The 56,133-nt window shown below is 59.3% G+C and carries 53 protein-coding genes, 4 tRNA genes and 1 pseudogene (2 of these 58 only partly in view); 20 read left to right on the forward strand and 38 right to left on the reverse strand.

Going from position 1 to position 56,133, the window contains the following annotated elements; all coding sequences use genetic code 11:
- Positions 1-526: the 3' end of a TDT family transporter gene (locus KGA83_RS08585; RefSeq protein WP_223529459.1), read on the forward strand. Its footprint begins 626 nt before the window's first position; only the last 526 of its 1,152 coding nucleotides appear in the window; its start codon lies beyond the left edge, outside the window; its stop codon occupies positions 524-526.
- 98 nt (positions 527-624) lie between these two features.
- The gene (locus KGA83_RS08590) at positions 625-2,499 is read left to right on the forward strand and encodes an MFS transporter (protein ID WP_108219012.1); all 1,875 of its coding nucleotides are present in this window, start codon (positions 625-627) and stop codon (positions 2,497-2,499) included.
- Between the two features lie 125 nt (positions 2,500-2,624).
- Here KGA83_RS08590 and sugE read toward each other — a convergent pair whose 3' ends face one another.
- The 3 genes from sugE to rdgC form a co-directional block, all read right to left on the reverse strand.
- Positions 2,625-2,939, reverse strand: a complete 315-nt coding sequence (gene sugE, locus KGA83_RS08595; protein WP_007977599.1) for a quaternary ammonium compound efflux SMR transporter SugE — start codon at positions 2,937-2,939, stop codon at positions 2,625-2,627.
- Positions 2,940-3,057: 118 nt separating this feature from the next.
- Positions 3,058-4,023, reverse strand: coding sequence for a bile acid:sodium symporter family protein (locus KGA83_RS08600; RefSeq protein ID WP_108219011.1), 966 nt, complete (start codon positions 4,021-4,023; stop codon positions 3,058-3,060).
- A 147-nt stretch (positions 4,024-4,170) separates the two neighbouring features.
- On the reverse strand, positions 4,171-5,091 hold the full coding sequence (gene rdgC, locus KGA83_RS08605) for a recombination-associated protein RdgC (RefSeq protein ID WP_007969735.1): 921 nt from the start codon (positions 5,089-5,091) through the stop codon (positions 4,171-4,173).
- Between the two features lie 159 nt (positions 5,092-5,250).
- On the opposite strand from rdgC, the gene KGA83_RS08610 reads away from it, so the two are divergent.
- The 4 genes from KGA83_RS08610 to KGA83_RS08625 all read left to right on the forward strand — a co-directional run bounded on the left by KGA83_RS08610 (position 5,251) and on the right by KGA83_RS08625 (position 5,792).
- A tRNA-Val gene (locus KGA83_RS08610) sits at positions 5,251-5,326 on the forward strand.
- Between the two features lie 19 nt (positions 5,327-5,345).
- Positions 5,346-5,422: transfer RNA gene (locus tag KGA83_RS08615), tRNA-Asp, on the forward strand.
- A gap of 198 nt (positions 5,423-5,620) precedes the next feature.
- Positions 5,621-5,696, forward strand: a tRNA-Val gene (locus tag KGA83_RS08620).
- 19 nt (positions 5,697-5,715) lie between these two features.
- A tRNA-Asp gene (locus KGA83_RS08625) sits at positions 5,716-5,792 on the forward strand.
- A gap of 196 nt (positions 5,793-5,988) precedes the next feature.
- On the opposite strand, the gene KGA83_RS08630 is transcribed toward KGA83_RS08625, so the two are convergent.
- Together KGA83_RS08630 and KGA83_RS08635 are read right to left on the reverse strand one after the other, a co-directional pair.
- The gene (locus KGA83_RS08630; protein ID WP_223529460.1) at positions 5,989-7,125 is read right to left on the reverse strand and encodes a catalase family protein; all 1,137 of its coding nucleotides are present in this window, start codon (positions 7,123-7,125) and stop codon (positions 5,989-5,991) included.
- A gap of 28 nt (positions 7,126-7,153) precedes the next feature.
- On the reverse strand, positions 7,154-8,956 hold the full coding sequence (locus KGA83_RS08635) for a di-heme-cytochrome C peroxidase (protein WP_223529461.1): 1,803 nt from the start codon (positions 8,954-8,956) through the stop codon (positions 7,154-7,156).
- Between the two features lie 269 nt (positions 8,957-9,225).
- On the opposite strand from KGA83_RS08635, the gene KGA83_RS08640 reads away from it, so the two are divergent.
- The 5 genes from KGA83_RS08640 (at position 9,226) to KGA83_RS08660 (ending at position 11,923) form a co-directional block, all read left to right on the forward strand.
- On the forward strand, positions 9,226-9,942 hold the full coding sequence (locus KGA83_RS08640) for an FKBP-type peptidyl-prolyl cis-trans isomerase (RefSeq protein ID WP_108219008.1): 717 nt from the start codon (positions 9,226-9,228) through the stop codon (positions 9,940-9,942).
- A gap of 293 nt (positions 9,943-10,235) precedes the next feature.
- Complete coding sequence (locus KGA83_RS08645; RefSeq protein WP_108219007.1) at positions 10,236-10,691, forward strand: YkvA family protein; 456 nt, start codon at positions 10,236-10,238, stop codon at positions 10,689-10,691.
- Positions 10,692-10,805: 114 nt separating this feature from the next.
- Positions 10,806-11,147: a helix-turn-helix transcriptional regulator gene (locus tag KGA83_RS08650; RefSeq protein ID WP_108219059.1), complete on the forward strand. Its 342-nt coding sequence runs from the start codon at positions 10,806-10,808 to the stop codon at positions 11,145-11,147.
- Positions 11,144-11,515 carry a hypothetical protein gene (locus KGA83_RS08655; protein ID WP_007898892.1) on the forward strand — a complete coding sequence of 124 codons (372 nt, stop codon included), beginning with the start codon at positions 11,144-11,146 and terminating at the stop codon, positions 11,513-11,515. The genes KGA83_RS08650 and KGA83_RS08655 overlap by 4 nt, the downstream gene beginning before the upstream one ends.
- Complete coding sequence (locus KGA83_RS08660; protein WP_223529462.1) at positions 11,516-11,923, forward strand: sel1 repeat family protein; 408 nt, start codon at positions 11,516-11,518, stop codon at positions 11,921-11,923.
- 167 nt (positions 11,924-12,090) lie between these two features.
- Here KGA83_RS08660 and KGA83_RS08665 read toward each other — a convergent pair.
- Positions 12,091-13,882: pseudogene (locus KGA83_RS08665) on the reverse strand (bifunctional diguanylate cyclase/phosphodiesterase).
- 143 nt (positions 13,883-14,025) lie between these two features.
- Entirely contained in the window at positions 14,026-16,107 is a 2,082-nt protein-coding gene (locus tag KGA83_RS08670) for a carboxy terminal-processing peptidase (RefSeq protein ID WP_177413296.1), read from the reverse strand.
- Positions 16,108-16,245: 138 nt separating this feature from the next.
- On the opposite strand from KGA83_RS08670, the gene KGA83_RS08675 reads away from it, so the two are divergent.
- Positions 16,246-17,208 carry a zinc-binding dehydrogenase gene (locus KGA83_RS08675; protein ID WP_108219003.1) on the forward strand — a complete coding sequence of 321 codons (963 nt, stop codon included), beginning with the start codon at positions 16,246-16,248 and terminating at the stop codon, positions 17,206-17,208.
- 95 nt (positions 17,209-17,303) lie between these two features.
- Here KGA83_RS08675 and KGA83_RS08680 read toward each other — a convergent pair whose 3' ends face one another.
- The 6 genes from KGA83_RS08680 to KGA83_RS08705 form a co-directional block, all read right to left on the reverse strand.
- Positions 17,304-17,957: an HAD family hydrolase gene (locus KGA83_RS08680; protein WP_223529464.1), complete on the reverse strand. Its 654-nt coding sequence runs from the start codon at positions 17,955-17,957 to the stop codon at positions 17,304-17,306.
- 34 nt (positions 17,958-17,991) lie between these two features.
- Complete coding sequence (locus tag KGA83_RS08685; RefSeq protein WP_223529466.1) at positions 17,992-18,981, reverse strand: ABC transporter ATP-binding protein; 990 nt, start codon at positions 18,979-18,981, stop codon at positions 17,992-17,994.
- Positions 18,978-19,778, reverse strand: coding sequence for an ABC transporter permease (locus KGA83_RS08690; RefSeq protein ID WP_108219000.1), 801 nt, complete (start codon positions 19,776-19,778; stop codon positions 18,978-18,980). Before KGA83_RS08690 ends, KGA83_RS08685 begins: the two co-directional genes overlap by 4 nt.
- Positions 19,765-20,601, reverse strand: a complete 837-nt coding sequence (locus KGA83_RS08695) for an ABC transporter permease (RefSeq protein WP_223529468.1) — start codon at positions 20,599-20,601, stop codon at positions 19,765-19,767. Before KGA83_RS08695 ends, KGA83_RS08690 begins: the two co-directional genes overlap by 14 nt.
- A 5-nt stretch (positions 20,602-20,606) precedes the next feature.
- The gene (locus KGA83_RS08700; protein ID WP_223529469.1) at positions 20,607-21,413 is read right to left on the reverse strand and encodes an alkaline phosphatase family protein; all 807 of its coding nucleotides are present in this window, start codon (positions 21,411-21,413) and stop codon (positions 20,607-20,609) included.
- A gap of 121 nt (positions 21,414-21,534) precedes the next feature.
- On the reverse strand, positions 21,535-22,602 hold the full coding sequence (locus KGA83_RS08705; protein WP_223529470.1) for an ABC transporter substrate-binding protein: 1,068 nt from the start codon (positions 22,600-22,602) through the stop codon (positions 21,535-21,537).
- A gap of 362 nt (positions 22,603-22,964) precedes the next feature.
- On the opposite strand from KGA83_RS08705, the gene KGA83_RS08710 reads away from it, so the two are divergent.
- Positions 22,965-23,678 carry a UTRA domain-containing protein gene (locus KGA83_RS08710; RefSeq protein WP_108218996.1) on the forward strand — a complete coding sequence of 238 codons (714 nt, stop codon included), beginning with the start codon at positions 22,965-22,967 and terminating at the stop codon, positions 23,676-23,678.
- A gap of 78 nt (positions 23,679-23,756) precedes the next feature.
- Here the strand turns inward: KGA83_RS08710 and KGA83_RS08715 are convergent, their stop codons facing one another.
- The 7 genes from KGA83_RS08715 to minC form a co-directional block, all read right to left on the reverse strand.
- Positions 23,757-25,862, reverse strand: a complete 2,106-nt coding sequence (locus tag KGA83_RS08715) for a mechanosensitive ion channel family protein (protein ID WP_223529471.1) — start codon at positions 25,860-25,862, stop codon at positions 23,757-23,759.
- Between the two features lie 126 nt (positions 25,863-25,988).
- The gene (locus tag KGA83_RS08720) at positions 25,989-26,165 is read right to left on the reverse strand and encodes a hypothetical protein (RefSeq protein WP_177413295.1); all 177 of its coding nucleotides are present in this window, start codon (positions 26,163-26,165) and stop codon (positions 25,989-25,991) included.
- Positions 26,166-26,343: 178 nt separating this feature from the next.
- A complete protein-coding gene (locus KGA83_RS08725; RefSeq protein ID WP_108218994.1) occupies positions 26,344-27,633 on the reverse strand; it encodes a M18 family aminopeptidase in 1,290 nt (429 codons plus the stop codon).
- Between the two features lie 214 nt (positions 27,634-27,847).
- Positions 27,848-28,483 (reverse strand): RluA family pseudouridine synthase, encoded by a 636-nt coding sequence (locus KGA83_RS08730; protein WP_090324073.1) that lies wholly within the window; start codon positions 28,481-28,483, stop codon positions 27,848-27,850.
- A 180-nt stretch (positions 28,484-28,663) separates the two neighbouring features.
- Positions 28,664-28,918 carry a cell division topological specificity factor MinE gene (minE, locus tag KGA83_RS08735; protein ID WP_108218992.1) on the reverse strand — a complete coding sequence of 85 codons (255 nt, stop codon included), beginning with the start codon at positions 28,916-28,918 and terminating at the stop codon, positions 28,664-28,666.
- Positions 28,919-28,921: 3 nt separating this feature from the next.
- A complete protein-coding gene (gene minD / locus KGA83_RS08740; RefSeq protein WP_060541535.1) occupies positions 28,922-29,734 on the reverse strand; it encodes a septum site-determining protein MinD in 813 nt (270 codons plus the stop codon).
- Positions 29,735-29,936: 202 nt separating this feature from the next.
- On the reverse strand, positions 29,937-30,674 hold the full coding sequence (gene minC / locus KGA83_RS08745; RefSeq protein WP_108219058.1) for a septum site-determining protein MinC: 738 nt from the start codon (positions 30,672-30,674) through the stop codon (positions 29,937-29,939).
- Positions 30,675-30,792: 118 nt separating this feature from the next.
- Between minC and KGA83_RS08750 the strand changes: the two genes are divergently transcribed.
- The 3 genes from KGA83_RS08750 (at position 30,793) to KGA83_RS08760 (ending at position 35,890) form a co-directional block, all read left to right on the forward strand.
- Positions 30,793-31,725 (forward strand): lipid A biosynthesis lauroyl acyltransferase, encoded by a 933-nt coding sequence (locus tag KGA83_RS08750; protein WP_108218991.1) that lies wholly within the window; start codon positions 30,793-30,795, stop codon positions 31,723-31,725.
- Positions 31,726-31,888: 163 nt separating this feature from the next.
- Positions 31,889-33,058, forward strand: coding sequence for a patatin-like phospholipase family protein (locus KGA83_RS08755; protein WP_108218990.1), 1,170 nt, complete (start codon positions 31,889-31,891; stop codon positions 33,056-33,058).
- 72 nt (positions 33,059-33,130) lie between these two features.
- The gene (locus KGA83_RS08760; RefSeq protein WP_108218989.1) at positions 33,131-35,890 is read left to right on the forward strand and encodes an RHS repeat-associated core domain-containing protein; all 2,760 of its coding nucleotides are present in this window, start codon (positions 33,131-33,133) and stop codon (positions 35,888-35,890) included.
- Between the two features lie 87 nt (positions 35,891-35,977).
- Here the strand turns inward: KGA83_RS08760 and KGA83_RS08765 are convergent, their stop codons facing one another.
- The 8 genes from KGA83_RS08765 to puuE form a co-directional block, all read right to left on the reverse strand.
- Positions 35,978-36,763: an outer membrane protein OmpK gene (locus tag KGA83_RS08765; RefSeq protein WP_108218988.1), complete on the reverse strand. Its 786-nt coding sequence runs from the start codon at positions 36,761-36,763 to the stop codon at positions 35,978-35,980.
- A gap of 374 nt (positions 36,764-37,137) precedes the next feature.
- Positions 37,138-37,923 (reverse strand): outer membrane protein OmpK, encoded by a 786-nt coding sequence (locus KGA83_RS08770; protein ID WP_223529472.1) that lies wholly within the window; start codon positions 37,921-37,923, stop codon positions 37,138-37,140.
- Positions 37,924-38,094: 171 nt separating this feature from the next.
- Entirely contained in the window at positions 38,095-39,453 is a 1,359-nt protein-coding gene (locus KGA83_RS08775; protein ID WP_108218987.1) for a nucleobase:cation symporter-2 family protein, read from the reverse strand.
- 160 nt (positions 39,454-39,613) lie between these two features.
- Positions 39,614-40,915 carry a urate hydroxylase PuuD gene (locus KGA83_RS08780; RefSeq protein WP_108218986.1) on the reverse strand — a complete coding sequence of 434 codons (1,302 nt, stop codon included), beginning with the start codon at positions 40,913-40,915 and terminating at the stop codon, positions 39,614-39,616.
- A gap of 50 nt (positions 40,916-40,965) precedes the next feature.
- Positions 40,966-41,469, reverse strand: a complete 504-nt coding sequence (locus KGA83_RS08785) for an ureidoglycolate lyase (protein ID WP_108218985.1) — start codon at positions 41,467-41,469, stop codon at positions 40,966-40,968.
- Positions 41,470-41,616: 147 nt separating this feature from the next.
- Positions 41,617-42,612: an allantoicase gene (gene alc / locus KGA83_RS08790; RefSeq protein WP_223529474.1), complete on the reverse strand. Its 996-nt coding sequence runs from the start codon at positions 42,610-42,612 to the stop codon at positions 41,617-41,619.
- A gap of 90 nt (positions 42,613-42,702) precedes the next feature.
- Positions 42,703-43,218, reverse strand: a complete 516-nt coding sequence (gene uraD / locus KGA83_RS08795; RefSeq protein ID WP_223529476.1) for a 2-oxo-4-hydroxy-4-carboxy-5-ureidoimidazoline decarboxylase — start codon at positions 43,216-43,218, stop codon at positions 42,703-42,705.
- Positions 43,215-44,141 (reverse strand): allantoinase PuuE, encoded by a 927-nt coding sequence (puuE, locus tag KGA83_RS08800; RefSeq protein WP_108218982.1) that lies wholly within the window; start codon positions 44,139-44,141, stop codon positions 43,215-43,217. The genes uraD and puuE overlap by 4 nt, the downstream gene beginning before the upstream one ends.
- A 434-nt stretch (positions 44,142-44,575) precedes the next feature.
- On the opposite strand from puuE, the gene uraH reads away from it, so the two are divergent.
- A complete protein-coding gene (uraH, locus tag KGA83_RS08805) occupies positions 44,576-44,929 on the forward strand; it encodes a hydroxyisourate hydrolase (protein ID WP_223529478.1) in 354 nt (117 codons plus the stop codon).
- A gap of 214 nt (positions 44,930-45,143) precedes the next feature.
- Here uraH and KGA83_RS08810 read toward each other — a convergent pair whose 3' ends face one another.
- The 3 genes from KGA83_RS08810 to KGA83_RS08820 all read right to left on the reverse strand — a co-directional run bounded on the left by KGA83_RS08810 (position 45,144) and on the right by KGA83_RS08820 (position 47,893).
- On the reverse strand, positions 45,144-45,770 hold the full coding sequence (locus KGA83_RS08810; RefSeq protein ID WP_108218980.1) for a LysE family translocator: 627 nt from the start codon (positions 45,768-45,770) through the stop codon (positions 45,144-45,146).
- 72 nt (positions 45,771-45,842) lie between these two features.
- The gene (locus tag KGA83_RS08815) at positions 45,843-47,192 is read right to left on the reverse strand and encodes an NCS2 family permease (protein WP_223529479.1); all 1,350 of its coding nucleotides are present in this window, start codon (positions 47,190-47,192) and stop codon (positions 45,843-45,845) included.
- A 257-nt stretch (positions 47,193-47,449) separates the two neighbouring features.
- Positions 47,450-47,893 carry a MarR family winged helix-turn-helix transcriptional regulator gene (locus KGA83_RS08820; RefSeq protein ID WP_108218978.1) on the reverse strand — a complete coding sequence of 148 codons (444 nt, stop codon included), beginning with the start codon at positions 47,891-47,893 and terminating at the stop codon, positions 47,450-47,452.
- An 82-nt stretch (positions 47,894-47,975) separates the two neighbouring features.
- Between KGA83_RS08820 and KGA83_RS08825 the strand changes: the two genes are divergently transcribed.
- Entirely contained in the window at positions 47,976-49,142 is a 1,167-nt protein-coding gene (locus KGA83_RS08825; protein ID WP_108218977.1) for a PLP-dependent aminotransferase family protein, read from the forward strand.
- A gap of 159 nt (positions 49,143-49,301) precedes the next feature.
- On the opposite strand, the gene KGA83_RS08830 is transcribed toward KGA83_RS08825, so the two are convergent.
- From KGA83_RS08830 to KGA83_RS08850, 5 genes are all read right to left on the reverse strand, one after another.
- On the reverse strand, positions 49,302-49,673 hold the full coding sequence (locus KGA83_RS08830) for a glutathione S-transferase N-terminal domain-containing protein (RefSeq protein WP_108219056.1): 372 nt from the start codon (positions 49,671-49,673) through the stop codon (positions 49,302-49,304).
- A gap of 104 nt (positions 49,674-49,777) precedes the next feature.
- A complete protein-coding gene (gene folE / locus KGA83_RS08835) occupies positions 49,778-50,323 on the reverse strand; it encodes a GTP cyclohydrolase I FolE (protein ID WP_003204506.1) in 546 nt (181 codons plus the stop codon).
- A gap of 77 nt (positions 50,324-50,400) precedes the next feature.
- Entirely contained in the window at positions 50,401-50,958 is a 558-nt protein-coding gene (locus tag KGA83_RS08840; protein WP_108218976.1) for a Smr/MutS family protein, read from the reverse strand.
- 79 nt (positions 50,959-51,037) lie between these two features.
- On the reverse strand, positions 51,038-51,358 hold the full coding sequence (locus KGA83_RS08845) for a hypothetical protein (RefSeq protein ID WP_223529480.1): 321 nt from the start codon (positions 51,356-51,358) through the stop codon (positions 51,038-51,040).
- Between the two features lie 131 nt (positions 51,359-51,489).
- On the reverse strand, positions 51,490-52,080 hold the full coding sequence (locus tag KGA83_RS08850; RefSeq protein ID WP_108218974.1) for a cysteine hydrolase family protein: 591 nt from the start codon (positions 52,078-52,080) through the stop codon (positions 51,490-51,492).
- Positions 52,081-52,318: 238 nt separating this feature from the next.
- On the opposite strand from KGA83_RS08850, the gene prmB reads away from it, so the two are divergent.
- The gene (gene prmB, locus KGA83_RS08855) at positions 52,319-53,227 is read left to right on the forward strand and encodes a 50S ribosomal protein L3 N(5)-glutamine methyltransferase (protein WP_008048406.1); all 909 of its coding nucleotides are present in this window, start codon (positions 52,319-52,321) and stop codon (positions 53,225-53,227) included.
- 124 nt (positions 53,228-53,351) lie between these two features.
- On the opposite strand, the gene KGA83_RS08860 is transcribed toward prmB, so the two are convergent.
- The gene (locus tag KGA83_RS08860) at positions 53,352-54,143 is read right to left on the reverse strand and encodes a hypothetical protein (protein WP_223529481.1); all 792 of its coding nucleotides are present in this window, start codon (positions 54,141-54,143) and stop codon (positions 53,352-53,354) included.
- 99 nt (positions 54,144-54,242) lie between these two features.
- Entirely contained in the window at positions 54,243-55,241 is a 999-nt protein-coding gene (locus KGA83_RS08865) for an alpha/beta hydrolase (RefSeq protein WP_223529482.1), read from the reverse strand.
- 83 nt (positions 55,242-55,324) lie between these two features.
- On the opposite strand from KGA83_RS08865, the gene aroC reads away from it, so the two are divergent.
- Positions 55,325-56,133 carry the 5' portion of a chorismate synthase gene (gene aroC / locus KGA83_RS08870; protein ID WP_085716874.1) on the forward strand. Its footprint extends 283 nt past the window's final position, so the window shows 809 of its 1,092 coding nt (coding positions 1-809); its start codon is at positions 55,325-55,327; the stop codon falls past the right edge of the window.

A 56,133-nucleotide genomic window follows, 5' to 3' on the forward strand; every position in this document is an offset into this window, starting at 1 on the left:
CCTGCCGGTGGCCTTCAGCATCCTGACCATTCTGTTGCTGCGCATGGCCCTGCACAAACTGCCCCACGAAAACATGGCCGCCTCGAGCTGGCTGGCCCTTGGCCCGATCGGCACCGGTGCGCTGGGCATGCTGGTACTGGGCGGTGATGCACCGCTGATTTTCGCGGCCAACGGTATGCCGGGAGTCGGTGAGATTGCTGCGGGACTGGGTCTGGTGGCCGGCATCACCCTGTGGGGCTTCGGCCTGTGGTGGATGCTGATGGCGCTACTGATCACTGTGCGCTACCTGCGTGCCGGCATTCCGTTCAATCTTGGCTGGTGGGGCTTCACCTTCCCGTTGGGCGTCTATTCTCTGGCGACGTTGAAACTGGCCAGTACCTTGAACCTGATGTTCTTCAGTGTGTTTGGCTGCGTGTTGGTGGCGTTGCTGGCGGTGATGTGGCTGATCGTCGGCAAGCGCACGGTGCTGGGCGCCTGGCGCGGGGAGCTGTTTGTCTCGCCGTGCATTGCCGGATTGAAGAAATAACCGGCAAAGATTAGGTAATGTGTGGCCTGGATCGACGTTCGATACTCCAATTACAGTATCCAGGCCACTCGCTACCTAACATCAGGGACACATGGAAGATGAGTCACCCCTCACAGTTCACCTTGCTGCGCACCCGGCGCTTCCTGCCGTTCTTCATCACCCAGTCCCTCGGGGCGTTCAACGACAACGTGTTCAAGCAGTCGCTGATCCTGGCCATTTTGTACAAGCTGGCCATCGAAGGTGACCGCTCGATCTGGGTCAATCTGTGTGCGCTGCTGTTTATCCTGCCGTTTTTCCTGTTCTCGGCCCTGGCCGGGCAATTCGGGGAAAAGTTCGCCAAGGACGCGTTGATCCGCCTGATCAAGCTTGGGGAAATCGCCATCATGGCGGTCGGCGCCGTTGGCTTCATGTTCGATCACCTGTCGTTGATGCTGGTGGCGCTGTTCGCCATGGGCACCCACTCGGCGCTGTTCGGGCCGGTGAAGTACTCGATTCTGCCGCAAGCCCTGCATGAAGATGAGCTGGTGGGCGGCAACGGCCTGGTGGAAATGGGCACCTTCCTGGCGATCCTTGCCGGCACCATTGGCGCTGGGGTCATGATGTCTTCGGCGCATTACGCACCGGTAGTGTCCACGGCGATCATCAGCATTGCCGTGCTCGGCTACCTGGCCAGTCGCAGCATTCCCCGGGCGGCGGCCGCCACGCCACAAATGCGTCTGAACTGGAACATTTTCAGCCAGTCCTGGGCCACGTTGAAACTGGGCCTTGGGCAAACGCCGGCGGTATCACGCTCGATTGTCGGCAACTCGTGGTTCTGGTTTGTCGGGGCGATTTATCTGACGCAGATCCCGGCCTATGCCAAGGAGTGGATGCACGGCGACGAAACCGTGGTGACGCTGATTCTGACGGTGTTCTCGGTCGGCATCGCGTTGGGGTCGATGCTGTGTGAGAAATTGTCCGGGCGTAAAGTCGAAATTGGGCTGGTGCCGTTCGGATCGTTCGGCCTGACCGTTTTCGGTCTGTTGCTGTGGTGGCATTCCGGCTCAATACCGGACAGCGCCGCCGGCCATGGCTGGATCGAAATCCTCGGTTTCGGCCACGCCTGGCTGGTACTGCTCGACATCCTCGGCCTGGGCGTTTTCGGTGGTTTCTACATCGTGCCGCTTTACGCACTGATCCAGTCACGTACAGCGGAAAACGAACGGGCGCGGGTGATTGCCGCCAATAACATCCTCAATGCGTTGTTCATGGTGGTGTCGGCGATTGTCTCGATCGTCTTGTTGAGCGTGGCCAAACTGTCGATCCCGCAGCTGTTCCTGGTGGTGTCGTTGCTGAACATCGGCGTCAACGCCTACATCTTCAAGATCGTCCCCGAGTTCACCATGCGCTTCATGATCTGGCTGCTCAGCCATTCCATGTACCGCGTCGAGCACCGCAATCTGGATCTGATTCCCGATGAAGGCGCAGCATTGCTGGTGTGCAATCACGTGTCATTCGTCGATGCCTTGCTGATTGGCGGCTCGGTGCGCCGGCCGATTCGCTTTGTGATGTATTACAAGATCTACAACCTGCCGGTGCTGAACTTCATCTTCCGTACTGCGGGGACGATTCCTATCGCAGGGCGTCATGAAGACATCCAGATCTACGAAAAGGCCTTCACGCGCATTGCCCGGTATCTGAAGGACGGTGAACTGGTGTGCATCTTCCCCGAGGGTAAATTGACCGCCGATGGCGAAATGAATGAGTTCAAAGGCGGGCTGACGCGGATTCTCGAAGAGACGCCGGTGCCGGTGATTCCGCTGGCCTTGCGGGGGTTGTGGGGGAGTTTCTTCAGCCGCGATCCGGGCAAGGGACTGTTTCATCGCCTGTGGTCGCGTGTGACATTGGTGGCAGGGCCGGCGGTGGCGGTTGAAGTGGCGGAGCCGGCGAAGTTGCAGGCGTTGGTTGGGGAGTTGCGCGGGGCTGTCAGATAACGGTTGTTTGAGCGGGCCTCATCGCGAGCAGGCTCACTCCTACAGGGATCGTGGGTGTGGTGAAAATCTCCGACACACCATAAAACCTTGTAGGAGTGAGCCTGCTCGCGATTGGCGGTAGTGGCTTAAGCGCTGACCTTCAGGCCAACCAACCCGGAAATGATCAACGCCACACTCGCCAACCGCACCAGTGCCATGGACTCGCCAAACAGGATGATCCCGGCGATCACCGTGCCCACGGCGCCGACCCCGGTCCAGATCGCATAGGCCGTACCCAGCGGCAATTCCTTCATTGCAAGGCCGAGCAAGCCAAGGCTGATAGCCATGGCCGCAACGGTCAACACAGTGGGGAGCGGGCGGGTGAAACCGTCGGTGTACTTGAGGCCGACGGCCCAGCCGACTTCGAACAGGCCGGCGAAAAACAGAATGATCCAGGACATGAAGACCTCCATCGTCTGACGGGGTCGTCCCCTGATTAATGACTCGATCGAGCCGCGAGGTCGTCCTCGCGATGGGCAATAGAGTGCCCAGCATTAACCCGGGGATCAAGTTTTTGAATCAGTCAGTCGCCTGCTGTGCAGCCATTTCCCGATCCTGCTTTTCACTCATGCGGCGCAAATACGTGGAGAGCAATGCCCCGGAAATGTTGTGCCAGACGCTGAACAATGCGCTGGGCACTGCCGCCAGTGGCGAGAAGTGCGCGCTGGCCAGCGCCGCGCCCAATCCGGAGTTCTGCATGCCGACTTCCAGGGCCAGGGACTTGCGCTGGGCTAGGGGCAACTTGAACAGGCGCCCGGTGAAGTAACCCAGCAGGTAGCCAAAGCTGTTGTGCAGCATGACCACGGCCATGATCAGCAAGCCGGACTCGGCAATCTTCGCCTGGCTGGCGGCCACCACCGCCGTGACGATGATCACGATGCTCACAACCGACACCAGCGGCAACACGTCCACGGCATGCCGAACCTTGTCGCCGAGCACCCGTTGGGCAACCACGCCCAGCACGATCGGCAGCAGCACCACTTGCAAGATCGACCAGAACAACTCCATGAACGACACCGGCAACCAGGCCGAGGCCAGCAGCCAGATCAGGGCTGGGGTCAGCAGCGGGGCGAGGAGGGTGGTGACGGCGGCGATGGCCACCGACAGCGCCAGGTCGCCGCGGGCCAGCCAGGTCATCACGTTCGACGAGGTGCCGCTCGGGCAGCAGCCGACCAGAATCACACCGACGGCGATTTCCGGTGGCAAGTGGAACACCTGGCAGAGCAACCACGCCACGCCCGGCATGATCACGAAATGTGCAACCACGCCCAGGGCCACGCGCCATGGATGGCGAGCGACTTCGGCGAAGTCTTCGAGTTTGAGGGTCAGGCCCATGCCGAACATCACCAGCCCCAACAAGGGCACGATGGCGCCTTTGAGGCCGAGGAACCACGCCGGCTGCAGAAACGCCACGACAGCGAAAATCAGTACCCAGTAAGCGAAAGTGTTGCCGACAAAACGACTCAATGCAGCCAGTGCGCGCATGGCTTGATCCTTTTTTATAAGTAGCATCACTAAACCAATGTAGGAGCGAGCCTGCTCGCGATTGCGGACTGACATTCAACAATGATGCTGACTGACATTCCGCTATCGCGAGCAGGCTCGCTCCTACAATTTGGACATCGCCAGGGTTTAGATGCCTTGCGGAGTCTCTTCGCCGCCCAGCGCTTCAACCAGCGCCGGCAGGAAATCGCCGAAGGTCAGCATCATCAGGGTGAAGCTGGCGTCCAGTTGGCCCAGGGCTTCGTCGCCGCCGTCCTGTTCCGCCTGGTCTTGCAGCAAGTCTTCGAATTTCAGGCGCTTGACCACCATTTTGTCGTCAAGGACGAACGACAGTTTGTCCTGCCAGGCCAGGGACAACTGAGTGACCACTTTGCCGGTGCTCAGGTGCAACTGGATTTCTTCGCTGGTCAGGTCCTGGCGCTTGCAACGCACAATGCCGCCGTCTTCGTGGGTGTCGCGCAGTTCGCACTCGTCCAGCACAAAGAAGTCGTCTGCGGCTTTCTGCGTGGTGACCCACTCGGTCATGGTCGCGGTCGGGGACATTTTCACGGTCAGCGGACGCACCGGTAGGGTACCGATCACTTCGCGCAAGGTCGACAGCAAGTCTTCGGCGCGTTTCGGGCTGGCCGAGTTGACCAGGATCAGGCCCTGTTTCGGCGCGATGGCGGCGAAGGTCGACGAGCGGCGGATAAAGGCGCGAGGCAGGAAGGCCTGGATGATTTCATCCTTGATCTGATCGCGTTCCTTCTTATAGACCTTGCGCATTTGCTCGGCTTCGATCTCTTCGACCTTTTCCTTGACCGCGTCACGCACGACGCTGCCCGGCAATATACGTTCTTCCTTGCGCGCGGACACCAGCAGGAAGTCACCGCTGACATGCACCAGCGGCGCATCTTCGCCTTTGCCGAATGGCGCGACGAAACCGTAGGTGGTCAACTCCTGGCTTGCACATGGGCGCGCCAGTTTGGTGGCCAGTGCAGTTTCCAGCGCCTCGGCATCAACAGGCAGATCTTGGGTCAGGCGATAGATAAGCAGGTTTTTGAACCACATGGGGTGAGTCTCTCCTTTATACAAAGGCGGGCATTATTGTCTTCGCCGTGCCATAGGCCAACCTTTCTCTAAGCCTTTGGAAGGCCTGAGAAAATTATTTTAAAAAGTGCTTGCCAGAGGTTGGGTCGCTCCGTAGAATGCGCGCCACACCGAAGCGAAGGGTGATTAGCTCAGCTGGGAGAGCGTCTGCCTTACAAGCAGAATGTCGGCGGTTCGATCCCGTCATCACCCACCATTCGTTTCAAGTGTTACGCGCAGCGGTAGTTCAGTCGGTTAGAATACCGGCCTGTCACGCCGGGGGTCGCGGGTTCGAGTCCCGTCCGCTGCGCCATATTCGGTAACCTGGAACACTGAACGCCAGGTCACCACGGAAAAGCCCGCTTAGGCGGGTTTTTTTCTGCCTCAAGTTTCACTGTTGTTCCTGTGGGTTGCATCGTTTCACCGGTTTTTAGATTTTTTGAAAAAAACTTCAAATAAATCAACACTTTATAAAAACCTGTGGCATAATGTGCCCCGCAACGAAGGTAAAGGGTGATTAGCTCAGCTGGGAGAGCGTCTGCCTTACAAGCAGAATGTCGGCGGTTCGATCCCGTCATCACCCACCACTTACTTTCAACGCTACGCGCAGCGGTAGTTCAGTCGGTTAGAATACCGGCCTGTCACGCCGGGGGTCGCGGGTTCGAGTCCCGTCCGCTGCGCCATATTCGGTAACCTGGAACACTGAACGCCAGGTCACCACAGAAAGCCCGCCTTGTGCGGGCTTTTTGCTGTCTGGGGTTTGGCTTTCCTCGCGCTCTGCAGGAGCGAGCTAGCTCGCGAAGGTCGTGAACGATAACGCGTAAATTCAGATAGCCAGCGGCGCACGTGGGTTTTTCGCGAGCAAGCTCGCTCCTACACCTACAGTCCGGTGTTGCGCCTGTGTCGGTAGTCGCTGACGGCTTCATACACGGCCTTGCGCAGGCGATTGATCCCGCCGATGGGGCGGTGTGCTTCAACGCCGAACCAGGGATTGAACGACTGGTTGTCGCATTGCAGGTTCAGCGCCGGTGTATCGAAGTCCTGCGCTGGCACTTTGATTCGCGCCACGGTCTCGAAGGGTGCATCGCTTTCGCGCCACTCAATGCTGGTGTCTTCGATCGGCATGTACTTGTTGGCGTCCTGTCGCTGGATTTGCAAGACAAAACAAGCGGGCACCCGATCAGTCGACAACTGTTGATTCAGCGCATTGCGCAGAAAGTTCGGCAGCTTGCGATTCTGTTCCGGCAGGCTGTAGGCCGGGCAATTGTCCGGATCGGGTGCAACCCGGAACTTCGCATTGGCTTCACCGAATTTGTAGGGCGAAACCGAAAAGTATGTCGTCCGGGTTGGGCTTGGCGGGGCTGGGGACAGCGTCGCCAGGGCGATAAACAGGTGGCGAACCTGCCAGGTGCGTGGATCCCGGCCGGGGAAGAAGGCCATCATCTTTTTACCGTCGGCCTGGGCGGCGACGTTCTGACGGTATTCGGCGACATTACTGACAAAGAAGTTCGGGTGGCTGAACATTACAAAGTCCTGTTCGCCTCGCCCCTGCTGATCGCTCAACAGTTGTTTGCCTGGAACATCGAACAGTTTGATCGCCATGCCCCGGGCGTCGCGGATGCTGTCGAACTGCGGGTAGGCATTGCCGTTGGACAGGCGCATCGTCGCTTGCCAGGTTTTTCCCGGTTCGCTGAACACGCCCTGACGCAGCTCGCCTGGCAGTTCCGGCAGCACCTGAACCTCGGCCTTCACGCAGCCGTGGGCCTTGGCGTGGGCATCGCGCAGGTAGCGGGTGCTTTCGCGGTGCTGATCGACGATGCGCACGGCGGTCTGGATGATGTCCTGGGTCATCGCGGCTTCGCCGTCCGCAATCAACTCCTGCGCCGAGACCGGCCCGCGATGCTGCCAGGCAAACCAGGCGCTGGCCAGAGCCCAGCCCAGCACGCCGAGACCCAGCAACCACAGCAACAGCTTGGCAAGGAAGGCGCCCAAGCGCAGCCAGAGAGTTATCAGCATGGGAAAGTCCTTTTGACTGAGGCTGTGATCATGGCAATTGCGCCTCCAGCGGGCCGCCCAACACTTTCAGGTATTCCAGCAGTGCCCAGCGTTCTTGCGGCTGCAACCCGCGGCCGATCACGCCATTGCCGAGTTTGCCAGCACGGAATTCATGACCGCTGTTGTGGTTGCCGGTGATTTGCGTGTCGAACAGAAAAGCGTTGTTGAAGGCTTCGGTGCGATATCCCAGATGCTGTGGGTCGAATTCGAAAGTGCCTTTGTAGAACGTGGTCGCACGCTCATCCTGAGGCGACAGCAATTGATAAATGCTCGGCACCGAACCGTTGTGCAGGAACGGCGCTGTCGCCCATACGCCCGCCAATGGCCTGGCCTTGTACGAACGCAATTCGCGCACGCCGATCGGCAGGCCGAAACCATCCATTTCAGCACGCTCGGCAGGGCCGACATTGGCGTCTTGATACGCACGGTCCTGGACATAGGCGGTGACATAGGCCAGCCCCTTGGCCACGGACATTTTGCTCAGGTCCATTGGTTCGGTGGGTTTTGGCTCCACATCAAGTTTTTCCAGCTCCGCCTGCTTCCATTGCAGCGCAGTCAGGTCGAAGCGGTGGTCGGCGATGTTGTTGGCTGCGCCGGGGTCTGTGCCAATGTATTCCACGGGGATCATTTTCAGGTGCTGAACGTATCGCCCGTCGCCCTGGGTGGTGTGCGGTACGTGACAACCCGCGCAGTTTTCGGCGAACAAGGCGCGCCCCCTTGCTGCCAGAGGTTTGTCGATCGCGCCCAACAGATCTTCCGGCCAGGCTGGAGGCTTGAGTCGTCGCAGGGTTTCTTCGATCAGGTGCAGGTCGCGCACACGGACGCTGGAGGGGTAGCGGGCATCGCCCATCAGTGGCTGGTCGTTCTTGTCGAAGAAGTTCAGCGTGGCGCCGACACCCAACGCTTCGCCGATGTTGCGCGCCATCGGTTGTTTCGCCGAACCGTTCCACTGCACCCACTCGAACGTCCACATGTCCCACAGCTGCGGATAGTCAACGGGGGCATTGGCCACGCGGTAATTGTCGGGGGAGATCGCATCACCGAAGCTGGCGTTGGCGATGCGCCCGAAGGCGTCTGTGCGCCCCGGGCCTTCCTCGGTCGGATAGAGCCCGCGATGGGTGTCGTTCCAGGCCACCTTGAGGAACGTATCCAGTGAGGATTTGAATTCTTTGCGCAACTGTTGATGGCGGGCGTCGTAGTCCTGGCCCAGCACGTTGCGTGCGAAACGTTCGAACTTCCACGGGTTGTAGTAAGTCGAGGCCAGGCTGGCCACCAGTGCCTGTCCGAAACTGCCCCCTTTGAGTGTAGGAACACTGGACGGCAGGACGTGCTGCGCCGAGCCGCCGTCGATACGCACGGCTTGACCCTTGAAGCGCAGTTCACCGGTGTGGCAGGCCGCGCAGGTGACATCCAGAAACACATCCGGGCTCCCCGTATTCTGGTGCCGGGTAAAGCCTGTCGGGAGGTTGCCGGGGTTATTCGGTGTCGGTTTTTGGCCGGGGTCCACCAGGAAACCGAAGCGTGCAAGGTACTCGGGGGTGGCGAAGCGTTGCTGCGAGAAGGGCAGTTCGAGGGCGGTGAACCATTCATAGCGCAGGCCTTTGACCTGAGTGCCCTGGGGTGTGAAGTAATAAGTCTCTCGGTCGGCGGCGCTCCATTGCTCCAGGTAATGCACCTGTTGTGGAGGCGACCAGGCCGGCAATTTCGGGTTGGCGACGTAGTAAAGAACCACGGCCAAGACCAGCCCGAGCAGTACTGCGATGAGTACCAGTAAGCGAAAGAAGAGGCGCAAGATAAACGTCCTTGTCGAATGATCATGCCGTTATGCCCGAGTACCCAAGGTGGGGCAAGAGGCCATTACGCCAGATGTTGTGGGTTCAGGAATCAGTCTGCGTCGGAACAAGATGAAAGAAGCTTCATCAGCCGAATGGTGAAATGCGTTTAAACACCTGAACTTATCAATTGTTTCCGGCTCTCATGCCGGTAGCCATTGGTCGTGGCGGCCTGATAAGCTCGCGGCTTTACTCGATTGCCCTTTAGGCGCATGAACAAGGAAATAGCATGAAACAGCATCGGTTGGCGGCGGCGGTGGCCCTGGTTGGCCTGGTACTCGCGGGTTGTGATTCGCAGACCAGCGTAGAGCTGAAAACTCCGGCGCAAAAAGCTTCCTACGGCATTGGACTGAACATGGGCAAGAGCCTGGCTCAGGAAGGCATGGATGACCTGGATTCCAAAGCTGTAGCCCAGGGCATCGAAGACGCCGTCGGCAAGAAAGAGCAGAAGCTCAAGGACGAAGAACTGGTTGAGGCGTTCGCCGCGCTGCAAAAGCGTGCCGAAGAACGCATGGCCAAGATGAGTGAAGAGTCGGCCGCTGCCGGCAAGAAATTCCTCGAAGAAAACGCCAAGAAAGCCGGCGTGACCACCACCGCTTCGGGCTTGCAGTACGAAGTCGTGCAGAAAGCCGATGGTCCTCAGCCAAAGCCGACTGACGTAGTGACCGTTCACTACACCGGCAAGCTGACCAATGGCACCGTATTCGACAGTTCCGTCGAGCGCGGCAGCCCGATCGATCTGCCGGTCAGCGGTGTGATCCCGGGTTGGGTCGAAGGCCTGCAACTGATGCACGTTGGCGAGAAGTACAAACTGTACATCCCTGCTGATCTGGCTTACGGCGCTCAAAGCCCGAGCCCGGCGATTCCGGCCAACTCGGTGCTGGTATTCGACCTGGAACTGCTGGCCATCAAGGATCCGGCAAAAGCAGACGACGCAGCCAAGTAATCGGCGCCTGCTTCGATAACAACGCCTCGCTCATGCGGGGCGTTGTTGCATCTGGCGTTTGGCACAGGTAAACAAAACGAACAGACGCTCCAGGCCGGAGTCTCAGGCATAGTAGACGTTGGCGTTAGCCGTACAAGTCCGCCAAGTCAATGAAATTATAGGTTTTTTTTGATGGGTAAAAAACGCCCGATCTGAACGCAGGCCTTGTAAAACGGGGCTTGCAGCGCTGAAAAGCAGCTCTGTTCACAAGGTTATCCACAATTTGTGTGGATAACATTTCAACGGGAGGAATCATGAAAGCACCCTGGAATTTCGCTCGTTTCCTGCCGCTGGCCGGACGTCTGCTGGCACGCGGCCGATTGCCGACCCTGTTGTTCGCAGTCGCCAGCAAGGGCGCGAGCCAGGGCAACCGACTAGGCAAACTCAAGGATGACTTGAAGCTGTTGCAGGCACTCTGCCTGGCCTACTGGCGTGGTGAATATCGCGCCATCAGCCCCAGGGCGCTGGTTTCGGTCGTCGCGGGCCTGATGTACTTCCTCAGCCCGGTGGATGCGATCCCGGATTTCATTCCGGTGTTCGGCATGCTCGATGACATCGCGGTATTGGCGTGGCTTATGAAAGTGCTCGACGACGAACTCAATGCCTTTCGCGCCTGGCGCAAACGGCAGGTGCCGGAGAAACTCGCGGTGGTTGAGCGCCTGCCTGATACCCCCGAGCAACTGCAACTTCAAGGTCCGAAAAAACACTGAGTCGATTGCGACCTGTTCACAGATTGATGCCCCCCGCGACCTTGGCCGCTGTTAGGATTACACTTCTAGGGAAAAGTGCTGACTCGCTAAGTGTTGTTGTCCTACGGGGTAGTCATGGATATTCAGATAATTACACGCGAAGGCGAGCCCGAATATGCGGTTCTGCCATGGGCTCAGTATCAGGCGTTACTGAAAGCAGCAGGCATCAAGGAGCAAGCGTCGCCTGAGGCCACGAAGCTTCGGGCGGCAACACCAGACGCGATTCTTCCGGGTCTGGATCAACTACGCAGTTTGCGCGAAGGAAAGGGCATCGCCATCGAGGCGCTGGCCCGCACGGTAGGCATCAGCCCGTCTTACCTGGCCATGATCGAAAGTGGCGAGCGTCTGCCCGACGCCGCGATTCGGCGCAGCCTGGCTTGGGAGTTGACGGTGCCGGGGTGGAGGGATGAATCGTGAGCGTACGCATCAGTCGTCAACATTGGGACGGATTGCTGGGCGAACTGGATCAGGCGCGTCGTCAGCGCCATCTCCTGACTTATCGGGCATTACTGGAACGTTTGCAGTTGCCGACTCCGGCCATGCAAACCCTGACAGCGGCCCTTGAGCATCTGGCGGCGCTGGACGCCAGGGCGGAGCAGCCATTGCGCAGTTCACTGGTGATCAGTCAGGGCGCCAGCCGCTTGCCGCGCACCGGATTCTTTGAGTGTGTCGAGCGTCTCGGACGTTTTTCCGGGCCGTCGGACGGCGTTGCCGCCGCGTCCTGGCATGCTTCGGAAGTGGTGCGGGTATTCGAGTACGAATACCCGGAATCGGCTGAGGCCTGAGTGTTTTTACAACTCAAGGCACGGGCCGGTTACTGGCTCGCGCGCCGATTGTTTCACTGGTCATGGTTTGTCCGTCAGCCACGAGGCTGGCGCTGGCTCGAAGGTCAGTTCGCACGCATGGCCAACCTGGGCGATGTCGGCGCCCAGAGCTTCTATGGGCACATCCTGACGTTTCGCGGCGTCGGCCTCGGTGCTCGTGAGGAGGGCGGGCGTTTGTTGCGCCTGGCGGCGTTGGCGGGCGATGGCAAGGCGGCGTATCAAGTGGGCGTGATCAGCCTGGCCGGGACGGCGAGCAAGGCTCCGGACCCGGTTGAAGCAGTGCGGTTCTGGGAGATTGCAGCGAAGGCCGGGCATCCGTTGGCGGCGATCAAGTTGCAAGAGCTGGCGTCTCGCGAGCCTGACCTATAACCCCAAGGCTGCCGGGTGATAGTTGTGATGTGCTCGACGTGACCGGGCGACGGTTGCGGTCCAGGCCTTCTTGAAGGATATAGGTGGGGATCAAATCGAGATTCAGGTTGTTTGATCTGGCGTCTTCGCTGACAAGCCAGCTCCTACAGGGGGGGGCGTCAGATCAGTCAGCGCTGCCCCGTCAGCCAAACCGCTTTGGGCTCCGGTGCCGCCAGGCTATCAATCACATGCACGCTATACCCTTGCACATTCTTCGCATGGTGCTTGGCCTGTGATGCCATCTCGGCCAACTGGCTCGCATCGAGTTGTTCACAAGCCTGTGGATGCAGATGCACCACCCCGATCGACAGCGACAACAGCGCAAACTCCTGGCGCTGGCCCTGGCGATTCGGTGCGATGAAGCAGCCGGCTTCCAGGTGTTCGCTGCGGTAGAAGCGCCGGCACTGGCTCTGGAAGTCGTCGAGCAACTGGTTCAAACGTTTGCGCCAGTCTTGCGGGCCGAGCACCAGCAGGAAGTCATCACCGCCGATGTGGCCGACAAAGTCGCGAGCCGGGTCGACGCGGTCGTTCAGGCATTGCGCCAGGCACAGCAAGACTTCGTCGCCGCGGCCGTAGCCGTAGATGTCGTTGAAAGGCTTGAAACTGTCGATGTCCACGTAGCAGATCACCGATTCCCGTTGCTGTTGCAGCAGCCGTGTCAGGCATTGCTGGATCGGCACGTTGCCCGGCAGCAAGGTCAGCGGGTTGGCGTAGCGGGCCTGCTGGATCTTCAGTTCGGTAATCAACTTGAGCACGTCAATCACCCGGCCAAGCCCGAGATAGCCGCCATTGAGCGTGATGATGAAATCTTCTTCGATGCGCTGGCGGGCACGGCTGGTGATCAGGCGACTGACCTGTTGCAGTGACTGACTCAGCTCGACGGCGAGGAAGTCATCGCTCATCAAGCGGCTGATCGGTTTGCGGGCGAACAGGTCGGTGGCAAAGGGCTTGAGCAGGACGTCGGAGAGCGAATGACGATGAACAATGCCGCAGGGCTGACTCTGTTCATTCAGGACCGCCAGCGAGTTCAGGTTGGCCTGGCGGCGAAAGGTTTCGAGCACCGTGGCGGTGGGGGTGTCGCGGTTCACCGCGGGTTGCTCGTTGAGCAGGGCGCTGAGGTCACTGCCGTCTTCGCTCAGTACAACGGCGATGCTGTCCTGTCGGGGCATCATTGCCCGGGCATCCCGCGGTGGGTGTTCCTGGGGGCGGCAGAGCAGGTAACCCTGCACCAGGTCCACGCCCATTTTCGGTCAGCACCGTGAGCTCTTCCGGCAGTTCGATACCTTCGGCGATGACTTGCGCCCGCGAGGCCTTGGCGATTTGCAGGATCGAGCCGACGAATTCACGCTTGAGCGCATCCTGATGAATGCCATCAATGAAGTGCCGGTCAATTTTCACGTAATCCGGCCGCAGCTCGGACCACAACCTCAAACTCGAATAGCCCGCCCCCAGATCATCCAGCGCAATCGAAAACCCCATCGCCCGATAGTGATGCAGGGCGGTTTGCAGCAGCTGGAAATCATCCGTTGGCGTTTGTTCAGTCAACTCGATGACCACCTGGCTCGCAGGGATGCCGAAGTCTTGCAGCAGTTGCAAGGTGCGCCCCGGTTGATGGGCCGCTTCAAGCAGGGATTCCGGGGATACGTTAAGGAACAACAAGCCAGGCAATTGCTGTTCATTGAAGCGTCGGCAAGCGCTCTCGCGGCAGGCAATTTCCAGCTCGCTCAGACGTCCGGCCTGACGGGCGACGGCGAACAGGGCGACAGGGGAGTGCAGAGGATTGTTGGACGGGCCGCGACTGAGGGCTTCGTAGCCGAGAATGCGCCGTTCAGAGAGGCTGATGATCGGCTGGAACAGGCTGTGCAAACCGCTTTGAGTCAGGATCGAGCTCAATGCACTCAGCTGTTCGGTTGTGGTCATGGCGATCTCTGGCGATAAAAAAAGGACCGGGCGTGCCCTTGGTAAAGAGCACGCCCGGTCCTTTATTTCACGACAGAACGATGACTGTTTGATGACGCTTCGGGGGCGTTAACATTAAATTGCCATCAGCTGTATGTAAAAACTCAGTGCTTGGCCACTGCCGTGTTGAGTTTCAGGTAATCCAGCAGAATCCGCCCGGTTTCGCTGAGGTAGGCATCGTCTTCCGGTTTGGTCTTGTCAGCTTCGGCCGCAATAACGTCCTCGTCTTCTTTCTTCAGCTCTTTGAGTGGTTCTTCGCCCTTGGCCTTGCGACGGATGTTTTCCATGGTCAGCTGTTTGGCTTCGATGTCGGCGTGCTGGGCACGACGCTCGGCTTCATTGAGGCTGACGGTTTTTTCCAACATCAGTTTCTGCGCCAGGGCCAGCTTGTCGCGGATGAACACGAACTCTGCATCCTTGGCCGTACGCACGTCATGTTCGGACTTGAGCTGCGAAATGTACGGCTTGAACGGATCCAGCGCAGGCTTGATGGCGGCCTTGATGGTGTCCCATGGCATGGCTTCCGGCAGGGCGCTTTCACCGATTTCCTTGGTGTCGATGATCGACGGGTAATCGATGTCCGGCAAGACGCCCTGATGCTGGGTGCTCTGCCCGGAAACCCGGTAGAACTTGGCCAGGGTCAGTTTCAGTTCGCCATGGTTGAGCGGCTGAATGGTCTGCACGGTGCCTTTGCCGAAGGTCTGGCCACCGATGATCAGTGCGCGGTGGTAGTCCTGCATGGCGCCGGCAAAAATCTCCGATGCCGAGGCGGACAAGCGGTTGACCAGCAATGCCATCGGGCCTTTGTAGAATGCGCCCGGGTTTTCATCTTCCAGGACATCGACGCGGCCATCGGCGTTACGCACGAGCACGGTCGGGCCTTTATCGATGAACAGACTGGTCAGCTCGGTGGCCTCTTGCAAGGAACCGCCGCCGTTGTTACGCAGGTCGATGACCACGCCGTCGACTTTCTCTTTCTGCAACTCGGTCAGCAGTTTCTTGACGTCGCGGGTGGTGCTCTTGTAGTCCGGGTCGCCGGCACGGAAGGCCTTGAAGTCCAGATAGAACGCCGGGATTTCGATGATGCCGAGCTTGTAGTCCTTGCCGTCCTGCTTCAGATTCAAGACCGATTTCTTCACGGCCTGATCTTCGAGCTTCACCGCTTCACGGGTGATCGGCACGATCTTGGTGGTCTGGTCGTTCGGCGCATTGCTGGCCGGGATGACTTCCAGGCGCACAATGGTGCCTTTCGGACCACGGATCAGCTTGACCACTTCGTCCAGGCGCCAGCCCACCACGTCGACCATCTCCTTGTTGCCCTGGGCAACGCCGATGATCTTGTCGGCCGGTGCAACCTGCTTGGTCTTGTCCGCCGGACCTGCCGGCACCAGGCGTACGACTTTCACCTGGTCGTTATCGCTCTGCAACACGGCGCCGATGCCCTCGAGGGACAGGCTCATGTTGATGTCGAAGTTCTCCGCGTTATCCGGCGACAGATAATTGGTGTGCGGGTCGTAGGACATGGCGAAGGTATTGATGTACGCCTGGAAGATGTCTTCCGCGCGGGTCTGGTCCAGGCGTGCCAACTGGTTCTTGTAGCGCTTGGTCAGGGTTTCCTGGATCTGCTTGGGCTCTTTGCCGGCGATCTTCATCCGCAGCACTTCATCCTTGACGCGTTTGCGCCACAGGTCGTCGAGTTCTGCGGTGGATTTGAGCCAAGGGGCGTCCTTGCGGTCGATCAGCAAGGTTTCCTTGGTGGTGAAGTCGATCTTGTCGACGCCTTTGCCCAGCTCGGCAAGGGCGAAGTCCAGACGCGCCTTTACGCGGTCCAGGTAGCGCTTGTAGATGGTGAACCCTGCGTTCAGGTCGCCACTCTTGAGGAAGTCGTCGAACTGCGTCTTCCACTTGTCGAATTCGGCAATGTCGCTGGCCATGAAGTAGCTGCGCGACGGATCCAGCAGCTTGAGGTAGCTGTCGTAGATGATCACAGAGCGCGCGTCATCGAGTGGCGGCTTGCTGTAGTGGTGGCGTTTGAGCAACTCCACGACGTTCAGACTGGCGATCACTTCGTCACGATCGGGTTGAAGCTTGTCCCAGCTATTGGCTGCGAATGTATTGCTCGACATCGGCAGCAAGCCGATACCGATGAATAAAGCGAGGGCAGTGCTGGGGAACAGATGCTTCATGCTGATTCGACGCGGGGACAATTGATAACGCATATTAGGCCGTCTTTGAAGTCGCCGGATCTTTGGGAACCGGTCGCATAATGCAAAAAGCCCGACGCTATAGCTTCGGGCTCAGTCCAGACTCACTATGGAGGCACTGTGAAAGCATTGCAAGGCGTTGACGGTCAAGTGGTATGGGTTGATGAGCCGAGTCCTGCATGTGATGTAGGACAAGTTCGTATTCGAGTGTCGGCAGCGGGCCTCAATCGCGCCGATTTATTACAGAAAGCCGGCCTTTATCCGCCGCCGCCAGGGGCCAGCCAAGTGCTTGGTCTAGAGTGCTCGGGCGTGATCAGTGAGGTGGGCGCCGGGTCCTCCTGGCAGATTGGTGATCGGGTTTGCGCCTTGCTGGCCGGGGGCGGCATGGCCGAAGAAGTGGTTGTCGACGGGCGGCACGTGCTGCCGGTTCCCGATGGAGTGTCACTGGTCGAAGCGGCAGCACTGCCCGAAGTCTATGCAACGGTCTGGCTGAATTTGTTTCAACTGGCTGCGCTCAAGCCGGGTCAGAAAGTTCTGCTGCACGCCGGAGCAAGTGGAATTGGTTCAGCGGCTATTCAGCTGTGCAAGGCCTTCGGTAACCCGTGCTGGGTCAGCGTCGGCTCCGCCGAGCGACTGGCGTACTGCGAAGCGCTGGGCGCCCAGGGCGGCGTGGTGCGCGATGGCGATCTGGAGAGTCTGCGGGATCTGGGGCCGTTCGACGTGATTCTCGACCCGGTGGGTGGTAATTACGCGGCATTGAACCTCAAGCTGCTCGCGCAGGATGGCCGTTGGGTGTTGATCGGCCTGATGGGCGGCCGAGAGGCCAAGCTGGATCTGGCCCAGGTGCTGGCCAAGCGTGTGCAGTTGCTGGGCTCGACCCTGCGCAGCCGTGATGATCAGTTCAAGGCGGATCTATTCAGTGATCTCGGTCAACATGTGTGGCCGTTGTTCGCCGAAGGGCGGTTGAGCCCGCAACTGGCCAGGACATTCCCGATCAAGGATGCCGAGGCAGCGTTTACCGAGCTGGCGAGTAATACCGTGGCGGGGAAGGTGGTGTTGGTGATTGATGAAAGCTTGAGCTGATATCGGGTTGGCTTTGAAAAGATCGCAGCCTGCGGCAGCTCCTACAGGAGATTGCATTCCCATGTAGGAGCTGCCGCAGGCTGCGATCTTTTCGGTTACTTCCAGAGATGTATCGGCCAGCCAGCCTTTTCAGCCTGCTCGCGCAGCACTGTATCGGGGTTGACCACGTGGGGAAAATCCACTTTCAGTAACAACGGCAGGTCGTTGCGTGAGTCGGAATAGAAGCTCGCGCCCTCGAGGTTTTCCTCTTCCGCATCCAGCCATTCCAGCAAGCGGGTGATCTTGCCTTCGCGGTAGGTCAGGGTGCCAACGGTGTGACCGGTGTAAACGCCGTGGGCGACTTCCAGTTCGATGCCCAGGATCTCGTCGATGCCCAGGCGTTCGGCGATGGGGCCGACCAGGTGGGTGCCCGAAGCGGATATCACCAGAATCCGGTCGCCGGCCTTGCGGTGGGCGGCGATGGCTTTGGTGGCATCGCTGAAGATGATCGGTTCGATGAAGTCTTCCACCCATGGGCCAACCAGATGCTCGACCTCTTGCGGCGTGCGGCCGATCATCGGCTCCAGGCTGAAGGCCATGTAATCCTCCATGCGCAATTTGCCGTGGCTGTAGGCATCCATCAGCTCGTTGTTCTGCCGCATGAACGATTCGGGATCGACCCAGCCCAGGCGGCCCATCTGTTCGCTCCAAAGGGTGGCACAGTCGCCGTGGATCAGGGTTTCGTCCAGATCAAAAATTGCCAGGGCCATCAGTGCAGTTCTCTCTTCAGCGTCAGCAAAGTCATCAGGCTACCTCACACAGGGCCGTCGGATCGATGGAAAGCGCCAGACGTTGACCGTCGGGATGCAGGTCGGCCGCCGAGCGGTTCAGAACGTCCACAACCAATTCTACGCCCCGGGCTTCGATCCGGTAGCGAATCACGTTGCCCAGCAGGCTGTGGCTACGCACCTGCGCGTCCAGTTCGCCATTGAGGCTCAATTCGATGGCTTCCGGGCGGATGGCGATGCGCTTGCTGATCGGTCGCTGCAGCAGTTTGGAGGCACTGTCGGCGTCCAGCAGGTTGTAGTTGCCGATGAAGCCAGCCGCGAATACATCTACGGGCGCGGTGTAGAGGGTTTCGGCATCGCCGCTTTGTACGATCTTTCCCTGATTCATCAGGAAAATCCGGTCAGACATGGTCAGGGCTTCTTCCTGATCGTGTGTGACGAAAATCGTGGTCAAGCCCAGCTCGCGCTGGATCTGACGGATCTGTTCGCGCAGGTGCTTGCGAATCCGCGCGTCCAGGGCCGACAACGGTTCGTCGAGCAGCAACAGGCGCGGGCGGGTCACCAACGAGCGGGCGAGAGCCACGCGCTGGCATTGGCCGCCGGACAATTGATGCGGATAACGCGAGGTGAAGTCGTTCAGTTCCACCAGTTTCAACACTTCGGCGACGCGCTTCTGACTGTCGTCGGCGTTGACCTTCTGCATACGCAGGCCGAAGGCGACGTTTTGCTCCACGCTCATGTTGGGGAACAGGGCATAGCTCTGGAACACCATACCGATCCCGCGTTTTTGCGGGCTCAGGGGCACGATGTCCTGGCCGTCGAGCAGGATCTTGCCGCCATCCACCGAGGTCAGGCCGGCGATGCAGCGCAACAGGGTGGATTTGCCGCAACCGGAGGGGCCGAGCAGGGTGACGAATTCGCCTTTGCGGACTTCGCAATTGATGTCGCTGAACACCGTGGTGCCCGCGTAGTTTTTCTGAAGATGTTGGACGCTGACATAGCTCATTCGCTTTTGTCCTTGTTCAAGATATTGGCGATCCAAGTCAGAACCAGCACAAAGAAGAAGTAGGAAATCACCAGCGCACTGGTGAAATGACCGCTGCTGTTGCGCATGTTGTTGAGGTAGACCTGCAGGGTTTCGTAGCGGGTGCCCACGAGGATGTTGGCGAACACGAATTCACCGAACAGAAACGAGAACGACAGCAGCAGTGCCACCATCAGGCCCTTGCGCAGGTTCGGCAGCACCACCAGGAAAGCCGCCTGGAAGGTGCTGGCGCCGAGCAATTGGGCGGCGTCCATCAGGTCGCGCAGGTTGATCGCTTGCAGGTTGTTGGTGATCGCCCGGTACATGAACGGCAGCGCCACGGTGAAGTAGCAACCGATCAGGATCCACGGCGTCCCGACCATGGCGAACGGTCCGGAGCCGTAGAGCTGCAACAGCCCCACCGACGACACCACCGGCGGTACGGCGAAGGGCAGCAGGATCAGGATGTTCATCAGCGCGTCGAGTTTCGGGAAGTGGTAATGCACCACGAACAGCAGCGGCAGAATCAGCACTACTGAAAGAATCAGCGAACCGACGCAGACCAGCAACGATTGCCCGAACGCATCCAGGAAGCGCGGATCGCTCCACAGCTGGATGTACCATTTGAGGGTGAAACCGCTGGGCAGGATGGTCGCCGACCAACTGCTGGCGATCGAGTAGATCAGCGTGCCGGCCAGCGGCAACAGCAGGATGGCAAACAGCAAGTACACCACGACGCGGTGGTAGACACCGACAGGTCCCAGTTCAGCGCGAGACATGGTAACTCCTCTTCAACAGCAACTGATGCACGATGGTCACCAGGGTCATCAAGGCCACCAGCACCACGGCCAGGGCGCTGGCCAGGTTCGGGTCCAGGGAAATGTCACCGGACACCATCGCCGCGATGCGGATCGGCAGCACGTTGAAGTTGCCGGTGGTCAGTGCGTACACCGTGGCATAGGCGCCGAGGGCGTTGGCCAGCAGGATCACGAAGGTGCCGAGTAGTGCCGGCGTCAACACCGGCAATCCGATGTGCCGCCAGAATTGCCAGCCGCTCGCGCCGAGCAGTGAGGCGGACTCACGCCAGTCTTCGCGCAAGGCATCGAAGGCCGGGTACAGCAGCAGTACGCCGAGAGGGATCTGGAAGTAGGTGTAGAGAATGATCAGCCCGGTTTTCGAGTACAGGTTGAAATCCTGAATGATTCCGGCCTGCTTGAGCATGATGGTGAAGCTGCCGTTGAAGCCGAGCAAAATGATGAACGCAAAGGCCAGCGGCACACCGGCGAAGTTGCTGGTCATGTTGGCGAAGGCGTTGACGAAGTTGCGCAGTTTCGAATCGACCCGGCGCAGGGAATAGGCGCCCAGTATGGCGATGATGATCCCGAACACGCTGGACCAGAAGCTGATCTCAAGGCTGTACTGGATGGCCTGCAGGTAGAACTTCGAGCTGAAGATCTTGCTGAAGTTGGCCAGGCCCCAGCCGAATTCTTCCGATTGCAGGCTGTTGATCATTACCCAGGTCAGCGGTGCGATCTCGAATACGATGAAGAACAGCGTGAACGGGAGCAGGCACAGGGCCGCTAGCCATTTACTGCGGGTCATGGAATTCACTTCAACAGCTCCCGGCAGACCGGTTTGTCGTGGGGCACGCCCAGCAATTCGCAGACGGTGCCGCAGATCTCGGTCTGTTTCGGCGCGGCGTCGGCGTCGAAGCTGAACGCGTCACCGAGAACGAACAGCGGCACCTCACGTTCTTCCGGCAGCAGGCCGTTGTGGGAACGGTCGTTGTTCATGCCGTGGTCGGCGGTGACCAGCACCTGATAGCCGGCATCGAGCCAGCCTTGCAGGTAGTCGGCCAGGATGATGTCCGCCGAGCGGGCGCTGTTGCGGTACTGCGGGGTGTCGAGGCCGTGCTTGTGCCCGGCGTCGTCGATGTTCATCGGGTGGATCAACAGGAAGTTCGGCGCATGGCGCAGGCGCAGGCTTTCAGCGTCGGCGAACAGGTGCGAATCGGGGTAGTGATCGATCCAGTAGAAATGCCCGTGCTGGATCGGCAGTTGCGGATCATCGGTGTGGCGATCCCGCGCCGCCACGAAGGGCGAACGATTGTACAGTTCGCTGACCCAGTGATAAGCCGCAGCGGCAGTCACAAGACCGGCGTCGGTGGCGTAGTGATAGATGCTGCGCTGGTTGGACAGGCGCGAGACATTGTTGTGGACAATCCCGCTGTCGATGGGCGCAACGCCGGTCAGGATGCATTCGTACAGCGGGCGGGACAGGGCTGGCAACTCGCACTCCAGTTTGTAGAGTGCGGCGCGTCCGGCGCCGACGTACGCCTGCAGGTGCCCCATGGCGTGGCGGGCGACCTCATGGTTGAGGCCGTCGAGCACGACAAGGATGACGTTGTGCTTCATAGGGGATAGGACTCCGCAATCAAAACCGGATGGCGTAGGAGCTGCCGCAGGCTGCGATCTTCTGATTTGGTTTTACAAGATCAAAAGATCGCAGCCTGCGGTAGCTCCTACGGATGCAGCATTACTGCATATTGATGATGACTTCTTCCTGCCACTTCTGCGGAAGGGCCTTGGAGGTCTTCTCCCAGGCATCCGCATCCTTGATCGGCGTCACTTTCTTGTATTGCTCATTAGGCAGCAGCTTGGCCTGCACCTCGGCTGGCAGTGTGATGTGCTCGGCACGGATCGGACGGGCGTTGCCCTTGGCCAGATTGATCTGGCCGGCGTCGCTGAAGATGTATTCGCGGGACAGCTTGGCGGCGTTCGGGTTTTTCGCGTACTTGTTGATGATGGTGGTGTAGCCGGAAATCACCGAACCGTCGGACGGGATCAGCACCACGTAATCATCCGGGTTGGCCATCTTGGCCCTGTAGCTCAGGCCGTTGAAGTCCCAGACCACGCCGACTTCGATTTCGCCTTTTTCCATGGCACCAATGACCGGGTTGGACATCGACAGGCGACCCTGCTTGGCGATGTCGGCGAACAGATCCAGGGCAGGCTTGAGGTTTTTCTCGTCGCCACCATTGGCCAGTGCCGCGGCCAGTACGCCGTTCGCAGCCTGGGCAGCAGTGCTCACGTCACCGATGGAAACCTTGTACTTGCCGGTCTTGAGGTCAGCCCACTTGGTCGGCACTTCGGAACCGTGCAGCAACTTCTTGTTGACGATGAACGCGATGGTGCCGGTGTAGGCCAGTGCCCAGTTGCCGTCCTTGTCCTTGGCCCAGGCTGGAATCTGATCCCAGGTCGAAGGCTTGTAAGGCTGGACCACGCCTTGCTTGACCGCGATCGGGCCGAATGCTGCACCGACGTCGCCGATGTCGGCGCTGGCGTTGTCTTTTTCCGCGGCGAACTTGGCGATTTCCTGGGCCGAACTCATGTCGGTGTCGATGTGCTTGAGGCCGTATTTGTCGCTCAGGTCTTTCCAGGTGCCGGCCCAGTTGGCCCAGTCATTGGGCATGCCGACGCTGTTGACGGCGCCTTCCGCTTTCGCCGCGGCTTCCAGGGTTTTCAGATCGGTGTCGGCCGCCATGGCGGCGGTGCACATTGCAATGGTCGAGCCTAACAGTGATGCCAGGAAAAACTGTTTCATTCCGAAGCTCCTTGGGTCGTGTTCAACGCTGCGATTGCGGTTTGTGTTGGTCTAGGTCAGCAATACCTGAGCCAATTTAAGGGGGCTGGATGACACTTTGATGTCGTTCGTCGCCAGGGATGACTTTTTGTTCGGCGGTATCGCGGGTGGCCTGCTAAGCGTAGACCATGGTCAAAGCCCCGGCTGGCAAGGGACTTGGCCGATGAATTGCAGGTTCTTGAAAGCCGGGGTGGCGACCGTTGGGCGACTTTGTCACACCTCGGTCATCTGCACTGCCTACGCTTGCAGACTATTGAATGAGCCGGTTTGCGCTGCTGTTCTGCCCTGAATTGGTGCTGGTCTAGTCCAGAAAGGAAACGTTGATGCGTGAAGAGGCAACAAAAGCGGTAACAGCCATTGGCCAGGTACTCCAGGAACAGATCGACCACGGTCTGTTGGCTCCTGGCAGCAAATTGCCGGCCGAACGCAAGCTCAGTGAGCTGTTCGGCACCACGCGGATCACTTTGCGTGAGGCGTTGTTGCAGTTGGAGTCACAAGGGCAGATCTACCGCGAGGAACGGCGCGGCTGGTTCGTCTCGCCGCCGCGCCTGGCGTACAACCTCATGCAGCGCAGCCACTTTCACGCGATGGTCAGCGCCCAGGGGCGCATTCCGTCCACCGAGGTGATTTCAGCGCGATTGCAACCGGCATCGGCGGCGGTCTGTGCCTGGCTGCAATTGCCAGCGCTGTCGAGCGTGATCCAGATCTGCCGCTCGCGACGGATCGACGGGCGACTGGTGCTGTATGTGGAGCACTATCTGAACCCGCAGTACTTTCCCGGGATCCTCGATTTCGATTTGAACCAGTCGATCACCGAGCTGTATGCGCGGCATTACGATTTGCACTACGGACGGGTGCGCTTCGAGATTGTGCCCACGGCGTTGTCGGTGGATGCGGCGGCGGCGTTGAAAGTGTCTGTGGGCAGCCCGGGCCTGCGGATTGCCCGGGTCAACTATGACCAGCATGAACGGTTGATCGACTGCGACCTGGAGTTCTGGCGGCATGATGCGATTCATGTCGGGGTGGATGTTGTCTGATACTGCTTTTCGTAGGAGCTGCCGCAGGCTGCGATCTTTTAAAGGCCAAAATCAAAAGATTGCAGCCTGCGGCAACTCCTACTCTTGCTGGTCACCGCCAGCGGTCATCACCTGAATACTCATCCGCGGCGTCGCCAGATCCAGTCCGGCTTCATCCATGTGCCGCTTGAGTGACAGATTGAACGCTCGCGACACTTCCCACTGCTTGATGGGCGCGGTCTTGAAGCGGGCGCGAAGGATCGCATTGCCCGACTCGAAACTTTCCACCCCCTGAAACTCCAGTGGCGACCAGATATTGCGCCGCTGCAACGGATCGGTGCGCATTTTCTGACCAACTTCGCGCATCAGTTTGATTGCGTTATCGATGTCCATGCTGGCCGGCACCGCGACCCGGAAGATCGCGTAGCCGAATTCCCGGGAGTAGTTCTTGATGCTTTTGATTTCGCTGAATGGAATGGTGTGGACGATGCCGTCGATGTCCCGCAGGCGCACGGTGCGGATGGTCAGGCCTTCGACCGTGCCGAGGTGGCCGCCGACATCCACGTAGTCGTCGATGGCCAGGGAGTCTTCGATGATGATGAACAGCCCGGTAATCAGGTCGGCTACCAGCGACTGTGCACCAAAACCGATGGCCAGACCGATCACACCGGCACCGGCCAGCAGTGGCGTGACGTTCATGCCCATGTTCGCCAGGGCAACGATCAGCGCGATGATGAAAATCGCCACGAACAGCACGTTGCGGATCAGCGGCATCATCGTCTGTGCGCGGGCATTGGCCAGGCCTTTGCGCGAGCGGGTCAGCGCGTGATGCACGGCGGTGTCGCTGAGAATCCAGATCAGCCAGGCGAACAGCAGCGTGCCGGCGAGGCTGAACAGTTTGACGCTGATGTCATGGCCGTCGCCTTCGGTGAAGCGGATCAACGACATGCCCCAGACCCGCAGGCCAAGCTCGATGAAGGCCAGCCACACCAGCAGATGAACGATGGTGTAGAAAAAGTTTTTCAGCCGTTCCGAATACACGGCGTAACGCCGGATGCCGTGCCGGGGTTTGAGGGCGTAGCGGCGTACCAGGCCGTTGATGACCATGCACAACACCAGCAAAACGGTGCAGATCAACGACTGGCGCAGGGCGGTGCTGGTGTCGCCAGCGGAAATAAAGGTGGCGAACAGGGAGATGGCCACCAGCACCAATGCCGGCACGTACCAGAAGGTGCCGAGGATCGACAGGGTGTCATTGAGGGCACGGCGGGTCAGGCGCCGGGACAGCGGCTGATTGCGGATCAGGTGGGCGATCGGTCGGCGGAAGCGCAGGATGAACCGTCCTGTGGACAGCGCTGCCAGGACATTGGCGACAGTCGCAGCGGTATGGGCCAGATGGCTGCCGAGGCTGTCGACCAGTCGCGGGTCGCTCAGCGCTTCGCCAAACGCGGCGAAGCTGCCGATCAGCCACAGCGGCCGAAACGCCTGGTGCCGCAGGATGTACAAGGCGCGGTGGCGGTGCGGGCCGTCGAGCAGGGAAAAGGCAATCACGCAGATGGCCGAGAAGCAGGTTCCGACCACCAGTGCATAGGCCAGTACCATGGCCAGGCTTTTGCCCAGGGACGAGGGCAGGGCGTAGCTCATGTAGACCGTGATCACCAGGGCGATCAGCCATGGCCCGAGTTTGCGCAAGGCGAAGCGCAACATGTCGAGGGCCCTGGGATGTTGCGGCAGTTCTTCGGTCAGGCCGAAACGCATCCGCACGCGGTGGCTGATCCAGATCAGGGCGGCGGCCAGCAGGCTCCAGACCATCAGGATCATGGCAAAGGCGAACAGCATGGGCAGCCATTCATTGGCCGGCAGCGCCAGCGCCACCAGTTCTTCCCTGGCCTGATCGAACTCACTGGACCAGCGCGTGAGCGGACTGTCGTCGCCGGATAACTTCTTCTCGATGTTGGACAGGGTTCCGCCAATCAGGCCCAGCACGCCTTCCTCGGTCGTTGGTTGAGCCTTTTTGGTGGTGTCACGGAGCTTTTTCAGATCGGTCAGCAGCTTGGTGCGTTGCTGATCGTTCTCCAGAGACTTGATCACTTCGTCCAGGGATTGCCCCAGCGGTTCCTGTGCTTCGGGCTGGGTCTTGGCCTGGCTGCCGAGCAGGCCTGGCAGGCCGGCCGCCTGGGCAGGCGCCACTGACAGCAGTGTCATCAGGCAGACAAGGAAAATACACGGCAGGGCAAAAAGACGAGCGAACACTAGGCGGTCAACCTCGCAGGGAGCGGATCGGCCGAGTGTACGAGCCTGTCAAAATCAATGCGAGCCAAGGGCGATGAATTATTCGTTGAGTTTGGCGAGGATCTTGATCACCACGGTTGCGAGAATGGTCAGCATGCCGATCCACATGCCGAACACGCCGGCGTTTTTATCGCGGAAGTTGAAGCCGACAGCCAGCATGATCATCCCGGCAAGGATCGGGACCAGCATGGCGTGGAAGGTAGACATCGAGATCATGGTGACGGCCTTGTCGAAGGGATGCTTGAAGTCTAGGCGGCTTTTTTGCGCGGTGTTGTCTGTAGGAGCGAGCTCGCGATGGACTTCAGGGCTCCGCGACTATCCAGAAATCACGTGTAATCGTTAGCGTCCATCGTCGGAGCGCCGCCCGGAGCAAGCTCGCTCCTACAGGGTTTTGTTACGGCAACTCGCGGCAGGCGTAGAACGCGCTCAGCACCTTGACCAGATGTGCCAGGTCATGGCTGCCGCACAATTCGCGGATCGAGTGCATGGCGAACGTCGGCAAGCCGATGTCCACGGTGCGCACGCCCAGGTGGCTGGCAGTGATCGGTCCGATGGTCGAACCACAGCCCATGTCGCTGCGCACCACGAAACTCTGCACCGGCACTTCTTCAGCCATGCACAGGTGACGGAAGAATCCGGCGGTTTCGCTGTTGGTAGCGTAGCGCTGGTTGCTGTTGACCTTGATCACCGGGCCGGCGTTGAGTTTCGGGCCGTGGTTGGCATCGTGTTTGTCGGCGTAGTTCGGGTGTACGCCGTGGGCGTTGTCAGCCGAAACCAGCAGGGATTTCTGAATGGTGCGTACCAATTCATCACCTTCAGGCAGCAGGCGACGCAAGGTTTGCTCGAGCATCGGGCCGTCGGCACCGCAGGCCGAGCAGGAACCGACTTCTTCGTGGTCGTTGCAGACCAGCACGCAGGTCTCGTCGGTGTCGGTCGTCAGCAGCGCTTGCAGGCCGGCGTAGCACGACAGCAGGTTGTCCAGGCGCGCGCCGGCGATGAAGTCGCCATGCAAACCAATGACAGCAGCGCTTTGAGTGTCGTAGAAACTCAGCTCGTAATCGAGCACCACATCAGCGTTCAGGCCGTGTTCGCGGGCGAGCTGATCGGTGAGCACAGCGCGGAAATCCACGCGCTCGTCACCGGCAAATTGCGCGAGGATCGGCGGCAGTTCGGTCTGGGCGTTGATGGCCCAGCCCATGTTGGCTTCACGGTTGAGGTGAATCGCCAGGTTCGGAATGATCGCGACCGGAGCCTTGAAGTCGATCAACTGGCTCTCGACCTTGCCATCACGACGGAAGGTTACGCGGCCCGCCAGGGACAGGTCACGGTCGAACCAGGGTGCCAGCAGCGCGCCGCCATAGACTTCGACGCCCAATTGCCAGAAACCCTGGCGTTGCAGTTCCGGTTGCGGCTTGACCCGCAGGCACGGGCTGTCGGTGTGGGCGCCGACCAGGCGAATGCCACCGTGTAACGGTGAATGGCGGCCCATTTTGATCGCGACAATCGAAGAGTCGTTGCGGGTGACATAGTAGCGACCGTTGGCTTCGGTATTCCACGGCTCGCGCTCGTCGAGGCGTTGATAGCCCGCCGCTTCCAGGCGCTGAACAAGGCTGGCTGTGGCATGGAACGGGGTAGGGGAGGCCTTGAGGAAATCGATCAGGCCTTGGTTCAACTCTTCGCGCATAAAGTAGCTCCAGACAGCAGTGGCGCCAGTTTAACGTATTGGTCAGGGAATTGGCGGCGGAGTGCGGGTGGAGTGGCGCAATCCCCTGTAGGAGCGAGCTTGCTCGCGATGGTCGTCAACGATAACGCGGGAAGCCTGGCGCCCCGTGGCGTTCTCGGGATCATCGTCGGAACGCCGCCCGGAGCAAGCTCGCTCCTACAGGGTTTGCTTTTGCTCAGAACGGCGCAGGGCACTCGAAGCGCAGGCGCTCACCGGTCTGGGGATGGGTGAAGCTGAGCATGCTGGCGTGCAGGCACAGACGCGGCCAGGCCGCCAAAGCCTGTTCATGGGCATAGAGCCCGTCACCCAGCAGTGGATGACCAATCGAGAGCATGTGCACGCGCAACTGGTGGGAGCGGCCGGTGATCGGTGTCAGCTCCACGCGGCACCAGTCGCCGCAACGTTCGAGCACTCGCCAGAAGGTCAGCGCATGTTTGCCGAATTCGTGATCGACCACATGCCGTGGCTTGGTCGGCGGGTCGTAGCGCAGGGGCAGGTCGATGCTGCCGCTGTCCAGTTCCGGCTGGCCCCAGCACAGGGCAGTGTAGGCCTTTTCGGTTTCGCGGTCGTGAAATTGCCGGGACAGCTCGCGATGGGTATCCGGGTCGCGGGCCAGCAGGATAATGCCGGAAGTCTCCCAGTCCAGCCGATGGACGATGCGCGCTTCCGGGTAGCCGTTTTCTTGCAGACGGGTAATCAGGCAGTCCTTGTTGTCATCGGCCCGGCCGGGGACGGAGAGCAACAGGGTCGGTTTGTTCACCACCAGTACGGCGGCATCCTGATGGATGATGTGGATGTTGGACAACGGCATTAAAACAGCCTCGTAACAAACGCCAACGGCGGCTCAGGCTTCCCTGATCCCCGTGTAGGAGCTGCCGCAGGCTGCGATCCTTTGACTTTGTTTCAAGAACAAGATCAAAAGATCGCAGCCTGCGGCAGCTCCTACGCCAAGGTTGGAAACCCGAGCCGCCGTGGCTCCTGACGAATCGACTCAGCGATCTGGCAGGGTGATGTTGAGTTCCAGAATCGAGCAACTGCCCTGGCTTTCCAGTGCGACATGCACGTCATCGGACCCGATATTGACGTACTTGCGGATCACCTCGACCAGTTCCTTCTGCAAGGCTGGCAGGTAGTCCGGGGTGCTGCGTTGGCCGCGTTCGTGCGCCACGATGATCTGTAGACGCTCTTTCGCTACCGACGCGGTGTTTTGCTTTTTGTTGGCACGAAAGAAGTCAAAAAGGTTCATTGCTTAGTTGCCTCCAAACAGGCGCTCGAAGAATCCCTTCTTCTGTACATCAAGGAATCGATGATCCACGGTCTTGCCCAGCAGGCGGTCAACGGTATCGCTGTAGGCCTGGCCGGCATCGCTCTGGTCGTCGAGAATCACCGGAACGCCCTGGTTGGATGCCTTGAGCACCGCCTGGGATTCAGGGATCACGCCGAGCAGGGCCACCGAAAGGATTTCCTTGACGTCTTCTACGCCGAGCATTTCGCCTTTGCTCACACGTTCCGGGTGATAACGGGTAATCAGCAGGTGTTCCTTGATCGGGTCTTCGCCGCGTTCGGCACGACGGGACTTGCTGGCCAGCAGGCCGAGCATGCGGTCGGAGTCGCGTACCGAGGAGACTTCCGGGTTGGTCACGACGATCGCTTCATCGGCGAAGTACATGGCCAGGTGGGCGCCTTTCTCGATGCCCGCCGGGGAGTCGCAGACCACGAACTCAAAGTCTTCCTTGAGTTGCATCAGGACTTTTTCCACGCCTTCGACGGTCAGCGCGTCTTTGTCGCGGGTCTGGCTGGCGGCCAGCACGTAGAGGTTTTCCAGGCGCTTGTCTTTGATCAGGGCCTGTTGCAGGTTGGCTTCGCCGTTGACCACGTTGACGAAGTCATACACCACGCGGCGCTCGCAGCCCATGATCAGGTCGAGGTTACGCAAACCCACGTCGAAGTCGACGATAACTGTTTTGTGGCCGCGCAGAGCGAGGCCGGTACCGATAGCGGCGCTGGTGGTGGTCTTACCCACACCACCCTTGCCGGATGTAACCACGAGAATCTTGGCCAAGGTGTTTCACCCCTAAGGAAGAAGGACTTTTCAGTCCCTGAAAAACATCTCCTGAAAAACTACTGCAGTCGGACAGCCTTGGCTGGAATCCGGTTTTGAGCGGCGTTTACCCCCGGTAAACACTGCTTTCGGCCTTTTTCCTACTTCGTTTGAGCCGTTTTCGCTACGTTTTAGAGATGCTTGGAAAATGCGGCAGTATCCGTTAAAGCCGAATGATGTTCAACACGTCGCCGGACAGGCTGACCTGCACACCCGAACCCCATAGAGGGTCGCGGCGCAGGTCTTCGGAAACCTTGTAATGCCCGGCAATGGAAATCAGTTCAGCACTCATTTGCTGACAGAAAATCCGCGCCTTGGTGTCGCCCTTGACGCCGGCCAACACGCGACCCCGCATCGGGCCGTATACATGGATGTTGCCATCGGCGAGAAGTTCCGCCCCCGGGCTGACCGAGGAGATCACCACCAGATCGCTGCCCTGGGCATAGATCTGCTGGCCACCACGTACTGGCGAGGTGATGATTTTCGTCGGTTTGATGCTCGGCTCGGGCGGTTTTTCCGGTTTTTTCTTCGGTTCGCCTTCGGTCAGGTCCAGTGGACGCTCCCGGGCGCCGGACGGTGGCAGCACCGGCAGGTCGACAGCAATGGCGGCGGCAATGTCTTCGATGCGGCTGGCGCGGATTGCCAGGGTACGCAGGCCATGCTGGCGGCAGACGCGCATCAGCCCTGGCAGATCGACCGCGCCTTCGTTGGCCGGGAGTTTGTCCAGGGCCAGTACCAGCGGCGCGTTGCTGAAGAAGTTGGGCGCCAGGGCGACCTTGGCGGCCAGTTGCCGATCAAGGCTTTCGAGGTCGTTACGGGCCAGTTCCAGCACCGTAATGGCCAGCATGCTGCCCTTCAACTGGAACACGGGATCTTGGTCTAGCGGTTCGGTTTGGCTCATGGTCGGCATACAACGACTTGTCACTAAAAGTGCCGAGACTTATAACGAGAACGCCCGCAGGCCGCAAGCCGGGTCGAACGATGTAGAATGCGCGGCCATTGTCATTCCGGAAGCATTAATGGACCGCCCGCGTTTTCGAAAAGCATTTCTATCTCCACGTTTCTGGCCGCTGTGGTGTGGCCTGGGGCTGTTGTGGCTGATCGTCCAGTTGCCGTATCCGGCACTGCTGGGAATCGGCCGTGTACTGGGCGCATTGATGTATCGCGTGGCCGGCGACAGACGGCGCATTGCCAAGCGCAACCTGGAACTGTGTTTTCCTGAAAAAACCGCCGCCGAACGCAAGCGCCTGCTCAAGGAGAACTTCGCCTCCACCGGTATCGCTTTTTTTGAGATGGCGATGAGCTGGTGGTGGTCGCGCAAGCGCCTGGCGACCCTGGCTCATGTCGAAGGGCTGGAGCATTTGCAAAAGGCTCAGCGCGAAGGCAAGGGCGTGATCCTGATGGCGCTGCACTTCACGACGCTGGAAATCGGCGCCGCGCTGCTCGGCCAACAGCACACCATCGACGGCATGTACCGCGAGCACAAGAATCCGCTGTTCGACTACATCCAGCGCCAGGGCCGCGAGCGGCACAACCTCGACTCGCTGGCGGTGGAGCGCGAAGACGTGCGCGGCATGCTCAAATTACTGCGCTCGGGCCGGGCGATCTGGTACGCACCGGATCAGGACTACGGCGCCAAGCAAAGTGTTTTTGTGCCGCTGTTCGGCATTCAGGCTGCGACCGTCACCGCCACGAGCAAGTTTGCGCGGCTGGGCAAGGCGCTGGTGGTGCCGTTCACCCAGGAGCGTCTGGCGGACGGCAGCGGATATCGCCTGGTGATCCATGCGCCGCTCGAAGGTTTCCCCGGCGAAACCGAAGAAGACGACTGCATCCGCATCAACCAATGGATCGAAAGCGTTCTGCGGGAGCATCCCGAGCAATACCTGTGGGCTCATCGTCGCTTCAAGAGCCGTCCACCGGGCGAGCCGAAGCTGTACGCCAAACGTGGTTGAATCCCGATACCCTGTAGGAGCGAGCTTGCTCGCGATGGTAGCCAAGATAACGCTGGGCACCTGACACCCCGCGGCGTTTTCACGACCATCGCAAGCAAGCTCGCTCCTACAAGGGAACAGGTCGAAACAACGAAATCCCATCAAGCACCATGGAGAGTTGTGCATGAGTCCAGGCGAACCGGTTACAGGGTTGATTCTTTCCGGTGGCGGGGCTCGGGCGGCCTATCAGGTCGGGGTGCTGGCGGCGATTGCCGAATTGCTGCCACCGGGGGCGAGCAACCCGTTTCCGGTGATTGTCGGCACCTCGGCCGGCGCGATCAACGCCGTCAGCCTCGCCAGCGGGGCAATGGACTTTCGTAACGCCATCGAACGCCTGACGGCCTTCTGGCAGGGCTTTCGCAGTCACCTGGTGTTGCGCAGTGACTGGCCCGGGGTGATCCGCCAGGCCAGCCGTTTTGTCAGCCACAGTTTGCTCGGCATCGGTAAGCACATGCCGGTGGCGCTGCTCAACAGTTCTCCGCTGCGGGACTTGCTCAACGACAAGCTGCATATGGGCGGTATCGCCGAAGCGATCGCACAGCAACAATTGCATGCAGTGGCGGTCACCGCGTTCGGTTATGAGTCCGGCCAGGCCGTGACCTTCTATCAGGGCGGCGGCAAGATCGATGCCTGGCTGCGCCATCGACGCATCGGCGTTCCCACCCAACTGTCCGTGGAACATCTACTCGCCAGTTCGGCCATTCCGCTGTTGTTCGCCCCGGTGAAAATCGGCGAAGAGTATTTCGGCGATGGCGCGGTGCGTCAGTCGGCGCCGATCAGTCCGGCGCTGCATCTGGGCGCCAGTCGCGTGCTGGTGGTGGGCGTCAGCGGCAACCCCCGCGGCGTCGACCCGCAACAACCCTTGCAGCGCAGCTACACCGGTCAGCAGCCGACCCTGGCGCAGATTGGCGGACACATGCTCAACAGTACGTTCATTGACAGCCTGGAAAGCGACATCGAGTTGTTGCAGCGCCTGAACCAGTTCAGTCACCTGATGCCCGACGGCACGCCGACCCGCGCATTGGGCGTGGCACCGGTGGACGTACTGGTGATTTCACCGAGCCAGCCGATCGATGAGATTGCCGCGCGACATCGTCAGGAATTGCCGGCGGCACTGCGCCTGTTTCTGCGCGGGCCGGGCGCGACCAAGACCAGCGGGGCAGGGGTGCTGAGCTATCTGTTGTTCGAGGCGGGGTATTGCAGCGAGTTGATTGAGCTGGGGCGACGGGATGCGTTGGCCAAGCGCGGGGAGTTGTGCCGGTTTCTCGGGATCTCGGTGGCTGAGGCCGTTTGAACTGTCAGATCTGACAGTAGATGTACTCAGTTTTTTCCATCAGATTGAACCCCTCAGGCAGAGGGTTCGAAGATGGCTGCTGCACAATGGACTGATGCTCACACACCGAGCGTGTCGGTGGTGGACTCACGCGGATTGGTTGTACGAAATGTCGCCTATTGCCGTCATCCGCTGAACCCGTCCATTGAGACTCGCATCACGCGCAATCACTTTGACGCTGCCGGACGGTTGGTTGCTTCCTGGGATCCACGATTGTGGGGAGCGGCGTCAAAACCCAACCTCGCCACCACGCACAATCTACAGAATCAGCCTCTGCTGGTGGACAGCGTCGATGCCGGTTGGCAACTGAGTTTGCTGGATCAGGCCGGTATGGTGCGCTCATTCTGGGATGGTCGCGGGAGTCAGCGGCACACTGAGTACGATGAGCTTCAGCGTCCGACGAGCGTGACGGAGCAGATGAAGGATGACTCGCCGCGCGTCGCCGAGCGTTTTGCTTACGCGGGGGGCGGTGATGAGTTTGCGGTGCATAACCAGTGCAGCCAACTGATCTGTCATGACCATCCGGCGGGCAGTCGCAGCCTTTGCGAGTATGGTGTGGCTGGCTTGCTTCTGGTGGAAGAGACCCGCTTCATGCTCGAGTTGGCCCCGCCGGATTGGTCGTCAGAATTTGCCGATGCCCGCCTGGAGGATGAGGTTTTCAGGACGGCTCAGCAGTATGGGCCGTCAGGGGAAATGCTCCGTCAGACTGACGCCATGGAAAATCTCCAGGCATTCGCTTACAACCAGTCTGGCGAGTTGCTGGAAGCCCGACTGAGTTTGGCTGGCGCTTGCGATGCGCCGCAGGTGCTGATCGGTGACATCCGCTACGACGCCGTCGGCCGGGTTGAAAGTGAGCGTGCGGCAAATGGTGTCCTGACGACCGCCCGGTACGCAGCTGAAGATGGGCGACTGACCAGATTGCTGTCTTGCGATGCCCGAGGCACGCCGCTCCAGCACTTCGAATATGCCTACGATCCGGTCGGCAATATCTCTAGTGTCGAAGACAAGGTTGCGTTGACACGCTATTTCAATCAACAGCGCATCGAGCCGATCAACCGCTATCGCTATGACAGCCTGTATCAACTGATTGAAGCCACTGGCCGGGAAGTGAGCCAACCCGGTCATGGCCCCGCTTTACCTGCCTGGCAAACCACACCGCTGGACCCCAACCAGTTGCGCAATTACACCCAATCCTTCAATTACGACGCTGCCGGTAATCTGCAAACCCGCCACCACAGCGACGTGGAAACCTTCGAGATGTTTACCTCGACCGACAGCAATCGCAGCGTTGCGCAGGAAGGCAATCTGGCGGATGGCTTTGATGCCAACGGCAATCAGCTGGAGCTGTTGCGCGGCCAGGAAATGAGTTGGGACATTCGCAATCAGTTGAGTCGCGTGACGATGGTCCGGCGTGAGGATGGGGCTGACGATACCGAGTGTTATTTCTACGACAGTCCCGGGCATCGACTGAGAAAAGTCCGACTCACCGAGACGGCTCGTCGCACGTTGCGTACTGAGGTTCGTTACTTGCCGGGGCTGGAAATCCATCGTGATACGGCTACCGGCGAAGAGTGGCATGTGCTGAGTGTCGAGGCGGGGCTTAGCCATGTGCGGGCCTTGCACTGGGTTGAGAAACTGCCCAATGGGATGCGCAATAACCAACTGCGTTTTTGCCTGAGTGACCACTTGAACTCGTGCACGCTGGAACTGGATGAGCAGGGAGCGCTGTTCAGTCGGGAGGTTTATTACCCGTTTGGCGGGACGGCATTGTGGGCGGGCACCAGTGAAGTTGAGACCAGGTACAAGACGATTCGTTATTCCGGAAAAGAGCGGGATGTGACAGGGCTTTATTATTACGGGTATCGATATTACGCGCCGTGGTTGCAGCGCTGGGTGAGTGGTGATCCGGCAGGAATAGTTGATGGATTGAATCTTTATGCTTTTGTGGTCAATGGGCCAATGGTTCGTATTGATAGGGATGGGCGGTTTTATGAGGGTAAGGATGATGAATATGAACGTAAAGTGATAGATCCCGTTAACGGATTCGGACACGAAATCGTCGCGCGAGGTCTATCGGAATTTAGTTTTTCTGAACAAATGGCGATCACTTCAAATCTGAAACGGGCACGACAAGCCTATCAAGTTGCTACTCTAATGATGGAGGAGTTTGAGCGTGAGAGTGCGCCGGTGGTTCAGGACTATTATGCGGCTGCGTCGCTATCGGAATTAAGTGATGTGGTCGGTGTGTGGCAGGCCAGTGAAAAATTGATAGGTGGGTATCAAGCTGAACTTGGGCGGGACAAATTTGTTAAGGTTCGCCTTCCTGCGGAAGCAACTACTAAGGCTTATGTGTTTGAAGATGATCCCTATGGGCGAGTATGGATAAATGAGGGTTTTATAACAAACAATCACGATATGCTGATCACATTGGGGCATGAGTTAAGTCATTTGGTGGGGACGGTAGATAACTTTTATTTGCCTGATATTGAAGTTAAGTTTTCTTACAGGAATTTAGATAAAGTCGACGTTAGATTGGAGGGGGTGCGCAGGGTGTCGCGGAGCAAGGTGGGAACACCAAGCATTGGTCCCGGTGCCATGAGTGAGGACGACCGGTTTATAAATCGAGTGAATACGCTTGTTTCACAAGGTCAAGTGAATACGTGGAGTGAAGCAGTTTCAATATTTAAAAGTGATCCGGCAGTAAGGGCCTCAATGGCAAAAAACAATGCAGACACCACTATATTTTCAGCATATTCGTTACAACGAGTCTATGAACGTGATATCAGCAACTGATCTCAGAAGTTCATGCTGGCGAAATTGGCTCACAGAGTGAGCGAGTCCCAACCTGCCTTATCCGATAGGTTGGGACATTGCATTCCGTCAGAAATGAACTTTAACCAGGAAACTGGTCACACTCTGATCAGTCTTGAAGCCCTGGCTGTCTTCAATCCCGTACTTGTTTTTCCAGTAGTCGTACTCGACACCGACGTACAGCTGCTTGGCACCCAGGTTCAACGCCTTGCCCAGGTCATATTTGATCTGCGGATTGAAGTGCAGGTTGGCGTGGTATTCGCCTTTGCTGTTGACATCGTTGTCGACGACCCAGTCCATGAAACCGTCGATCAGCACATCCGAGCCACCCACCGGAATGGTGTAGGACCAGACCGGCGAGACCTGCCAGATGTTGTCGCCCGGGCGGTCGCCTTCGGTGTGGCGGTTGTAGAAGTTCAACTGGAAGTAATCGAAGCCCGGGATGGCCAGGTCGAAACCAGGACCGATCAGGTACGACTCGGTATCGTCTTCACCGAACTCGTAGGTCATGGCCAGCAGCACGTCCTTGATCGGGCCGAACTCGAACTTCTGGTCGAAGATCTTGTTGAACGACAGGCGCGGACTGAGCTCGCCGTAATGGCTGTTCTCGCCAGCGAAATGGTCTTCCTTGCCGTTGTAGAAGATCTTGTCGATGAAGAAGAAGTTGTCGCCGTACTTCCAGCCATCGGCGTGTTCAAAGGTCACCGTCTGCTGAATGCGCGGGTTGACCTGGAAGTCCTTGCCATAGAGGTAGCTCAGGCTGTTGTTCTGCCATTGCAGCAAGTCGCCGGCCATGGCCTGACCCCCCGCCAGCAATGATCCCGCCAGCATCAGGCTAGTGCACGTACGTTTCATTCGGTTGCTCCCAAAAAGTAGGTGGTTCCACGTTATTTTTTAAGTCAGCGCTCTGGTGTGGCGCCTGTTTCTGTAGCGCTAAAAATCATCCATTCGGTCAGCTTTAGTGCTGTTAGCAAGAGCTGAGCCAAGGCTTTCAAAAAGCCAAAAAACTCCCGTTCGACGGCTCAAGAGCGGTCGATTGAGAGGGGTTTTGGAGTGCCTTGGTGCCTGCCAGAGCCGGGATAAGTTGGCCTTATGGTCAGGTTTTATATCCGGGCTTTTTTTTAAACCGGATTCGGGCGGCCGCGGAGAATACTGACTCCTCGGCCAGGTCTCAAGTGCTCCGCAACGGCGCACCGACGACAGGTTTGGGGCACGGTTGCGGGGCAGCATCAGAAGTGCACCTTCACCAGCAGGCTGGTGGTGTTTTCATTGGTGTCGAAGCTGGAACTGTTTTCGATGCCGTACTTGTCTTTCCAGTAGCTGTATTCGACGCCGACGTACACTTGTTTCTCCCGCCAGCTCAGGGCCTTGCCCAGGTCGTACTTGATCTGCGGGTTGAAGTGCAGGTTGGCGTGATAAGTGCCATGGGAGTTCTGGTCGTTATCCACCACCCAGTCCATGTAACCGTCGATCAGCAGGTTCGAGTTGCCCAGTGGCAGTGTGTAGGACCAGGCCGGTGTGATCTGCCAGACATCGTCGCCGGGACGCGAGCCTTCGGTCTGACGGTAATAGAAGTTCAAGGTGAAAAAATTGAAGCCCGGTATCGCGAGATCGAAACCGGGGCCGATCAGGTAGGCCTCGGTGTCGTCTTCGCCGTTCTCGTAGGTCATTGCCAGCAGAACGTCCTTGATCGGGCCGAATTCGAAACGGCGGTCGAGGATCTTGCCGAAGGAGAGGCGCGGGCTGAACTCGCCGTAGTAGGCGTGAGCACCTTTGTTGCGGTCTTTCTCGCCGTTGTAGTAAGTGCTGTCGATGAACATGAAGTTGTCGCCGTACTTCCAGCGGTCGGCGTGTTCGAAGGTTATCGTCTGCTGGATCGACGGGTTGACCACGAAGTCCTTGCCGTACAGGTAGCTCAGGCTGTTGGTCTGCCACAGCAATAAATCGCCGGCCATGGCCTGACTCGCGGCCAGCAGGCCGCCACTCAACAACAAGTTGGTTTGTGTCCGAATCATCTGTTGCTCCCTCTTGTTTTTATTTTTGAGGCGCAGGTTGCTGCCGATCCCTGTAGGAGCGAGCCTGCTCGCGATGGACTTCCAGTCACCGCGTTCATCCAGCAAGCACGCGTAACCGTTAGCGACCATCGCGAGCAGGCTCGCTCCTACAGTAGAGCGGTGCCTGTCCAGTCAATGTGTATGCGCCTGGCAGTCATTCATGGCCGCGCGTTCGGCGCCACCCAGGATGTTGAACAACAGGTTCAGCGTCAGCGCGCTGAGGGTGGCCATGGCGATGCCGCTGTGGGTGATCGGGCTCATCCACACGGGCAGGTGGGCGAAAAATTCCGGGCGTACAACCGGGATCAGACCCATGCCGATGCTCACCGCCACCAGCAACTGGTTGCGACGGTCACCGATGTCGGCTTCCTGGAGAATCTTGATCCCGGTAGCGGCGACCATGCCGAACATCGCAATCGCTGCGCCACCCAGTACTGCCGGAGGAATCGACGCCACCAAAAACGCGGCTTTGGGCAGCAGGCTCAGGACAATCAGCAACCCGCCGGCAACGATGGTCACCGAGCGGCAACGCACGCCGGTCATCTGCACCAGGCCGATGTTCTGGGCGAAGGAGGAGTGGGTGAAGGTGTTGAAGAACCCGGCGAAGAACGAAGCGCCGGCATCGCACAGCAAGCCGCGACGCAGCATCCGTGGGCAGACTTCCTGGCCGGTGATCTTGCCCAGCGCAAGAAACATCCCGGTGGACTCGACGAAAATGATCACCACCACCAGGCACATCGACAGGATCGGCGCGAGTTCGAATTTCGGCATGCCGAAGTGCAGCGGGGTGACGAATTGCAGCCATGGCGCCTGAGCCATGCCACTGAGGTCGACCATGCCTAGCAGGCCGCAGAGCACGTAGCCCAGGCACATGCCGATCAGCACGGAAATATTGACCCAGAAGCCGCGCATGAAACGGTGCACCAGCAAAATGGTGCCCAGCACCAGCGCGGCGATGGTCAGGTAAATCGGCGAACCGAATTGAGTGGCGCTGGCACCGCCGCCGGCCCAGTTCACGGCCACGGGGAACAGCGACAAACCGATCGAGGTGATGACCGTGCCGGTCACCAGCGGCGGGAAGAAGCGCACGACCTTGGACATGAACGGGGCAATGAGCATGCCGAAGAACCCGGCAGCGATGGTCGCGCCGAAGATCCCTTGCAGGCCGATGCCGGGCATGCCGGCCATGGCGACCATGCTGCCGACGGCAGCGAAACTGGCGCCCATCATCACCGGCATGCGAATGCCCATGGGGCCGATGCCGAGGGACTGGACGATGGTGGCAAAACCCGCCACCAGCAGGTCGGCGTTGATCAGGAAGGCGATTTCTTCACGACTCAGGCCAGCGGCCTGTCCGATGATCAGCGGCACCGCGATGGCGCCACCGTACATCAGCAGAACATGTTGCAAACCGACCAGGATCAGTTGCAAAAGGGGCAAACGCTGAATGGCGGGTGCGTCGGGGATGCGTGCTGTGGATAGCTCGGACATGCAACACCTCGGATTTTTTTATTCTTGTGATTTTTCGTATCAGGCAACCGCTGCGCGGTTGATCGCTGGCAAGCCAGCTCCTACAGATTTGTGTTGTTCACCGGTTAGGCGCACGACATGGAACCTGTAGGAGCTGGCTTGCCAGCGAAGCTTTTAGCGATTAGTTGGTCTGGGCGCCCTGCACAATCCAGGCACCGATCAGGTCACGTTCCTGCTGGGTCATCTGGGTGATGTTGCCCAGTGGCATGATCTGGCTGGTGACGGCTTGCGCCTGAATTCGCGGTGCGTTCTGGCGGATCTGCTCGGGGGTGTCGAACATCACACCGGCAGGGGCCGTACTGAACAGCGGGCTGGTTGGCTTGGCCGAATGGCAAACCGCGCAACGTTCCTGAATCACGCTGTGCACTTTGTCAAAGCCAGGGCCTGTGTTGGACGCTTGCGCCGGTGCGGCGGCTGGCGTTTCTGCAGGTTTGGCTTCAGCCGGTTTCAAACCACCGCCCACTGCTGTTTCCGGCAGCGGCTGGTATTCGATCCTGGCGGGTGCCTTGGCCACTTCCGGGCTGTTCAGCGGCGCAGGGCCGGTGACGTAAGCCAGGCTGATCATGCCGACGGCTGCGACTGGAAGAGTCCAGGCAAACTTGTGGCTGTCGTGACGGGTGTTGAAGTAGTGACGCACCAACACTGCCAGTACCGCGATCCCGGCCAGGATCAACCAGTTGTACTGGCTGCCGTAGGTGCTCGGGAAGTGGTTGCTGATCATGATGAACAGCACTGGCAAGGTGAAGTAGTTGTTGTGACGCGAACGCAGCAGGCCTTTGGCTGGCAGCGCCGGATCCGGCGTGCGGTTCTCGGCGATCGCCGCCACCAGTGCGCGCTGCGCCGGCATGATGATGCGGAACACGTTGCCGACCATGATGGTGCCGATGATCGCGCCGACGTGCAGGTACGCACCCCGACCGCTGAACACTTTGCTGAAACCGTAGGCCGCGGCGATGATCAGGACGAACAGGATTCCACCTAGCAGGGCAGGGCGTTTGCCCAGGGCCGAGTCGCACAGGAAGGAGTAGATGAACCAGCCAATGAACAGCGAGCCGAGACCGATGGCCACGCCTTCAGGACCGCTCAGGGTGCTGCCCGGAGCCAGCAGGTAGAGCGTCGGGTTGGAGTAGAACACCACGCACAGCAGCGCGATACCCGACATCCAGGTGAAGTAGGCTTCCCATTTGAACCAGTGCAGGTTGTCCGGCATGGTCGGTGGAGCCAGTTTGTATTTTTCCAGGTGGTAGATACCGCCACCGTGGATTGCCCACAAATCGCCAGCCAGACCGCTTTTCGGGTTGACCCGGTTGAGGTTGTTTTCCAGCCATACGAAATAGAACGACGCACCGATCCAGGCCACGCCAGTAATCATGTGAACCCAGCGCACGCTCAGGTTCAGCCATTCCAACAGATGTGCTTCCACAGTCTTTACCTCTCGCCTGTCACTCTGTTGTCGAGTGATCAGACCTTCTCTTATTGGTGGGGGGCGAGGATCAAACGCTCATCCTCTTTGAAAAAATGCTCATCGCAGTTATTGCCTGTGCCACTGCGATCAACCACCAGGAAGTCATCCCGCTTTTCGATCGTCAGCACCGGGTGGTGCCAAACGCCGCGATGGTAATTAATGCCCTGCCTGCCGTTGGTGACGAAGGCGCGGACCAAGCCTGATACAGGTTCATCGCCAACTGGCGCGACCACGATCAGAAAGGGGTTGCCGAGCAGCGGAATGAAAGCCTGGCTGCCCAGCGGGTGACGCTCCAGCATGCAGACGGTCAGCGGCATGTCCTGCGCGTCGGCGCGGAAGATGCTGATGATCGCCTTGTCCTCTGGCGTAGCGGTTTCCACCGTTGCCAGTTTGTGAAAGCGCATGGTCGAACCGTTGTTGATCATGAAGTGATCGCTGCCGTCGGTTTCGATCACGTCACCGAAAGGGGCGAAGGCTTCTTTGGTCAGCGGTTCAATCGTCAATGTGCGCATGCTGGTCTTCTTAATCTGTGTTGATGTTGATGATTCTTTGTAGGAGCGAGCCTGCTCGCGAAAAACGTCAAGACACCGCATTCATTCAGGTTGGGCGCGTTTTCGTTGACGACCATCGCGAGCAAGCTCGCTCCTACGGGCTCAGCATTACTTCGCGACCTTGCCCAATACCCGCAGGCGGCTCACACCACCATCCGGGAACACGTTCAGGCGGATGTGGGTGATCGGGCCCAGTGCCTTGATCTGCTCGGCGAAGGTGTGTTCGGCGTGCATTTCCAGCTTCTGGCTTGGCAGCAGTTCGCGCCAGAACAGCGACTGGGTTTCGATCTGGCTGTCGGTACCGCCCTTCACGAACGCGCCCTGGATCGAGCAGCTGTCCGGGTAGTTGCCCTTGAAGTGCAGGGTGTCGACGATGACTTTCTCGACTTCACCGGCATGACCCAGCGCGACGATCACCCAGTCATTGCCCGGGGTACGGCGACGCGCGGTTTCCCAGCCGTCGCCCATGTTGATGCCACGGCCCGGGTTGAGGATGTTGCTCATGCGGCCGAAGTGTTCATCGGAGCAGGCGAGGGCGCGGCCACCATTGAGGGCTGCAGCCAGGTCGACCTGCTCGTTGTCGCCGATAGCCGACCAGTCGCGGAACGGCACACCGTACACACGCAGACGGGCCACGCCGCCATCCGGGTAGATGTTGAAGCGCAGGTGGCTGAACGCCTGGTCGTTGTTGATTTCGTGGTAGTGGTGGCTGTTGCCTTGCAGCTCGACGGCGGACAGCACTTCAGTCCACTGGGTGTTGTCATCTGGCTCGCCCGAAGCCAGGAAGCAGGCTTCCAGGGACGCCGACGGTGGGAAGTTGCCGGTGAAGAATGAAGTGTCGATGTCGACGCCCTTGATCGAACCCGGTACGCCCAGGCGGATCACGGCGCTGTCGAAGCCTTCGAAGCGCTTGCGGCGCGATTCCCAGCCGTCCATCCACTTGCCGTTGTCATCGAACACGCCCTCCTTCCATACGGCCGGGGTCGGTTGGAACAGACGGTTGGCGTCTGCGAACCAGTCATCGGTGACCGAGATGATCTTGGTGCCCAGGCGGGCATCGGCCAGGTTGACGAACTTCTCGAAAGGTACGGCGTAAGCTTTCATTCTTCTTGTCTGCCTTTAAATAAGTGGCTTGGGATGCTTGCGAGGCCCTTGGCGGTTTCGGCGTTCTTGAATCCGCTCAGGCCAGGCTTGCTATAGGGTCAGTAATCGGAACAGGGCGATCTTGTTGATCTCCGCCAGCGCGCATTTGAACTCGGTGTCGACCGGGTTGTGGATGCGCGTTTCGAACGCTGCGAGGATCTGATGCCGGTTGCTGCCTTTTACCGCCATGATGAAGGGAAACTTGAACTTGGCTTTGTAGGCGTCGTTCAGCTCGGTGAAGCGAGAAAACTCTTCGGCCGTGCATTGGTGAATACCGGCGCCAGCCTGCTCATTAGTGCTGGCTTCGGTCAATTGTCCCTGGACGGCGGCTTTACCGGCCAGGTCCGGGTGAGCGTTGATCAAAGCCAGCTGGCTTTCGTGATCGGCGCTCAACAGGATGTCGCTCATGCGCTGGTGCAGGGTTTCGATCTCGTCGATCGAAGCGTCCTGGCCCAGGTCGAAGGCCTTCTCGGCCACCCATGGCGAATGTTCGTAGATGTCGGCGAAAGCGGCGACAAAGGCGTCGCGGCTCAGGCTCGAAGGTTTGACGGTTTGAAAGGTGCTCATTTGGCAGCCCCTGTGTACGGGTGGGTTTCTTGCCAGTGACGCGCGATGTCGACGCGACGGCTGAACCACACCTGTTCATGACTTTTAGCGTATTCGATAAAGCGCTTGAGCGAAGCCAGACGCGCCGGACGGCCGATCAGGCGACAGTGCAGGCCGATCGAGAGCATTTTCGGTGCCTCGGCGCCTTCGGCGTAGAGCACATCGAACGCGTCTTTCAGGTATTCGAAGAAGTCGTCGCCCTTGTTGAAACCCTGGACCTGGGTAAAACGCATGTCGTTGGTGTCCAGGGTGTACGGGATCACCAGGTGCGGCTTGCCGGTCGGGTTGTTCGGTTCCCAGTAGGGCAGGTCGTCGTCGTAGGTGTCGCAGTCATAGAGGAAACCACCTTCTTCCATCACCAGGCGACGGGTGTTCGGGCCGGTGCGGCCGGTGTACCAGCCCAGTGGGCGTTCACCGGTGATTTCGGTGAGGATGCGGATCGCTTCGAGCATGTGCTCGCGTTCCTGGGCTTCGTCCATGTACTGGTAGTCGATCCAGCGATAGCCGTGGCTGCAGATCTCGTGGCCGGCATCGACCATGGCGCGGATCACGTCCGGGTGACGCTGGGCGGCCATGGCCACGGCGAAGATGGTCAGCGGAATGTCGAATTCCTTGAACAGCTTGAGGATCCGCCACACGCCGGCACGGCTGCCATACTCGTAGAGGGATTCCATGCTCATGTTGCGCGCGCCTTGCAGCGGCTGGGCTGAAACCATTTCCGAGAGGAACGCCTCGGATTCTTTGTCGCCGTGCAGGATGTTGCGCTCGCCGCCTTCTTCGTAATTGAGTACAAACGACAAGGCAATGCGGGCATTGCCCGGCCAGTGTGGGTGCGGAGGGTTACTGCCGTAACCGACCAGGTCGCGTGGGTAGTCAGCGCTCACTGCAGGCTTCCTTCTTGTTCGATGATGACGGTTGGTGTGACGCAGCTGAAAAAAGGGTGGCAGGCTGGCGTCACAGCGATGGGCTGATTGTATACAACTTTATATTCACTTTGTAAGCCTGAATTCTCGCATTTTTCACCGACTGTCATCTTTTACTGCTATTGGCGTGAGCCTGCAAGAAATCTGCCTGACTGGTCAATTATTGATTGAAGGGCTCATAGGTGGTGCGGTTTGGCGGGAAATCGACGGAAAATATGCCGATGCCGGGAGTCATGCGAAAAATGTCGTTTTTATTGTGTACAATTTTTTTGAAAAGTGTCTTAATTAGTCGCTCGCCGCAGCTTTTCGTGCTCCGAATCGGTGCGGTCTCCTTTTCAACTGACTTCGGGAGGCGCGAAGTCTGACTGCTCCACGCAGGCAGGCGCGCAGAATCAATGGGACGTTTGACTACACACGTTTTGGACGCAGCACACGGTTGCCCGGGCAGCTCGATCAAGGTCGAGTTGTACCGCGTTGAAGGGGCGCAGCTGGAATTGGTCGCCAGCGCGATAACCAACAGCGATGGTCGTGTCGATGCACCGCTGCTGCAAGGCGATGACTACCGCTCCGGGGTCTATCAGATTCAGTTTCATGCCGGCGATTACTACCGCGCCCGTGGCGTCAAGCTGCCGGAACCTGCTTTTCTGGATGTCGTGGTGCTGCGTTTTGGCATCTCTGCCGAGCAGGATCACTACCATGTTCCACTGCTGATTTCGCCTTACAGCTACTCCACCTATCGCGGCAGCTGATCCCCCAGGCAACTGCCGCACCCTGGAAGCGACTGCGCATATAGCTTCTTTGGTCTTTCGCCCGCTCACACTGCGGGCTTTTTTTCGTCTTCTGTAGGAGCAGCCGGTCGACGCTCGATTGCTCGCGATGGAGGTCCAGACAGCGCGATAATTCATACTGCACGCGTTATCGTTGACGTCCATCGCGAGCAAGCTCGCTCCTACAGTGAAGCTCTTAGCGGCTCAGCAGGGAAGCAGCTCCCGCCCCACCAAACAACCCCGCACTGATCCGGTTGAACCAGCTCTGGCCCTTGCCACTGCGCAGATACCGCGCCGCACCATGGGCACCGAGCCCGTAGGCCAATTTGCACAGCAGGTCGAGCACGGTCCAAGTCGCAATCATCACCAGCAACTGCGGCAGGAACGGCTGTTCGGCGCTCAGGAACTGCGGCAGGAAAGCGGCGAAGAACAGAATGTCCTTCGGATTGCTCGCGCCCAACATGAACGCACGCCCGAACAGTGCACGAAAGCGTGGCACCGGCGCGGCTTGTGGCACTTGCGCGCCGTGGGAAGGCTGGCGCGATTGCTGCCAGCTCTGCCAGGCGAGGTAGAACAGGTACAGCGCGCCGACGATTTTCAGGGCGCTGAACAGCTGTTCCGACGCCAGCAGCAGGGCGCCTAGACCCAATGCCGAGGCACTCAGCAGGCAGATCGAGGCAATCACGCCACCGAGAAACGCCGGGTAAGAACGGCGCAGGCCGTAATTCAGGCTGTTGCTGATCATCAACAACGACAATGGCCCCGGGATCAGGATCACTACCAGCGCAGCGCCGCTGAACAGCAGCCAGGTTTCCAGACTCATCACTTTCCTCCATTTGCACAAAAGCCCCACCCGACGGGGTGAGGCTGTTTTGAAGCGGGTCCCGCGTAAGGTTTACAGGAAGATGAACTTGGCGATGAAGATCGCGCAGAGCACCCACAAACTCACGGAAATTTCCTTGTACTTGCCGGTGCCGGCCTTCAGCGCCACGTAGGTGATGAAGCCCAGTGCGATGCCGTCGGCGACCGAGAAGGTCAGCGGCATCATGATGGCGGTGACAATCGCCGGAATGCTGTCGGTCGCTTCGTCCCACTCGATGTGGGCCATGCCGCCCATCATCAGCATTGCCACATAAATCAGTGCGCCAGCGGTGGCATAGGCGGGAATCATGCCGGCCAGTGGTGCGAAAAACATTGCGGCTATAAATAGCACACCAACGGTGACTGCGGTAAGACCAGTCCGACCACCAGCGGCCACGCCGGCAGCACTTTCTACATAGCTTGTGACCGGCGGAACACCGACCACTGCACCGAATACGCTGGACGCACTGTCGGCTTTCATGGCACGGGAGAGGTTTTCGATGCGGCCGTCAGAACCGACCAGGTTGGCGCGCTGGGCAACGCCCATCAAGGTGCCGGCGGTGTCGAACATGTGTACGAAGAGGAACGCCAGGACCACGCTGATCATGCTGACGTTGAACACGCCGGCGACATTCATGGCCATGAAGGTAGGGGCGAGGCTCGGTGGAGCCGACATGATGCCCTCGTAGTGCACCAGGCCCAGACCCCAGCCAGCGAGGGTCACGGTGATGATGCTGATGAGGATCGCGCCGAACACCTTGTGATAGCTGAGGATGGAGATCATCAGGAAGCACACGGCGGCGAGCAGCGGGCCGGGTTCGCGCAGGGAGCCGAGCTTGATCAGGGTAGCCGGGCTATCGACGACGATACCCGCGGTTTTCAGACCGATCAGCCCCAGGAACAAGCCAACACCAGCGCCCATGGCGAAGCGCAGGCTGACCGGGATGCTGTTGAGCAACCATTCGCGGATCCGCGAGAAGGTCAGGATCATGAACAGCACACCGGAAACGAACACCGCACCGAGGGCGGTTTCCCAGTTGTAGCCCATGGTGCCGACTACGGTGTAGGTGAAGAAGGCGTTCAGGCCCATGCCCGGCGCCAGGCCGACCGGCCAGTTGGCGTACAGGCCCATCAACAGGCAACCGAGTGCCGCGGCGATGCAGGTGGCGACGAACGCGGCACCGTGGTCGATCCCGGCGTCGGCCATGATGTTGGGGTTAACGAAAATGATGTAGGCCATGGTGATGAAGGTTGTCAGACCGGCAATCAGCTCGGTCTTCACCGTGGTGCCGTGCAAGCTGAGTTTGAACAGACGTTCCAGCAAGCCATTGCGTAATGGCGGCGAGAGATCCAGCGTCGATGCTTCGGATTTGCGGCTTTCCACAGCGAATACTCCTCAAGAGTTTTATTGTTATTTCCAGGGCCGGATCCGAGAGGGGTGGCAGCGGCCCTTTGAGGCATTTGCAAATTTGTTGACCTGTTGGTCAGGAACTCGCACGAAGTGGATTATGCTTTTGTATACAAAGAATGCAAATAATGTTTTTGGTTTTGTTTACGATTTTTTTGGAGAAGGGGATATATCGTCTGTTCGGACGCCTTCGAAAGTCGGCTTGCGCGTCCGACCTACGGCAGAAACGCCGGTCAGATTTTTTGTTGGTTCTCCCCCAACGCCAGATTCACCGTCAGCCACCCATTCACCGCCGTCTCCCCAGCCTCGGCAAACACCCGCTCCAACAATTTCACCTGCTCACGGCGCAGCGCCTGTTCAAACCGCGCGCCGTCATCGGTCAACTCCAGCAGACGTTTGCGCTTGTCAGTCTCGGACGCGACGCTCTCGACCAGATGCATCTCCAGCAATTGCCGCAACGGCATGTTCAGCGCCTGCTTGCTCACGCCGAGCAACGCCAACAGCTCCTTGACGCTCAGGTTCGGATAGCGGGCGATGAAAAACACGATGCGCTGATGCACCCGACTCAGGCCGCGACGTTCGAGCATTTCATCGGCCTTGGCGGTGAAGGCCTGGTAGCCGAAGAAAAACGCTTCCATGGCTTGCTGCTGGGAAAGCGGGTTTTTAAGGTCAAGCATATTGACGTATCCGTTCGAGGAGGCGTAATTTCGGTCAACAAGTTTGACTCATTTTCAACATGCCTCGCTACCGGTGATCCCCATGGCTTTTTCCGAACGTGTCTCACGCCTTAAAAGTTCTTTGATCCGTGAAATCCTCGCCGCGGCCCAGCGTCCGCAGATGATGTCGTTTGCCGGCGGCCTTCCGGCCGAAGCCATGCTGCCGAAGGTCGAGTGGAGCGAGATGCCGGTGTCCATCGGCCAATACGGCATGAGCGAAGGCGAGCCGGCGTTGCGTGAAGCGTTGGCCGCCGAGGCGCGAGCGTTGGGAGTGCCATGTGAGGCAAGCCAGGTGTTGGTGGTCAGCGGCTCACAGCAGACCCTCGACCTCGCCGCCAAGCTGTACATCGACAAGGGCACCGAAATCCTGCTCGAAGCGCCGACTTATCTGGCGGCGCTACAGATTTTCCAGCTGTTCGGCGCCGATTGCCTGACCGTGCCGCTGGAGGCTGACGGGCCGAACCTGACGGAGCTACGCGTTTGCCTGGAACAACACCGACCGGCTTTCATCTACCTGATCCCGACCTTCCAGAATCCATCGGCGGTGCGTTACAGCGAAGCCAAGCGTGACGCGGTGGCGGCGTTGCTCGATGAATTTGGCGTCACCCTGATTGAAGACGAGCCTTACCGCGAACTGACCTTCGACGGTGGCAGCGCCACGCCGATCGTCAGTCGCTTGAAGAAGGCCAGCTGGATCTACACCGGCACCGTGTCGAAAACCCTGTTACCGGGTTTGCGCGTTGGTTACTTGATTGCCAGTCCGGACCTGTTTCCCCATCTGTTGAAACTCAAGCAATCGGCGGACTTGCACACCAATCGGGTCGGCCAATGGCAGGCACTGCAATGGATCGGCAGCGAGAAATATCAGCAACACCGCAGTGAGTTGCGTGATTTTTATCGGGGGCGTCGGGACGTGTTTCAGGTTGCGCTGGAAACTCACTTCTCGGATCTGGCGGACTGGAACGTACCGCAGGGCGGGTTGTTTTTCTGGTTGAAACTCAAGCAGCCGCAAGACACCCGCACCTTGCTCGATGCCGCATTGGCCAATGACGTGGCGTTCATGCCGGGCGAGCCGTTTTTCCCTGAGCCGGATAACCATCCGGGGTATCTGCGGTTGAACTTCAGCCACATTGATCCGGCGCGGCTGGATGAAGGGCTGAGGCGTTTGGCGGCGGTGGTGCGACAGGGGCAAGCGGCGCAAGCGGCCTGAAAACAAAGAAACCGGCGCAAGGGCCGGTTTATTTTTGTCCGAGATTTGCGTCCTGAGGGCCGGCCTCATCGCGAGCAGGCTCACTCCTACAATTGGGATGCGTTCCCCTGTAGGAGCGAGCCTGCTCGCGATGGCGTCAGTCAGATCACCACATAAACATCAGGCTGCAGCAAATCGCTTGTCCAGATAATCAATGATCACCTTGGACTCGTACATCCAGGTGATCTGGCCATTTTCTTCAATGCGCAGGCATGGCACCTTGATCTTGCCGCCTTGCTCCAGCAAGGTCTGGCGATCCTGTTCGTTGTTCTTCGCATCGCGAAGGGCCACCGGCACATTCAGGCGGCGCAGGGTGCGGCGGGTCTTCACGCAGAACGGGCAGGCGTGGAATTGATACAGGGTCAGACCCTTGGCGGCGGATTCGACCTGGGCCTGAGCGGCGGCGGGGCGCTTTTTCTTGCTTGGGCGAGTAATGAAGTCGATGAAGATGATCAGTTGGCCAAGGCCGACACGAAGCGCTTTTACGAACACGTTGAAAGCCTCACGGTGCAAACGAAGAAGGGCGCGCAGCTTACCTGATTTTCTGCGGACGAAAAAAAACCGGCGATGAATGCCGGTTTTCTTCATGCCGCGAATTACTTGATGAGGCTGAGGAATTCGCTGCGGGTCGCTGCGTTCTCGCGGAACTCGCCGAGCATCACCGAGGTGATCATCGACGAATTCTGCTTTTCCACACCGCGCATCATCATGCACATGTGCTTGGCCTCGATCACCACCGCAACGCCCAGGGCGCCGGTGACCTGCTGGACCGCGTCGGCGATCTGGCGGCTGAGGTTTTCCTGGATCTGCAGGCGACGGGCGTACATGTCGACGATCCGCGCCACCTTCGACAGGCCCAGGACCTTGCCACTCGGGATGTAGGCGACGTGAGCCTTGCCGATGAACGGCAGCAGGTGGTGTTCGCACAACGAGTACAGCTCGATGTCCTTGACCAGCACCATTTCGCTGTTGTCGGAGCTGAACAGGGCACCGTTGGTGACCTCTTCCAGTGTCTGTTCATAGCCGCGGCAGAGGTACTGCATGGCTTTGGCGGCACGCTTGGGCGTGTCGAGCAGGCCCTCGCGGGAGACGTCCTCGCCCAGTTGGCCAAGGATCGCGGTGTAATTCTGTTCCAGGGACATGAAACTACCTGTGGGATTTTACGCAAAGGGCAAGGGTACGGTGGCGGACACGACGCTGCAAGCGTGGCGCGTCAGCTTTACTCGTCACGACCTTCCATCATGGTGCGTTTGAGCATCACATAAACGGCTCCCGCACCGCCGTGTTTCGCCTGGCAGGAGGTAAAACCGAGCACTTGTGGATGCTGGCGCAGCCAGGTATTGACGTGGCTTTTGATCATCGGCCGCTTGCCATCCAGGCGTACCGCCTTGCCATGGGTGACGCGTACGCATCGGATTTCGAATCGGGTGGCTTCGGCGAGGAACGCCCAAAGGGTTTCCCGGGCCTTTTCCACGCTCATGCCGTGCAGGTCGAGGCTGCCTTCGAACGGAATCTGTCCGATCTTGAGCTTGCGCATCTGGCTCTCCTGCACGCCGTCACGTGCCCACATCAACTCGTCTTCAGGACCGACGTCGATGACGAACTGATCGGACAGCCCGTCTACGGTGGTGGATTCGGTGCGCACGGTGGCCGCTTGGCGCAGCATGGCGATCTGCGCGCGGTCAGCCTTGGGTTTGCCGGTTTCGGCGCGATCGTGCCTGATTGGCTTGACGCCTTGGATCGCGCTTTTGAACAGGGAAAAATCGTTGTCTTGCATGTCAGCCTCCGCGAAGGGCGGCCAGTTTACCCAACTCGAAGCGAATCGGGCGCGACAAATAACGCGCGCGACGCTTGGCTCAGTCGTGTTTTTTCATCAGGTGCGGCGACATGGCCAGTTCCCGCGACTGGCGCGAGCGACGACGGCAACGGCGCCATAGCCACACGCCGAGGTACAGCACGAACAGGCCGATGACCAGGATCACGGCAGCACCGGTGCGGCTGGTGTTCAATTCACCGAGGGCGGGTGCGTGGCCGAACAGGCTGGCGGCACCGGCCATGGCGAGCAGCACGCCGCACATCGCCAGCAATGCCGCGAACGTCACGCCGATTCGGAAACGCCAGTTGCTTTGGCCTTTGGGCCGCAAGCGGCGAGCGTCAAAACCATCGGATAACTTCATTCCGACCTTCCTCAATGGGTATCGGCCCTTCGACCGGGAGTTGACCGGGATGTTCCTGAGGCTAAGACAATTATGGCAGTTGAGAGGCTTTTGCGGATGAGCGGCATTCCAGGCCGCTCATTGAGCGTCGATCAGATCAGTTCACGGGTCAGCGCGAGGGTGGCGAAGTTGTCGCCCATGATCGCCATTTCCGTCTGATGAACGTGTTCGGCACTGAGCACGCCGCCCTTGTAAGGCAGGTCGCGGGTGGCGCAGGCATCTTCAATGAGTGTGCAGCGAAAGCCAAGGTTCTTCGCTGCGCGTACGGTGGTGCTGACGCTGGAGTGACTCATGAAACCGCAGACGATCAGGTCGAGGGCGCCGAGGTCTTCCAGGCGTTTGGCCAGTTCGGTGCCGTGGAACGCGCTTGGCAGCAATTTACCGATGACGGTTTCGTCACCCTGCGGCTCCAGGCCCGGAATGAATTCACCACCGACGCCTTGCGGGTTGAACATTCCGCCGAGGGTGCCGAGATGACGGACATGCACGATCGGCCGGCCGGCGGCACGGGCAGCGGCGAGCAATTGCTTGATGTTCGCGACGGCCTCATCCATGCCGCTGAGGGCAAGTGGCCCACTCAAATATTCTTTCTGGGCATCGATGATGATAAGGGTCGCATGGCTCAGTTTGGCTGCCGGATAACCGCGGCCGCTGAGTTGAAACATCGTTTTTGGAACGGTCATTCTGGGGCTCCTTGGAGTGGGGCTTTTGCGACATTGTCCTCTGGCTGAGCGGTTCTGTGAATCGCTACGATCGTAGGTGCCGTCATTGCTGGCCTGTAGCCTTGTCAATAGTCGCGTTTTGTTCAATAGCCTGGTGAAAAAACGGATAACTCCTACATTTGAATCGGTAGTTTCCCGCGTCGTCGTGACGCCGTTTGACTGGTAGAATCGCCCGTCGATTTTTCTGGAGTTTGCCGTCGTGATCACTTCCCGCCTTCGCACCCTGCGTGACCATATCCGTTGGGCCGTCAGCCGCTTCCATGGGGAGGATCTGTTTTTTGGCCATGGCACCGACAATGCCTGGGACGAAGCCCGGCAATTGGTGTTGGGTGCGCTGCACCTGCCATGGGAAATCGCCGACAGCTACCTCGACTGCAATCTGGAAGAAGACGAAGTGGTTCACCTGCAGCTTTTGCTCAAGCGCCGCATCGAAGAGCGGGTGCCTACGGCGTATCTGTTGGGCGAGGCGTGGTTCTGCGGCATGTCGTTCATCGTCGATGAGCGCGTGCTGATCCCGCGTTCACCCATCGGCGAGTTGATCGAAAACCGGTTTACCCCGTGGCTGGCTACCGAGCCTGCGCGGATTCTCGACCTGTGCACCGGTTCCGGTTGCATCGGCATCGCCTGCGCCTACGAGTTCCAGCATGCCGAGGTGGTGTTGGCGGACCTGTCGTTCGAAGCGCTGGAAGTGGCTAACCAGAACATCGAGCGCCATGGTGTCGATGAGCGTGTGTACACGGTCCAGGGCGACGGTTTCGAGGGCTTGCCGGGACAACGTTTCGACCTGATCGTGTCGAACCCGCCCTACGTCGATGCGGAAGATTTCGCCGACATGCCGGACGAATACCAGCACGAGCCGGAACTGGGCCTGGCCTGCGGTGATGACGGTTTGAACCTGGTGCGGCGCATGCTCGCCGAAGCGGCGGATCATTTGACCGAGAAGGGCTTGCTGATTGTCGAGGTGGGCAACAGCCAGGTGCACGTCGAGGCGTTGTACCCGGAAGTCGACTTCGCCTGGCTGGAGTTCGAGCGTGGCGGGCATGGTGTGTTCATGCTGAGTGCGCAGCAGTGCCGGGAGCATCAGGCGTTGTTTGCTTCTCGCGTCTGACCTTTGTAGGAGCGAGCTTGCTCGCGATGGACCTGAGAGCGATGTGTTTATCCAGAAAGCACGCGTCATCGTTAACGACCATCGCGAGCAAGCTCGCTCCTACAAGGAATGGCCGCACCGCCGATTACCGGTGCGTGGCAATCCAGATCAGCAACCCCGCCTGAAACACCGCGAACGCCACCAGGCAGGTGATGGTGAAACGCAGCCCGGCGTCTTCGCGTTTGTACTTGCTGACTTTCTCTTCGTGTTTCTTGAGTTTGACTTCCTGCTCGGCCAGATTCTGCTCGGCTTGCTGGAGCATCTGCGCCGCCTCGAGAATCTCCACGACCTGCAGTTTTTCGCTGTTCCAGTCGCCAGAAAGGTCGCCGACCTTGACCGGCTTGACGCTGCCTTTCAAATGTTGGGCATCGGCATACACCACGTCGAAACCGTGCACGCGTAAAAAATGATCGCGGCGCAGACGGGTGTCTTCGTTCAGCGCATCCTTGTTGTTCAGGTCAAAGCCGTCGACGGTGTAGGTCGGCCAGCGCTTTTTCACCCAGTTGATGCCCTGGGCCGCCATGTAGCGGCCAATGCCACGGTTCAGCGGTTCAATCTGCAATCCGCTGTCCGGTCCGAAATGCACGCGCTTTTCGGCGTGATCGACCCACACGTCCAGATGATTCTGTTCCTTGCGCACACGCTGGCCGGGCAGGGTGATGCTCATGCGCATCAGGCTGCGTTCTTTGTCGTTGCGCTCGGCATAGCCGAACTCGACAAAACGCAATGGGCGCCCGCCGGTGTTGCGGTCAGTCTGCAGCGGCGCCAGACGGAGCATCTTGTGGTGCTCGACGTGGACGTCCGCCCAGGGCAGCTCGACCGCTGGCGGTGCGTCTTTTTCAGCGCTGGTGTCGGGTGAAGTCTGGGTGTCGGTCATAACGGCGAGATCCTGTCCAAGCTCAGCTTGTCGCCAACCAATGTGTTGGCGACAAAGGCTTATCGGCCGTTTTTTTCAAGACTGGAGGGCCAGGGGCGTTTAACTGGCGCGAAGTCCGTCAATAAAACCGAGGATTCGCGCGCCCAGTTCCGCCGCCAGGGGCAACTGCGGATCTTTATAAGAGGCCAGTTGGCGTTTGACATCGTTGGGCACGATGCGCATGACGTGGTTCATGCCCTTGATCAGCGCCAGTTCGGCGTCCGGTTTGGCGGCCTTGAGCAGTCTTGCGTCATTGACGCCGACCTGGATGTCGTTGCTGCCCTGGATGATCAGCGCCGGCATTTTCAGCTTGGCAAACGCCGCGGCCGGGTCCTGGCGGAACAGGGAAATCAGGTACGGCTGCACGCTCGGGCGGAAAATCGCCTGCAACGGTGGCGGCACATTGTCGTCGGGTTTCCCGGCCTTGAGGCTGTCGAGCAATTCATTGCTGCGCAGCATCAGCGGGGGAGGCAGGCGATTGCCCAGTTGCTCGCGGATGACCTGATCGACCGGCCTGGCGCTGCCGGAGACAGAAATCACCGCGTCGGCATCGATGCCTGGCGCTGCGAGGCTGGCGATCAAGGCGCCTTCGCTGTGCCCCAGCACAATCAGCTTGCCGAAACGCGGATCGGTCTTGAGCTTCTGGCCCCAGGCTTGCGCATCGGACACGTAGGCCTCTACCGTCAGATTGCGTTCGTCCGGCGTGGCGGCCAGGCTTGCGGCCACACCGCGCTTGTCGTAACGCACGCTGGCGATGTTGTGTTTGGCCAGCACCCAGGCCAGGCGCTTGAGGCTGTCATTGCGCCCGCCATCGACGTTGTTTCCGTCACGATCCGTAGGGCCGGAGCCGGAAATGATCAGGACAACCGGCACGGGGTCGTCGGATTTTGGCAGCAACAGCGAGCCGAAAAGCTCGCCGGTGCCGGTATCCAATGTGATCGGTCGTTGCAGGACAGTCGCCTGGGCGAAGCCGGAAATCAGGGTAAGGCTCAAGGCAAGAACTCGCAGCATCATCGCGCCATTATCCAGAAGATGCCGGTTGGACACACAGGCACCCATAAGGTTCGAGGATGAACTACTTGGGTAGCCTGCGTATACTGGCGCGCATTACGTATTCAGGTTCATTTCACGGAGCGTCCTGCATGTCCGGCAATACCTACGGCAAGCTGTTCACTGTCACCACCGCGGGCGAAAGCCATGGCCCGGCGTTGGTCGCCATTGTCGATGGCTGCCCGCCGGGGCTGGAGATATCCCTGGAGGATCTGCAGCGTGACCTGGACCGCCGCAAGCCCGGCACCAGCCGCCACACCACCCAGCGTCAGGAAGCCGACGAAGTCGAAATCCTCTCCGGCGTGTTCGAAGGTCGCACCACTGGCTGCGCCATCGGCCTGCTGATCCGCAACACCGACCAGAAGTCCAAGGACTACTCGGCGATCAAGGATCTGTTCCGCCCGGCCCACGCCGACTACACCTACCACCACAAATACGGCGAGCGCGACTACCGCGGCGGCGGTCGCAGTTCGGCCCGCGAAACCGCGATGCGCGTCGCGGCCGGTGCGATTGCGAAAAAATACCTGGCCAGCCAGGGCATCGTCATTCGCGGCTACATGAGCCAGCTCGGGCCGATCGAAATTCCGTTCAAGACCTGGGAGTCGGTCGAGCAGAACGCCTTCTTCAGCCCGGACCCGGACAAGGTGCCTGAGCTGGAAGCCTACATGGACCAATTGCGCCGCGACCAGGATTCGGTCGGCGCGAAAATCACCGTGGTCGCCGAAGGCGTGATGCCGGGCCTGGGCGAGCCGATCTTCGACCGCCTCGACGCCGAACTGGCCCATGCGCTGATGAGCATCAACGCGGTGAAGGGCGTGGAAATCGGCGCCGGTTTCGCCAGCGTCGCCCAGCGTGGCACCGAGCATCGCGATGAAATGACCCCGCAAGGTTTCCTCAGCAA

Source organism: Pseudomonas sp. GL-R-19, assembly GCF_019956375.1.
Taxonomy (GTDB): Bacteria; Pseudomonadota; Gammaproteobacteria; order Pseudomonadales; family Pseudomonadaceae; genus Aquipseudomonas.

What these genes read in the sequence shown, in the direction of transcription:
- KGA83_RS08590 (WP_108219012.1), top strand. Translation starts at nt 625, where the DNA reads ATGAGTCACCCCTCACAGTTCACCTTGCTGCGCACCCGGCGCTTCCTG.
- sugE (WP_007977599.1), bottom strand. Translation starts at nt 2,939, where the DNA reads ATGTCCTGGATCATTCTGTTTTTCGCCGGCCTGTTCGAAGTCGGCTGG.
- KGA83_RS08600 (WP_108219011.1), bottom strand. Translation starts at nt 4,023, where the DNA reads ATGCGCGCACTGGCTGCATTGAGTCGTTTTGTCGGCAACACTTTCGCT.
- rdgC (WP_007969735.1), bottom strand. Translation starts at nt 5,091, where the DNA reads ATGTGGTTCAAAAACCTGCTTATCTATCGCCTGACCCAAGATCTGCCT.
- KGA83_RS08630 (WP_223529460.1), bottom strand. Translation starts at nt 7,125, where the DNA reads ATGCTGATAACTCTCTGGCTGCGCTTGGGCGCCTTCCTTGCCAAGCTG.
- KGA83_RS08640 (WP_108219008.1), top strand. Translation starts at nt 9,226, where the DNA reads ATGAAACAGCATCGGTTGGCGGCGGCGGTGGCCCTGGTTGGCCTGGTA.
- KGA83_RS08645 (WP_108219007.1), top strand. Translation starts at nt 10,236, where the DNA reads ATGAAAGCACCCTGGAATTTCGCTCGTTTCCTGCCGCTGGCCGGACGT.
- KGA83_RS08650 (WP_108219059.1), top strand. Translation starts at nt 10,806, where the DNA reads ATGGATATTCAGATAATTACACGCGAAGGCGAGCCCGAATATGCGGTT.
- KGA83_RS08670 (WP_177413296.1), bottom strand. Translation starts at nt 16,107, where the DNA reads ATGAAGCATCTGTTCCCCAGCACTGCCCTCGCTTTATTCATCGGTATC.
- KGA83_RS08680 (WP_223529464.1), bottom strand. Translation starts at nt 17,957, where the DNA reads ATGGCCCTGGCAATTTTTGATCTGGACGAAACCCTGATCCACGGCGAC.
- KGA83_RS08685 (WP_223529466.1), bottom strand. Translation starts at nt 18,981, where the DNA reads ATGAGCTATGTCAGCGTCCAACATCTTCAGAAAAACTACGCGGGCACC.
- KGA83_RS08690 (WP_108219000.1), bottom strand. Translation starts at nt 19,778, where the DNA reads ATGTCTCGCGCTGAACTGGGACCTGTCGGTGTCTACCACCGCGTCGTG.
- KGA83_RS08695 (WP_223529468.1), bottom strand. Translation starts at nt 20,601, where the DNA reads ATGACCCGCAGTAAATGGCTAGCGGCCCTGTGCCTGCTCCCGTTCACG.
- KGA83_RS08700 (WP_223529469.1), bottom strand. Translation starts at nt 21,413, where the DNA reads ATGAAGCACAACGTCATCCTTGTCGTGCTCGACGGCCTCAACCATGAG.
- KGA83_RS08705 (WP_223529470.1), bottom strand. Translation starts at nt 22,602, where the DNA reads ATGAAACAGTTTTTCCTGGCATCACTGTTAGGCTCGACCATTGCAATG.
- KGA83_RS08710 (WP_108218996.1), top strand. Translation starts at nt 22,965, where the DNA reads ATGCGTGAAGAGGCAACAAAAGCGGTAACAGCCATTGGCCAGGTACTC.
- KGA83_RS08715 (WP_223529471.1), bottom strand. Translation starts at nt 25,862, where the DNA reads ATGACACTGCTGTCAGTGGCGCCTGCCCAGGCGGCCGGCCTGCCAGGC.
- KGA83_RS08720 (WP_177413295.1), bottom strand. Translation starts at nt 26,165, where the DNA reads ATGATCTCGATGTCTACCTTCCACGCCATGCTGGTCCCGATCCTTGCC.
- KGA83_RS08725 (WP_108218994.1), bottom strand. Translation starts at nt 27,633, where the DNA reads ATGCGCGAAGAGTTGAACCAAGGCCTGATCGATTTCCTCAAGGCCTCC.
- KGA83_RS08730 (WP_090324073.1), bottom strand. Translation starts at nt 28,483, where the DNA reads ATGCCGTTGTCCAACATCCACATCATCCATCAGGATGCCGCCGTACTG.
- minE (WP_108218992.1), bottom strand. Translation starts at nt 28,918, where the DNA reads ATGAACCTTTTTGACTTCTTTCGTGCCAACAAAAAGCAAAACACCGCG.
- minC (WP_108219058.1), bottom strand. Translation starts at nt 30,674, where the DNA reads ATGAGCCAAACCGAACCGCTAGACCAAGATCCCGTGTTCCAGTTGAAG.
- KGA83_RS08750 (WP_108218991.1), top strand. Translation starts at nt 30,793, where the DNA reads ATGGACCGCCCGCGTTTTCGAAAAGCATTTCTATCTCCACGTTTCTGG.
- KGA83_RS08755 (WP_108218990.1), top strand. Translation starts at nt 31,889, where the DNA reads ATGAGTCCAGGCGAACCGGTTACAGGGTTGATTCTTTCCGGTGGCGGG.
- KGA83_RS08760 (WP_108218989.1), top strand. Translation starts at nt 33,131, where the DNA reads ATGGCTGCTGCACAATGGACTGATGCTCACACACCGAGCGTGTCGGTG.
- KGA83_RS08765 (WP_108218988.1), bottom strand. Translation starts at nt 36,763, where the DNA reads ATGAAACGTACGTGCACTAGCCTGATGCTGGCGGGATCATTGCTGGCG.
- KGA83_RS08770 (WP_223529472.1), bottom strand. Translation starts at nt 37,923, where the DNA reads ATGATTCGGACACAAACCAACTTGTTGTTGAGTGGCGGCCTGCTGGCC.
- KGA83_RS08775 (WP_108218987.1), bottom strand. Translation starts at nt 39,453, where the DNA reads ATGTCCGAGCTATCCACAGCACGCATCCCCGACGCACCCGCCATTCAG.
- KGA83_RS08785 (WP_108218985.1), bottom strand. Translation starts at nt 41,469, where the DNA reads ATGCGCACATTGACGATTGAACCGCTGACCAAAGAAGCCTTCGCCCCT.
- alc (WP_223529474.1), bottom strand. Translation starts at nt 42,612, where the DNA reads ATGAAAGCTTACGCCGTACCTTTCGAGAAGTTCGTCAACCTGGCCGAT.
- uraD (WP_223529476.1), bottom strand. Translation starts at nt 43,218, where the DNA reads ATGAGCACCTTTCAAACCGTCAAACCTTCGAGCCTGAGCCGCGACGCC.
- uraH (WP_223529478.1), top strand. Translation starts at nt 44,576, where the DNA reads ATGGGACGTTTGACTACACACGTTTTGGACGCAGCACACGGTTGCCCG.
- KGA83_RS08810 (WP_108218980.1), bottom strand. Translation starts at nt 45,770, where the DNA reads ATGAGTCTGGAAACCTGGCTGCTGTTCAGCGGCGCTGCGCTGGTAGTG.
- KGA83_RS08820 (WP_108218978.1), bottom strand. Translation starts at nt 47,893, where the DNA reads ATGCTTGACCTTAAAAACCCGCTTTCCCAGCAGCAAGCCATGGAAGCG.
- KGA83_RS08825 (WP_108218977.1), top strand. Translation starts at nt 47,976, where the DNA reads ATGGCTTTTTCCGAACGTGTCTCACGCCTTAAAAGTTCTTTGATCCGT.
- folE (WP_003204506.1), bottom strand. Translation starts at nt 50,323, where the DNA reads ATGTCCCTGGAACAGAATTACACCGCGATCCTTGGCCAACTGGGCGAG.
- KGA83_RS08840 (WP_108218976.1), bottom strand. Translation starts at nt 50,958, where the DNA reads ATGCAAGACAACGATTTTTCCCTGTTCAAAAGCGCGATCCAAGGCGTC.
- KGA83_RS08845 (WP_223529480.1), bottom strand. Translation starts at nt 51,358, where the DNA reads ATGAAGTTATCCGATGGTTTTGACGCTCGCCGCTTGCGGCCCAAAGGC.
- KGA83_RS08850 (WP_108218974.1), bottom strand. Translation starts at nt 52,080, where the DNA reads ATGACCGTTCCAAAAACGATGTTTCAACTCAGCGGCCGCGGTTATCCG.
- KGA83_RS08860 (WP_223529481.1), bottom strand. Translation starts at nt 54,143, where the DNA reads ATGACCGACACCCAGACTTCACCCGACACCAGCGCTGAAAAAGACGCA.
- KGA83_RS08865 (WP_223529482.1), bottom strand. Translation starts at nt 55,241, where the DNA reads ATGGGTGCCTGTGTGTCCAACCGGCATCTTCTGGATAATGGCGCGATG.